The 57,154-nt window shown below is 71.2% G+C and carries 50 protein-coding genes, 2 tRNA genes and 1 pseudogene; 32 read left to right on the top strand and 21 right to left on the bottom strand.

Annotation, left to right across the window (positions count from 1 at the left end; all coding sequences use genetic code 11):
- From ABZ910_RS13050 to ABZ910_RS13070, 5 genes and pseudogenes are all read left to right on the top strand, one after another.
- Window positions 1-140, top strand: a pseudogene (locus ABZ910_RS13050) (4-hydroxy-3-methylbut-2-en-1-yl diphosphate synthase); the annotation flags it as partial.
- A 31-nt stretch (window positions 141-171) separates the two neighbouring features.
- Complete coding sequence (gene dxs / locus ABZ910_RS13055) at window positions 172-2,076, top strand: 1-deoxy-D-xylulose-5-phosphate synthase (protein ID WP_361362886.1); 1,905 nt, start codon at window positions 172-174, stop codon at window positions 2,074-2,076.
- A complete protein-coding gene (locus ABZ910_RS13060) occupies window positions 2,073-3,458 on the top strand; it encodes an aspartate aminotransferase family protein (RefSeq protein WP_361362889.1) in 1,386 nt (461 codons plus the stop codon). The genes dxs and ABZ910_RS13060 overlap by 4 nt, the downstream gene beginning before the upstream one ends.
- A gap of 82 nt (window positions 3,459-3,540) precedes the next feature.
- Window positions 3,541-4,140 carry an XRE family transcriptional regulator gene (locus ABZ910_RS13065; RefSeq protein ID WP_361362892.1) on the top strand — a complete coding sequence of 200 codons (600 nt, stop codon included), beginning with the start codon at window positions 3,541-3,543 and terminating at the stop codon, window positions 4,138-4,140.
- Window positions 4,137-4,259, top strand: a complete 123-nt coding sequence (locus ABZ910_RS13070) for a DUF6126 family protein (protein WP_361362895.1) — start codon at window positions 4,137-4,139, stop codon at window positions 4,257-4,259. Before ABZ910_RS13065 ends, ABZ910_RS13070 begins: the two co-directional genes overlap by 4 nt.
- Before the next feature lie 43 nt (window positions 4,260-4,302).
- Here ABZ910_RS13070 and ABZ910_RS13075 read toward each other — a convergent pair whose 3' ends face one another.
- A complete protein-coding gene (locus ABZ910_RS13075) occupies window positions 4,303-5,100 on the bottom strand; it encodes a tyrosine-protein phosphatase (protein WP_361362898.1) in 798 nt (265 codons plus the stop codon).
- A gap of 279 nt (window positions 5,101-5,379) precedes the next feature.
- On the opposite strand from ABZ910_RS13075, the gene ABZ910_RS13080 reads away from it, so the two are divergent.
- Entirely contained in the window at window positions 5,380-6,165 is a 786-nt protein-coding gene (locus ABZ910_RS13080) for an SGNH/GDSL hydrolase family protein (protein WP_361362901.1), read from the top strand.
- Between the two features lie 146 nt (window positions 6,166-6,311).
- Here the strand turns inward: ABZ910_RS13080 and ABZ910_RS13085 are convergent, their stop codons facing one another.
- The 3 genes from ABZ910_RS13085 to ABZ910_RS13095 all read right to left on the bottom strand — a co-directional run bounded on the left by ABZ910_RS13085 (window position 6,312) and on the right by ABZ910_RS13095 (window position 8,841).
- On the bottom strand, window positions 6,312-6,923 hold the full coding sequence (locus ABZ910_RS13085) for a TetR family transcriptional regulator C-terminal domain-containing protein (protein ID WP_361362904.1): 612 nt from the start codon (window positions 6,921-6,923) through the stop codon (window positions 6,312-6,314).
- Window positions 6,924-7,020: 97 nt separating this feature from the next.
- Entirely contained in the window at window positions 7,021-8,199 is a 1,179-nt protein-coding gene (locus ABZ910_RS13090; protein WP_361362907.1) for a Glu/Leu/Phe/Val dehydrogenase dimerization domain-containing protein, read from the bottom strand.
- Between the two features lie 84 nt (window positions 8,200-8,283).
- Window positions 8,284-8,841, bottom strand: a complete 558-nt coding sequence (locus tag ABZ910_RS13095; protein WP_361362909.1) for a carboxymuconolactone decarboxylase family protein — start codon at window positions 8,839-8,841, stop codon at window positions 8,284-8,286.
- Between the two features lie 261 nt (window positions 8,842-9,102).
- Here ABZ910_RS13095 and ABZ910_RS13100 point away from each other — a divergent pair, with 261 nt between their 5' ends.
- Window positions 9,103-10,341, top strand: a complete 1,239-nt coding sequence (locus ABZ910_RS13100; RefSeq protein WP_361362912.1) for an MBL fold metallo-hydrolase — start codon at window positions 9,103-9,105, stop codon at window positions 10,339-10,341.
- Between the two features lie 27 nt (window positions 10,342-10,368).
- Here the strand turns inward: ABZ910_RS13100 and ABZ910_RS13105 are convergent, their stop codons facing one another.
- On the bottom strand, window positions 10,369-11,157 hold the full coding sequence (locus ABZ910_RS13105) for an SAM-dependent methyltransferase (RefSeq protein WP_361362915.1): 789 nt from the start codon (window positions 11,155-11,157) through the stop codon (window positions 10,369-10,371).
- A 571-nt stretch (window positions 11,158-11,728) separates the two neighbouring features.
- On the opposite strand from ABZ910_RS13105, the gene ABZ910_RS13110 reads away from it, so the two are divergent.
- The 12 genes from ABZ910_RS13110 to ABZ910_RS13165 all read left to right on the top strand — a co-directional run bounded on the left by ABZ910_RS13110 (window position 11,729) and on the right by ABZ910_RS13165 (window position 22,557).
- On the top strand, window positions 11,729-13,948 hold the full coding sequence (locus tag ABZ910_RS13110) for an ATP-binding protein (protein ID WP_361362918.1): 2,220 nt from the start codon (window positions 11,729-11,731) through the stop codon (window positions 13,946-13,948).
- Window positions 13,949-14,040: 92 nt separating this feature from the next.
- Window positions 14,041-14,475, top strand: a complete 435-nt coding sequence (locus tag ABZ910_RS13115; RefSeq protein WP_361362920.1) for a roadblock/LC7 domain-containing protein — start codon at window positions 14,041-14,043, stop codon at window positions 14,473-14,475.
- A 2-nt stretch (window positions 14,476-14,477) separates the two neighbouring features.
- Window positions 14,478-14,849, top strand: a complete 372-nt coding sequence (locus ABZ910_RS13120) for a DUF742 domain-containing protein (RefSeq protein WP_361363374.1) — start codon at window positions 14,478-14,480, stop codon at window positions 14,847-14,849.
- On the top strand, window positions 14,827-15,426 hold the full coding sequence (locus ABZ910_RS13125) for an ATP/GTP-binding protein (protein ID WP_361362922.1): 600 nt from the start codon (window positions 14,827-14,829) through the stop codon (window positions 15,424-15,426). The genes ABZ910_RS13120 and ABZ910_RS13125 overlap by 23 nt, the downstream gene beginning before the upstream one ends.
- 61 nt (window positions 15,427-15,487) lie before the next feature.
- Window positions 15,488-16,060, top strand: coding sequence for a GAF domain-containing protein (locus ABZ910_RS13130; protein WP_361362925.1), 573 nt, complete (start codon window positions 15,488-15,490; stop codon window positions 16,058-16,060).
- A gap of 179 nt (window positions 16,061-16,239) precedes the next feature.
- A complete protein-coding gene (locus ABZ910_RS13135; protein ID WP_361363377.1) occupies window positions 16,240-18,051 on the top strand; it encodes a DUF2207 domain-containing protein in 1,812 nt (603 codons plus the stop codon).
- Window positions 18,052-18,214: 163 nt separating this feature from the next.
- Window positions 18,215-19,243, top strand: coding sequence for an L-threonine 3-dehydrogenase (gene tdh / locus ABZ910_RS13140; RefSeq protein ID WP_361362927.1), 1,029 nt, complete (start codon window positions 18,215-18,217; stop codon window positions 19,241-19,243).
- 28 nt (window positions 19,244-19,271) lie between these two features.
- Window positions 19,272-20,465, top strand: a complete 1,194-nt coding sequence (locus ABZ910_RS13145; RefSeq protein WP_361363380.1) for a glycine C-acetyltransferase — start codon at window positions 19,272-19,274, stop codon at window positions 20,463-20,465.
- A gap of 31 nt (window positions 20,466-20,496) precedes the next feature.
- Window positions 20,497-21,399, top strand: coding sequence for a LysR family transcriptional regulator (locus ABZ910_RS13150; RefSeq protein ID WP_361362929.1), 903 nt, complete (start codon window positions 20,497-20,499; stop codon window positions 21,397-21,399).
- A gap of 61 nt (window positions 21,400-21,460) precedes the next feature.
- A complete protein-coding gene (locus tag ABZ910_RS13155) occupies window positions 21,461-21,913 on the top strand; it encodes a hypothetical protein (RefSeq protein WP_361362932.1) in 453 nt (150 codons plus the stop codon).
- The gene (locus ABZ910_RS13160) at window positions 21,910-22,152 is read left to right on the top strand and encodes a hypothetical protein (protein WP_361362935.1); all 243 of its coding nucleotides are present in this window, start codon (window positions 21,910-21,912) and stop codon (window positions 22,150-22,152) included. The genes ABZ910_RS13155 and ABZ910_RS13160 overlap by 4 nt, the downstream gene beginning before the upstream one ends.
- A 45-nt stretch (window positions 22,153-22,197) precedes the next feature.
- On the top strand, window positions 22,198-22,557 hold the full coding sequence (locus tag ABZ910_RS13165; RefSeq protein WP_361362938.1) for an MmcQ/YjbR family DNA-binding protein: 360 nt from the start codon (window positions 22,198-22,200) through the stop codon (window positions 22,555-22,557).
- A 39-nt stretch (window positions 22,558-22,596) separates the two neighbouring features.
- Here the strand turns inward: ABZ910_RS13165 and ABZ910_RS13170 are convergent, their stop codons facing one another.
- Window positions 22,597-23,514, bottom strand: coding sequence for a transketolase (locus ABZ910_RS13170; protein ID WP_361362941.1), 918 nt, complete (start codon window positions 23,512-23,514; stop codon window positions 22,597-22,599).
- 46 nt (window positions 23,515-23,560) lie between these two features.
- Window positions 23,561-24,268 (bottom strand): transketolase, encoded by a 708-nt coding sequence (locus ABZ910_RS13175; RefSeq protein ID WP_361362943.1) that lies wholly within the window; start codon window positions 24,266-24,268, stop codon window positions 23,561-23,563.
- A gap of 138 nt (window positions 24,269-24,406) precedes the next feature.
- On the opposite strand from ABZ910_RS13175, the gene ABZ910_RS13180 reads away from it, so the two are divergent.
- Window positions 24,407-24,480, top strand: a tRNA-Pro gene (locus ABZ910_RS13180).
- A 64-nt stretch (window positions 24,481-24,544) separates the two neighbouring features.
- On the opposite strand, the gene ABZ910_RS13185 is transcribed toward ABZ910_RS13180, so the two are convergent.
- The 10 genes from ABZ910_RS13185 to ABZ910_RS13230 all read right to left on the bottom strand — a co-directional run bounded on the left by ABZ910_RS13185 (window position 24,545) and on the right by ABZ910_RS13230 (window position 37,588).
- Entirely contained in the window at window positions 24,545-27,151 is a 2,607-nt protein-coding gene (locus ABZ910_RS13185) for a hypothetical protein (protein ID WP_361362946.1), read from the bottom strand.
- A 216-nt stretch (window positions 27,152-27,367) separates the two neighbouring features.
- Entirely contained in the window at window positions 27,368-27,700 is a 333-nt protein-coding gene (locus ABZ910_RS13190) for a trypco2 family protein (protein WP_361362949.1), read from the bottom strand.
- Window positions 27,701-27,752: 52 nt separating this feature from the next.
- A complete protein-coding gene (locus ABZ910_RS13195) occupies window positions 27,753-28,028 on the bottom strand; it encodes a hypothetical protein (RefSeq protein WP_361362952.1) in 276 nt (91 codons plus the stop codon).
- Between the two features lie 40 nt (window positions 28,029-28,068).
- A complete protein-coding gene (locus tag ABZ910_RS13200; RefSeq protein WP_361362955.1) occupies window positions 28,069-31,158 on the bottom strand; it encodes an NACHT domain-containing protein in 3,090 nt (1,029 codons plus the stop codon).
- A 142-nt stretch (window positions 31,159-31,300) separates the two neighbouring features.
- Window positions 31,301-32,425, bottom strand: coding sequence for a HoxN/HupN/NixA family nickel/cobalt transporter (locus ABZ910_RS13205; protein WP_361362958.1), 1,125 nt, complete (start codon window positions 32,423-32,425; stop codon window positions 31,301-31,303).
- A 253-nt stretch (window positions 32,426-32,678) separates the two neighbouring features.
- Complete coding sequence (locus ABZ910_RS13210) at window positions 32,679-33,206, bottom strand: NUDIX hydrolase family protein (RefSeq protein WP_361363383.1); 528 nt, start codon at window positions 33,204-33,206, stop codon at window positions 32,679-32,681.
- 42 nt (window positions 33,207-33,248) lie between these two features.
- Window positions 33,249-34,412, bottom strand: a complete 1,164-nt coding sequence (locus ABZ910_RS13215; RefSeq protein ID WP_361362961.1) for an amidohydrolase family protein — start codon at window positions 34,410-34,412, stop codon at window positions 33,249-33,251.
- Between the two features lie 2 nt (window positions 34,413-34,414).
- Window positions 34,415-35,818 (bottom strand): glutamine synthetase family protein, encoded by a 1,404-nt coding sequence (locus tag ABZ910_RS13220; protein WP_361362963.1) that lies wholly within the window; start codon window positions 35,816-35,818, stop codon window positions 34,415-34,417.
- Between the two features lie 38 nt (window positions 35,819-35,856).
- Entirely contained in the window at window positions 35,857-36,687 is an 831-nt protein-coding gene (locus tag ABZ910_RS13225) for an SAM-dependent methyltransferase (RefSeq protein WP_361362965.1), read from the bottom strand.
- A gap of 91 nt (window positions 36,688-36,778) precedes the next feature.
- Window positions 36,779-37,588 carry a lysophospholipase gene (locus ABZ910_RS13230; protein ID WP_361362968.1) on the bottom strand — a complete coding sequence of 270 codons (810 nt, stop codon included), beginning with the start codon at window positions 37,586-37,588 and terminating at the stop codon, window positions 36,779-36,781.
- Window positions 37,589-37,710: 122 nt separating this feature from the next.
- Here ABZ910_RS13230 and ABZ910_RS13235 point away from each other — a divergent pair, with 122 nt between their 5' ends.
- Complete coding sequence (locus ABZ910_RS13235; RefSeq protein ID WP_361362969.1) at window positions 37,711-38,898, top strand: thiolase family protein; 1,188 nt, start codon at window positions 37,711-37,713, stop codon at window positions 38,896-38,898.
- 114 nt (window positions 38,899-39,012) lie between these two features.
- Window positions 39,013-39,786: a sulfite exporter TauE/SafE family protein gene (locus ABZ910_RS13240; protein WP_361362972.1), complete on the top strand. Its 774-nt coding sequence runs from the start codon at window positions 39,013-39,015 to the stop codon at window positions 39,784-39,786.
- Between the two features lie 3 nt (window positions 39,787-39,789).
- Here ABZ910_RS13240 and ABZ910_RS13245 read toward each other — a convergent pair whose 3' ends face one another.
- Complete coding sequence (locus tag ABZ910_RS13245; RefSeq protein ID WP_361362975.1) at window positions 39,790-40,596, bottom strand: HAD-IIA family hydrolase; 807 nt, start codon at window positions 40,594-40,596, stop codon at window positions 39,790-39,792.
- A gap of 134 nt (window positions 40,597-40,730) precedes the next feature.
- Here ABZ910_RS13245 and ABZ910_RS13250 point away from each other — a divergent pair, with 134 nt between their 5' ends.
- Window positions 40,731-41,525 (top strand): cobalt-precorrin-6A reductase, encoded by a 795-nt coding sequence (locus ABZ910_RS13250; RefSeq protein WP_361362977.1) that lies wholly within the window; start codon window positions 40,731-40,733, stop codon window positions 41,523-41,525.
- On the opposite strand, the gene cobF is transcribed toward ABZ910_RS13250, so the two are convergent.
- A complete protein-coding gene (gene cobF, locus ABZ910_RS13255; RefSeq protein WP_361362980.1) occupies window positions 41,492-42,265 on the bottom strand; it encodes a precorrin-6A synthase (deacetylating) in 774 nt (257 codons plus the stop codon). The genes ABZ910_RS13250 and cobF overlap by 34 nt on opposite strands.
- Window positions 42,266-42,365: 100 nt before the next feature.
- Complete coding sequence (locus ABZ910_RS13260; RefSeq protein ID WP_361362982.1) at window positions 42,366-42,902, bottom strand: DUF309 domain-containing protein; 537 nt, start codon at window positions 42,900-42,902, stop codon at window positions 42,366-42,368.
- A gap of 171 nt (window positions 42,903-43,073) precedes the next feature.
- Between ABZ910_RS13260 and ABZ910_RS13265 the strand changes: the two genes are divergently transcribed.
- The 9 genes from ABZ910_RS13265 (at window position 43,074) to ABZ910_RS13305 (ending at window position 56,642) form a co-directional block, all read left to right on the top strand.
- Window positions 43,074-43,147 (top strand) — tRNA-Pro (locus tag ABZ910_RS13265).
- Window positions 43,148-43,798: 651 nt separating this feature from the next.
- Complete coding sequence (locus ABZ910_RS13270) at window positions 43,799-45,727, top strand: TOMM precursor leader peptide-binding protein (RefSeq protein WP_361362985.1); 1,929 nt, start codon at window positions 43,799-43,801, stop codon at window positions 45,725-45,727.
- 455 nt (window positions 45,728-46,182) lie between these two features.
- The gene (locus ABZ910_RS13275) at window positions 46,183-48,132 is read left to right on the top strand and encodes a TOMM precursor leader peptide-binding protein (RefSeq protein ID WP_361362987.1); all 1,950 of its coding nucleotides are present in this window, start codon (window positions 46,183-46,185) and stop codon (window positions 48,130-48,132) included.
- Window positions 48,133-48,163: 31 nt separating this feature from the next.
- Window positions 48,164-49,783: a SagB family peptide dehydrogenase gene (locus tag ABZ910_RS13280; RefSeq protein WP_361362989.1), complete on the top strand. Its 1,620-nt coding sequence runs from the start codon at window positions 48,164-48,166 to the stop codon at window positions 49,781-49,783.
- Window positions 49,784-49,810: 27 nt separating this feature from the next.
- Entirely contained in the window at window positions 49,811-52,543 is a 2,733-nt protein-coding gene (locus ABZ910_RS13285) for a lantibiotic dehydratase (protein ID WP_361362992.1), read from the top strand.
- Entirely contained in the window at window positions 52,543-53,610 is a 1,068-nt protein-coding gene (locus ABZ910_RS13290) for a thiopeptide-type bacteriocin biosynthesis protein (RefSeq protein ID WP_361362995.1), read from the top strand. Before ABZ910_RS13285 ends, ABZ910_RS13290 begins: the two co-directional genes overlap by 1 nt.
- Complete coding sequence (locus tag ABZ910_RS13295) at window positions 53,607-54,848, top strand: hypothetical protein (RefSeq protein ID WP_361362997.1); 1,242 nt, start codon at window positions 53,607-53,609, stop codon at window positions 54,846-54,848. Before ABZ910_RS13290 ends, ABZ910_RS13295 begins: the two co-directional genes overlap by 4 nt.
- Window positions 54,841-55,800 carry an ABC transporter ATP-binding protein gene (locus ABZ910_RS13300; RefSeq protein WP_361363000.1) on the top strand — a complete coding sequence of 320 codons (960 nt, stop codon included), beginning with the start codon at window positions 54,841-54,843 and terminating at the stop codon, window positions 55,798-55,800. The genes ABZ910_RS13295 and ABZ910_RS13300 overlap by 8 nt, the downstream gene beginning before the upstream one ends.
- Window positions 55,797-56,642 carry a hypothetical protein gene (locus ABZ910_RS13305; protein ID WP_361363003.1) on the top strand — a complete coding sequence of 282 codons (846 nt, stop codon included), beginning with the start codon at window positions 55,797-55,799 and terminating at the stop codon, window positions 56,640-56,642. The genes ABZ910_RS13300 and ABZ910_RS13305 overlap by 4 nt, the downstream gene beginning before the upstream one ends.
- Window positions 56,643-56,667: 25 nt before the next feature.
- Here ABZ910_RS13305 and ABZ910_RS13310 read toward each other — a convergent pair whose 3' ends face one another.
- Complete coding sequence (locus ABZ910_RS13310) at window positions 56,668-57,075, bottom strand: VOC family protein (RefSeq protein WP_361363386.1); 408 nt, start codon at window positions 57,073-57,075, stop codon at window positions 56,668-56,670.
- Between the last annotated feature and the right edge of the window lie 79 nt (window positions 57,076-57,154).

Raw genomic sequence — 57,154 nt, forward strand, 5'->3', positions numbered from 1 at the left:
TCTTCGTCAAGGGCGAGGTCATCAAGACCGTGCCCGAGTCGAAGATCGTGGAGACCCTCATCGAGGAGGCCATGAAGCTCGCCGCGCAGATGGAGAGGAACGGCGTCGGACCGGGGGAACCGGCCGTCACCGTGAGTTGAACCAAGGCACGGACCGAGAGGGGGCCCGAGGGTGACCATTCTGGAGAACATCCGGGGACCGCGCGACCTGAAGGCGCTGTCCGAGGCGGAACTCGGTGAACTGTCCGAAGAGGTACGGGAGTTCCTGGTGACGGCGGTCGCCAGGACCGGGGGTCACCTCGGGCCCAACCTGGGTGTGGTGGAGCTGTCCATCGCGCTGCACCGGGTCTTCGAGTCACCGGTCGACCGGATCCTGTGGGACACCGGCCACCAGAGCTACGTACACAAGCTTCTGACGGGACGTCAGGACTTCTCGAAGCTGCGCGGCAAGGGCGGGCTGTCCGGCTATCCGTCGCGCGAGGAGTCCGAGCACGACGTCATCGAGAACAGCCACGCCTCCACCGCGCTCGGCTGGGCCGACGGGCTCGCGAAAGCCCGCCAGGTGCAGGGGGAGAAGGGCCATGTGGTCGCGGTCATCGGCGACGGTGCGCTCACCGGCGGCATGGCCTGGGAGGCGCTGAACAACATCGCGGCCGCCAAGAACCGGCCGCTGATCATCGTCGTCAACGACAACGAGCGGTCGTACGCGCCGACCATCGGCGGCCTCGCCAACCATCTGGCCACCCTGCGCACGACCGACAGCTACGAGAAGGTCCTCGCCTGGGGCAAGGACGTACTGCTGCGCACGCCCGTCGTCGGCAGCACGATCTACGAGTCCCTGCACGGCGCCAAGAAGGGTTTCAAGGACGCCTTCGCCCCGCAGGGCATGTTCGAGGACCTGGGCCTGAAGTACGTCGGCCCGATCGACGGCCACGACATCAAGTCCGTCGAGTCCGCGCTGCGCCGCGCCAAGCGGTTCCATGGCCCGGTGCTGGTCCACTGCCTCACGGTCAAGGGCCGCGGCTACGAACCGGCCCTCGCCCACGACGAGGACCACTTCCACACCGTCGGCGCGATGGACCCGCTGACCTGCGCCCCGCTCTCCGTGTCCAGCGGACCGTCCTGGACGTCGGTGTTCGGCGACGAGATCGTGCGCATCGGTCAGGAGCGGGACGACGTCGTGGCGATCACGGCCGCCATGCTGCACCCGGTGGGTCTCGGCGCCTTCGCCGAACGCTTCCCGGACCGCGTCTGGGACGTGGGCATCGCCGAGCAGCACGCGGCCGTGTCGGCGGCGGGGCTCGCGACCGGCGGCCTGCACCCGGTCGTCGCCGTCTACGCCACCTTCCTCAACCGCGCCTTCGACCAGCTCCTGATGGACGTGGCGCTGCACCGCTGCGGCGTCACCTTCGTCCTGGACCGTGCGGGCGTCACCGGCGTCGACGGGGCCTCCCACAACGGCATGTGGGACATGTCGGTCCTCCAGGTCGTGCCCGGCCTCAGGATCGCCGCCCCGCGCGACGCCGGCCAACTGCGCACCCAGCTGCGCGAGGCCGTCGCCGTGGACGACGCCCCCACCCTGATCCGCTTCCCGAAGGAGTCGGTGGGACCGGACATTCCGGCGGTCGACCGCGTCGGCGGCATGGACGTCCTGCACCGGGACGAGCGCCCCGACGTCCTGCTGGTCGCCGTCGGTGCCATGGCACCGGTGTGCCTCCAGGCCGCCGATCTGCTGGCGGCGCGGCGCATCAACTGCACGGTCGTGGACCCCCGTTGGGTCAAACCGGTCGACCCGGAGCTGCCGGGCCTCGCCGCCGGACACCGCCTGGTGGCCGTCGTCGAGGACAACAGCCGCGCGTCCGGGGTCGGCGCCGCCGTGGCGCTGGCGCTGGGCGACGCCGAAGTGGACGTACCCGTACGGAGGTTCGGCATCCCGGAGCAGTTCCTCGCGCATGCCAAGCGCGACGAGGTGCTCGCCGACATCGGCCTCACGCCCGTGGAGGTCGCCGGACGGATCAGCGCGAGCCTGGCCGTCAAGGAGCGGTCCGACGGCCCAGTCAAGGAGAAACCCGAATGACCAAGGAGTTCGACCTCGGCGCCCTCCTGGCCGAGCGCGGAGCCGAGCGCTACGAGCTGCACGGCAAGTACCTCAATCCCCAACTCCCGCGCATGCTGCACACCATCGGCTTCGACAAGGTCTACGAGCGTGCCGAGGGCGCCCACTTCTGGGACGCGGACGGCAACGACTACCTGGACATGCTGGCCGGGTTCGGGGTGATGGGGCTTGGCCGCCACCACCCCGTCGTCCGCCAGGCGTTGCACGACGTCCTCGACGCCCAGCTCGCCGACCTGACCCGCTTCGACTGCCAGCCGCTGCCCGGACTCCTCGCCGAGAAGCTGCTCACGCACAGCCCGCACCTGGACCGGGTGTTCTTCGGCAACAGCGGCACCGAGGCCGTCGAGACCGCCCTCAAGTTCGCCCGGTACGCCACCGGAAAGCCGCGCATCCTGTACTGCGACCACGCCTTCCACGGCCTGACCACCGGCTCCCTGTCGGTCAACGGCGAGGGCGGATTCCGCGACGGCTTCGCCCCGCTGCTGCCCGACACCGCCGTACCGCTCGGCGATCTCGACGCCCTGGCACGGGAGTTGAAGAAGGGCGACGTCGCCGCCCTGATCGTCGAGCCGATCCAGGGCAAGGGCGTGCACGAGGCGCCGCCCGGATATCTGTGCGCCGCCCAGGAGTTGCTGCACCGGCACAAGGCGCTACTCATCGCCGACGAGGTCCAGACCGGCCTCGGCCGGACCGGGGACTTCTACGCCTACCAGCACGAGGACGGCGTCGAGCCCGACCTGGTGTGCGTGGCCAAGACGCTGTCCGGCGGCTATGTGCCGGTCGGCGCCACGCTCGGCAAGGACTGGATCTTCAAGAAGGTCTACTCGTCCATGGACCGCGTGCTGGTCCACTCGGCGAGCTTCGGCTCCAACGCGCAGGCGATGGCCGCCGGGCTGGCCGTGCTGTCGGTCATGGAGAACGAGGACATCGTCGCGGGCGCCCGTGCGACGGGCGAGCAGCTGAGGTCCCGGCTCGCGGCGCTGACCGACAAGTACGAGCTGCTCGCCGACGTCCGCGGCCGGGGCCTGATGATCGGCATCGAGTTCGGCCGGCCCAGCTCGCTGAAGCTGCGTAGCCGCTGGACCATGCTCCAGGCCGCCCGCAAGGGCCTGTTCGCCCAGATGGTGGTCGTGCCGCTGCTGCAGCGCCACCGCATCCTCACCCAGGTCTCCGGCGACCACCTGGAGGTGATCAAGCTGATCCCGCCGCTGATCATCGGCGACGCGGACGTGGACCGCTTCGTCGATGCCTTCACCGCCGTGATGGACGACGCGCACAGCGGCGGCGGCCTGATGTGGGACTTCGGCAGGACCCTGGTGAAGCAGGCAGTGGCGAACCGGTGATCACAGGGCGGGTCCGGGGCGGCTTTTTGCCTCTGAGGCAAAAAATTTGCCCCATGGGCAAAGTCTCCGGCTCAATGGAGGCATGAGCTCCTCCGAAGCCGAGCTGCCCGTCGTGGCGCCGCAGCTCCGCTCGCTGCGCCGCCGCGCCGGCCTCACCCTGGAGGCCGCGGCCCGCGCCGCCGGGCTGTCGCCCGCCCACCTGTCCCGTCTGGAGACCGGACAGCGCCAGCCGTCGCTGCCGATGCTGCTCGCGCTCGCACGCATCTATGGTACGACCGTCTCGGAACTGCTCGGCGAGACGGTCGCCGACCAGGACGCGATCGTGCGCGCCGCGGACATGGAGCCGACCTCCGCGGGCGGCTGGAAGTACTGGCAGGCCGGCGCGTCCGGCCGCGGTATGCAGGCCCTCCGCGTGCACGTGCCGTACCGCACGCAGGGCGACATCGTGCGGGTGCACCCGGGCGAGGAGTGGCTGTACGTCCTCAAGGGGACGCTCAGGCTCCGCCTCGGCGACACCGCGCACCTGCTTGAACCCGGTGACAGCGCGCACTTCGACTCGCTGACCCCGCACCGCCTCGCCGCCGAGGGCCGCGACGGGGTCGAGCTTCTCTTCGTACACACCCTGCTCCAGAGCCCCACGGCCGCGCTGTGCCTGGGCACCACGACGGGAGACCTGCCATGAGCGACCTGGAAACGAAGTTCCCGCGCGCCCTGTGGGTGCGACTGATCATCTACATCGCCGTCGGCCACGTGTTCGCGGCCTTCCTCTACCTGCTGTTCGCGGTGGGCGCCAAGGGGTGAGCCGTGAGGTGTGCTCCGCGGGGCCCGCGAGACGTGACCGTGGTCAGTCGAGGAGGCGGTCCCGCAGGCGCTGGCGAGTCTGCGGGGTGATCCCGAGGCCCTGCTCCAGGTACGCGTCGACGCCGCCCCACGTCTCCTCGATGCTCGCGAAGGCCGCCGTCAGGTACTCGGCCCGCGCGTCGAAGAGCGGGCTCAGCAGCTCCATCACCTCGGGGGTGTACGCGGTCTCCGGGTTGCCGTTGCGCCGGACCTTGTAGCGGCGGTGCTTGGCGTTGGACTCCAGGTAGTCGGCGACGATCGCCTCGCGCTCCACGCCCACCGCCAGGAGCGTCACGGCAATGGAGATGCCCGCGCGGTCCTTGCCGGCGGCGCAGTGCATCAGCGCGGGCACGCTGTCCTCGGCCATCGCGTGCAGCACACGGGAGTGCTCGGCGGTGCGCTCCGTGACGATCTTCCGGTACGAGGTGATCATCCGGTCCGCGCCCTGGTCGTCCGCGAGGATCGCGCGCAGCTGGGCGATGTCGCCGTCGCGGACCATCTTCCAGAACTCGGCGCCGTCCGCCGGGTCGCTCAGCGGCAGGTTCATGTTCCGTACGCCGGGCAGTGCGACGTCCGGGCCCTCGAGCTTCTGGTCGGCCGCGTTACGGAAGTCGAAGATCGTGTGCAGGCCCAGGGAGGTGAGGAACGCGGCGTCCTCGGCGGTCGCGTGCGCCAGGTGACCGCTGCGGAACAGCACCCCGTACCGCACCCGCCGTCCGTCCGTGGTCGGCAGCCCGCCCACATCACGGAAGTTGCGTACTGCGGCCAACTCGGGCTCGGTCGAAGGGACCTGCTGCGTCACGGGGGCTCCTCCCGGTCGGCCCCGTCGGCGCGGCTCGCCGACGGGCACGGTCTCGACGATACGACATGGGTTCATCAGGCAATCAGTTGCCCGCAGGGGCTGCGACAGGGGTGTCGGGCGGAGGGTGTGAGCCGTCGATATGTCCGGCCTATTGCCTCATTCGTCTTCGAGGTGTCATATCTCACCGTTCGTCAACCCTTTCCTACGGTCGCGTAGGTCACATCCGAAGGTGAATCATGTGTGGATGTGACAGACGATTCGGAGAGTGACAACACAACAGTGATCGGGTCGTACGTGGCGGTGGGGGACAGCTTCACCGAGGGCGTCGGCGATCCCGGCCCCGACGGGGCGTACGTCGGCTGGGCGGACCGGTTCGCGGTCCTGCTCGCGGACCGCAGGCCCGAAGGCGACTTCAACTACACCAATCTCGCGGTACGCGGGAAGCTGCTCGACCAGATCGTGGCGGACCAGCTTCCGCAGGCCGTCCGGCTCGCCCCGGACCTGGTGTCCTTCTGCGCCGGCGGCAACGACATCATCCGCCCCGGCACCGACCCGGACGACGTGGCCGAGCGCTTCGAGCGGGCCATGGCCCGGCTGACCTCGGAGGTCGGCACGGTCATGGTGACGACCGGTTTCGACACCCGCGGCGTGCCGGTGTTCAAGCACCTGCGCGGCAAGATCGCGACGTACAACGGGCATGTCCGGGCCATCGCCGACCGGTACGGCTGCCCCGTGCTGGACCTCTGGTCCCTGAAGACCGTGCAGGACCGCCGGGCCTGGGACGAGGACCGCCTCCATCTCTCTCCCGAGGGTCACACACGCGTGGCGCTCCGCGCCGGCCAGGTGCTCGGCATCGAGGTCCCGGCGGACCCGGACCAGCCCTGGCCCCCGTTGCCGCCGCGCGGCACCCTGGAGATCCGCCGCGACGACGTCCACTGGGCCCGCGAGTACCTGGTCCCCTGGATCGGGCGCCGACTGCGCGGCGAGTCCTCGGGCGACCATGTGACGGCCAAGGGCGCGCTGTCGCCGGACGACATCAGGATGCGGATCGCTGCGGTGGCCTGACGGGCGTGAGGGGCATCGGGGGTGGTCGGCTTCACCCCCGGCTCATCGCCGTCGGCCGATCCCCATCGGCGCCTCCCTGTGATCCGTTCCCCGTGGGCCGATCCCGCTCGCGGGCTCACCGCCCGTCGCAGGAGCGGTCACCGCTCCTACGAGATCAACGTCTCCCGGTCCAGCCCCAGTTCCCGGGCGAGTGCGTCGTCCACCCACTCCTGGGCCCGGGATGTGGGCACCGCACCCGCGTACGAGGTCAGCTGTACGGCGAGCCCGTCGAGCAGGGCCGTCAGCCGCAGGGCCGTACCGGACGGGTCAGGGCAGGCGAACTCGCCCGCCGCCACCCCCTCGGAGATGACCTCGGCCAGCGCCGCCTTCCACTGCTCGTCCAGATCCTGGGTGACCTCGCGCAGGGTGGATTCGCGCAGCGCCACCGCCCAGCCCTCGATCCACAGCCGCCAGCCCTTCGCCTGGCCGGTGGGCGCGTACCAGCGGACGGCCGACCGCAGCCGGCGCAGCGCGGTCGTCCGGCGGCCCAGCAGCTTGCGCAGATGGGCGAGGTCGCCCTCGGCCGCGTAGGCGAACGCGGCGGCCATCAACTTCTCCTTGGTCGAGAAGTGGTAGAGCACCAGCGCGTTGCTCACCCCCAGCGCCGAGGCCACGTCGGCGATCCTGACCGCCGCCACACCCCGTGCCCCGATCTGCTCGATGGCGGCCCGCAGCAGCGCCTCCCGCCGCTCCGCCACGCTCAACCGCACTCTCGCCACGCGGTCACCCTAATCCGTCGTCAGGTGGGGTGCCGAAGTCAGGTGAATCTACCGGCCGTTCACACCCCCTGTGCGGATCACGCCGTCACGCCCGCCGTCACCGGTACCACCCGTAGCGCTCCGCGATGACCGGCAGCCGGTCGGCGACGAGGGCGTGGGCGGCGGCCCGCGGAGTCGTCCCGTCGGCCTCCGCGCGGGCCAGCATCCGGTCGATCAGGACGCGCATCGAGCTCCGGGTGCGGGCGAACGCCTCGTCCGCGTCGGGGCCTATGTCGCCGAACAGCGTCCACCACCACCAGGCGTTCGTACCGGAGTTGACGACCACGTCCGGCAGTACGGTCACCCCGCGCGCGGCCAGCAGTTCCTCGGCCGCGGGGATGACCGGCATGTTGGCCGCCTCGACGATCCAGCGGGCGGTGATCCGCTCCTGGTTCGCGGTGTCGATCGCGTACGACACCGCCGCGGGCACCAGCACCTCCGCGTCCGCGGACAGCCAGGCGTCGCCCGGCAGTTCACGGTCGGCGGCGCGCAGCACGGAGCGGTCCACGGTGCCGTACGCGTCCCGTGCCGCGAGCAGCGCCTCGACGTCGAGGCCGGCCGGGTTGGCCATGGTCCCCTTGACGTCGGCGACGGCCACGACCCGCAGTCCCGCGCGCGCGAGGAAGCGGGCCGTCGCCCCGCCCATGGTGCCGAGCCCCTGCACGGCCACCCGTGTCCCCGCGTACGGCACCCCGGCCCGGTCCAGCGCCGCGAGCACCGACTCGGCGACCCCGCAGCCGCCGACCAGTTCGTCCAGGCCGATCCCGTCCACCTCGACCGCGAAGGCGTCCGCCAGCCGCCCCCGGGCCGCGGTCTCGTCGTCGAGCAGCGGGTACACGGCCTGCACGGACGACACGAGGCCCGCCTCGGCGACGGCCCGGTCGACGAGGTCCTGGGTGAGCCCGAGGTCCTCGCCGGTCGTCCAGAAACGCTCGATGTACGGCCGCATGGCGCGCAGATAGCGCACGAGCAACCCGTACGCCTCCGGGCCCTGGGGGTCGCAGTCGATGCCGCCCTTGGCGCCCCCGAGGGGGACGTAGCGGTCCTCGGGGTTGTAGTGCAGCGCCTCCTTCATGGTCATGCCGCGGGCGAGGCCGGTCACCTCCTCCAGGGTGCAGCCGGGCCGCATCCGCAGACCACCGCTGGCCACACCCCGTACCAGCCGGTCGACGACCAGGAAGCCCTGGCGTCCCGTGACATGGTCGGTCCAGGTGAGCGACACCAGGGGGGCGGTCATACGGACTCCTCGGGAACGACAGCTACTGAACCGGGAGTCAGTTTCCGGAGGGGGCCGCCCTCTGTCAACGGGCCGGACGGACCGTCAGGTCCTGTCCGTCGGGATCTCGCACCCGTCCTTGAAGCCCTGGCTGGTGAGGTCCAGCGCCGAGTTGATGCGCGAGCGCAGGTTCTCCACCGCCACCATCGCCGTCAGCTCCACCAGCGCCGGCTCGCCCAGCTGGTCGCGCAGCCGGTCGACGAGCTCGTCGTCCACGGTCGGCGGCGTGGCCGTCATCGCCTCGGCGTACGCCAGCACGTCGCGCTCCAGCGGGGTGTACGCGTCACTATCGCGCCAGGTGGGCACGTCGTGCACCTTCTCGGGCGCCATTCCGCGCTCCCGGCTGACCCAGTAGCCGAAGTCCATGCACCACGAGCACCCGATCGCAGCGGCCGTCGCCATCTCGGCGAGGGCCTTCAGATCGGGGTCGAGCCCCTTCCACTTTCCCACCGACAGCTCGAACCGCAGGTCGCTCCAGAGCACGCGCGGATTGTGCGCGAGCGCTCGGGCGGGGTCGAGGGGCCTGCCGTACGTACGGCGGCTGTACCACTCGATGAGCCGGAAGAGGACGGTGCGGGGCGGAGTGAGCGAGACGCGGGCCACGGGGGCCACCTCCTGACCATCGGTCCGGGCGCCTCGGGGCGGGCGCCCTCACCGGTACGACGGAACGGGCGCCCATGGATGTGACATCGCGTCCGCCGAGGTGGCAGTGACCCTCGTCACGTCCGGAATACCCGGCCGTGACCGCGACGCTCCCGACTGTCGGAGGGCCGGACGATAATGGATGGCCCCACCAACGAATCGCCCCACCGGATGTGGCGCCCCGACGGACGGGTGGCCTCACCGGCTCCACCAGGAGGTACCGTGACCGGTTTGCGTTCCCTGAGCTCCGGGCTTCGCGCGGTGCGGCCCGCGGCCTTCGGCGCGGACCCGGGCGGTGATCGACTGGCCCGCATCCACAGCTCGCCCCACTTCAAGAACGGCGTCTTCCAGAATCCCGGCGGCCCCACCTCGACCCGGCCCTCCGGGTCGATGCTGGACCTCGCGAAGGCCTACTTCGACAAGGACGAGCGACCGCTGCGCGCCCCGCTGGGCGCGATCCCGGTGCACGCCACCACGCCGGCCGACCTCGCCAAGCCGCCCGCCACCGGGCTGCGGCTGACCTGGATGGGCCACTCCAGTGTGCTCGCCGAGATCGACGGGCAACGGGTGCTCTTCGACCCGGTCTGGGGCGAGCGCTGCTCCCCGTTCCCGTTCGCCGGACCCAAGCGGCTGCACCCGGTGCCGATGCCGCTGGCCGCGCTCGGCCCCGTCGACGTCGTGGTCATCTCGCACGACCACTACGACCACCTGGACATGCCCACGATCAAGGCGCTGGCCGACACGGACACCGTGTTCGCCGTGCCGCTGGGCGTCGGAGCCCACCTGGAGCACTGGGGCGTCTCCGCCGACCGGCTGCGCGAGCTGGACTGGCACGAGGCGACCCGGGTCGGCGGCCTCACCCTGACCGCCACCCCCGCCCGGCACTTCTGCGGCCGGGGCCTGCGCAACACCCAGCACACGCTCTGGGCCTCCTGGGCCGTCGCCGGTGAGGAGCACCGGATCTACCACAGCGGCGACACCGGCTACTTCGAAGGCTTCAAGGACATAGGAGCCGAGTACGGGCCGTTCGACGCCACGATGATCCAGATCGGCGCGTACAGCAATTACTGGCCCAAGGGCCGCACCGAACACACGCCCCTGCCGGGTGCGTGGCCGGACATCCACATGTCGCCCGCCGAGGGCGTGCAGGCACACCTTGACCTGCAAGGGGGCAGGCCGCACGGTGTGTTGCTGCCGATCCACTGGGGGACGTTCAACCTGGCCTTGCACGCGTGGGCCGAGCCGGGCGAGTGGACCAAGGACGCCGCCGAGGAGATCGGGCAGGCCGTTGCCTCCCCCCGGCCCGGCGAGCCCTTCGAACCGGCCGGGCAGCTTCCCACGGACCCGTGGTGGCGTGCGGCGTCCCACCCGATCGCACACCCGTGGCGTCGGCCGCGGTCGGTGGTGCCGGCGGCCGCTGAGGAGCGGAGCGACGATCTCGACTTCGCAGGTGACATTTGACATCGAGCGAGCATGAAGTCGGCCGGATCACGGCACGCGGGCGACGCCGACGTAGAAGCCGCTCAACTCCTGGGCGGGAGCCGGTGAATCCTTGTACCACTTGGTCGCCGTGACCAGCCCTGGAGCCACCAGTTCCAGGCCCTCGAAGAACGGCTCGATCTCGGCCCGCGTACGCATGCGCAGGGGGATCTCGCCCTTGCGGTAGGTCGTGGTCACCGACTTGACGAGGTGCGGGTGCTCATCGGTGGTGCCGTGGGAGAACATGAAGTAACTGCCCGAGGGCAGCGCGTCGAGAAGCGTCCGCGTAAGACCGTAGGGGTCTTCGTCGTCGGTGATGAAGTGCATCAGCGCGATCATCGACAGCGCGACGGGCCGGGTGAGGTCCAGGAACGTACGGGCGTGGTCGAGGATGGTTCCCGGCTTCCGTACGTCGGCCTCGACGTAGTCGGTGCTTCCCTCGCGGCTGCTGACGAGCAGAGCCTCCGCGTGCCGCCGCACGATGGGGTCGTTGTCGGCGTAGGCGATCCGCGCCGACGGCACTATGCCTTGCACGATCTGATGCAGGTTCGGCTCGGTCGGGATGCCCGTACCGATATCGAGGAACTGGTCGATGCCGTTGCCGGCCAGCCAGGCCGCCGCGCGGTGCATGAACGCCCTGTTGCGCATGGCGTTGAGACGCGCTTCCGGCGGCAGCTTCGCCACCACCTCCTCGTCAACCGGATAGTTGTCCTTGCCGCCCAGCAGACAGTCGTAGACGCGTGCGGGGTGGGGCCTGCTCGTGTCGATACGACTTCCGGAGGAGGGGGATGCCGTCATCCATGACTCCAGCGTGTACTAGATCGCTGACCGACTCACCGAGGTCGCTTCCTACGCCGTGGGTGAGGCAGTAGAGGGCGTTGCGATTGTGCCATTGGCCCAGCCCTCGCACAGAGTTGTCGCTGGATGTTCGCACGCTCAAGTGGGCCCGGGCGCTGGGTGTATTGCCCCGGAGCGTTGTTCACACGGCTGATCGGTGACTGGCCGCCGAGTGCGGTCGCCTTGGCTGAAACGGCGAGCTGGCGTGGTCGGCAGTGGCTGTGCCCCTCACCGTTTTCCTGTGACCGCTTCCGACCGGGTCGGATCGATCGGCGTCGCTTCAATTCCCCTTGTCCAGCGGGGTTATCGGTCTGTCGTACGACGCTTCATACCAGGGCGGGACCAACGCCGGGGGAGTTTGTCAACTGCCACCGCACCCCCTGCGCGCACGACTACGGTGAGTGTCCGTCGGGCGACGCAGGGCCGATCATCGTCGGCCCTCTCGACCGGCTCTGCGATGACGCATGCCCACATCGCGCACACCACGCGAGGAAACAGGCCCGACGGACCAGCCCCCAGTACGAGGACACCGATGTCTCACCTGCGTGCACCGGCCGGCCGCACCGACCGCCGTGAGGGCGGCCGGCACGGACGGCCGGACCCCCGCCCCGTTCCTCCGCTGCCCGAGACGCACATACGCCCTCAACTCCTGCGCCTGGCCGTGCTGCCGCCCCTCGCGGTGGCGCTCAGCGGCAGCGCCGCCGTCCTCTTCGCCGTCCGCTCCACCGGGGCACGGCCCGGCCTCACCCTGTGGGCCGTGCTCGCCGGTGCCGTCTCGGTGACCGTCGCGGGCATCGTCATCGCCGTCGTCGCCGCGAACCGCGCCGCCCGCTCGGTGAGTGACCGCGTCGGTGCCCTGCGCCGCAACGCCGCACGCGGCGAGGCGGACCTGCGCGCCCTCGTCGAGGTGTTGCGCCGCGGGCAGGCACCGCCGCAACGCAAGTCGCGCGGCGGACCCCCGGACGACGCTGACGCCTTCGAGCTGCTCGCGGCCGACCTGGCCCGGGCCCACGAGGGCGCCGTCATCGCCGTCGTCCAGGCCGCCCAACTCTCCAGCCAGACGGGGAGCGAACAGAAACTCGAGGTCTTCGTCAACCTCGCCCGGCGGCTGCAGTCGCTCGTCCACCGGGAGATCACGATCCTCGACGAGATCGAGAACGAGGTCGAGGACCCCGACCTGCTCAAGGGCCTGTTCCATGTGGACCACCTCGCCACCCGTATCAGGCGGCACGCCGAGAACCTCGCCGTGCTCGGCGGCGCCGTCTCGCGCCGGCAGTGGAGCAACCCGGTGTCCATGGTCGAGGTGCTGCGTTCCGCCATCGCCGAGGTCGAGCAGTACTCCCGGGTCAAGCTCGTGCCGCCGATCGACGGCGAGCTGCGCGGGCATGCCGTCGCCGACGTCATCCACCTGCTGGCCGAACTCATCGAGAACGCCACGGTGTTCTCCGCCCCGCACACCCAGGTGCTGCTCCGCGCCAGCCTTGTCACCGCCGGGCTGGCCGTAGAGGTGGAGGACCGCGGACTCGGCCTGCCGGTGAACGAGCAGCACAGAATGAACGCCCTGCTCGCCGACCCCGACCAGGTCAACGTCGGCAGCCTGCTCGCGGACGGGCGCATCGGCCTGTACGTCGTCTCCCAGCTCGCCCGGCGCCACGGCATCCATGTCCGCCTGCAGACCAACATCTACGGCGGGGCCCAGGCCGTACTCGTCGTCCCGCAGGGGCTATTGGGCACGACGCCGGGTGTACCCGCGGTCGTACCGCAGCACGATCCGAAGCCGGAGTGGAGCGGACCTGAACGCGGGACTCGGAGTGGACCTGTCGGTGTACAGGCCCGACCTCAGCCGAATCGACCGCCAGGACGGGCGGAGCAGGCAGGACAGGCAGGACAGGGGAGACAGTCAGGACAGGATGGACAGGCGGAACGGGCCGGGCGGACGGGGCAGTTGGGGCGGCAGCGGGCCTCCGCGGAACTCTCGGAAGCGGGAGGTGGGCGGCGGCTCATGCCGCTCGAGTCCGCACGGCTCGGTGCCACGGCGAACGGTGCCGACCCCGCGCCGCTTCCGGTCCGTGGCGCCCGCGAGGCGCGGCCCAACCCCGCGGATGCCGTGCCGGGCGCCAGGGCAGGGGACCGGCGCATGGTCGCGGAGAACGTGGCCGCGCCGCCCCCCACGCTCGGCGGCACCGCGGTGCGCGGCACCATGGGCAAGCCCCGGCTGCCACGCCGCCGCGCCCAGGAACACATCGTGCCCCAGCTGCGTGGGGGCCCCACACCGCGTCAGGAGAGCGAAACGCTCGCCGGCCACGACCCTGGCCTGATGGCGGCCTTTCAGCGCGGCATCGGTCTCGCCGAGACACAGCAGCAGATGGAATCGGCAGACACCGGGTCGACTGAATCGATTGCATCGGCTGAACCGATTGCATCGAGTGGGGCGTCCGAGTCGATGCGTGTGAGCGCGGCACATGGAGAGTGGGCCCATGTGTCGCCGAGGGACTCGACTGCGGCGGGCATGGGCCCTGCCCACATGGGGCTGGAACACATGGGTCCAGACCACACCGGCCCGGCGGAACTGACCCCGGCGCACATGGATGCCGCGCACATTCCGCGGCCACAGCACATGACTTCACCGCACATGAATGGGCCGCACACGGACGCACCGCACACGGACATGCCCGCCAGCCCCGAAGCGCGCGCCCACACGAGTGGAACGGATCCCACCGCCGGTCCCGACGGGAGCGCACCGGCCGGATGACCAGCCCCGTGATCACCCCCACTACAGCCTCAACCCCCACCTCAATCCCCTCCGCTCCCGCAGACCTTCGCACCCCAAGGAGTCGATCCACCATGGCGAGCGATGCGCAGACCGCCCAGGTATCCGACCTCGACTGGCTGATGAGCGGCCTCGTCCAGCGCGTACCGCACACGACCAGCGCTGTGCTCCTGTCCTGCGACGGGCTCGTGAAGTCCGCCCACGGCCTCGACCCGGACAGCGCCGACCACATGGCCGCCCTGGCCTCCGGCCTGTACTCCCTCGGTCGCAGCGCGGGCGTCAGGTTCGGCGAGGGTGGGGATGTACGGCAGATCGTCGTCGAACTCGACTCGACCCTGCTGTTCGTCGCCACCGCCGGCTCCGGCACCTGTCTCGCCGTGCTCGCGGGCCGCGAGGCCGACGCCGCCGTACTCGGCTACGAGATGGCGATGCTGGTCAAGAGCGTCCGGCCGTACCTGGTGACCGCACCCCGGCAGCCCGCCGTAGAACCCCCGGCGATGAAGCCTTGAGCGTGCAGGCGGCCGGCGACGGGCCGTGGCTCGACGACGCGGCCGGACGGCTGGTGCGCCCCTTCACCGTCAGCAACGGCCGTACCCGGCCCACCATCTCGCTGGACCTCGTGTCCCAGGTGATGGCCACCGGAGCCACCCCGTTCGGGTATCTCGGCCCGGAGCACACCCAGGCCCTCGATCTGAGTCGCGGGCCCGTGTCGGTCGCCGAGATCGCCGCGCATCTGAAGCTGCCCGCAGGGGTCACCAAGGTGCTGCTCGCCGACCTCGTCGACTGCGGAGCGCTGACCGCCAAGCCCCCCGCGTTCCACGACAACCCCACTGACCAGTCCCTTCTGGAGGCAGTGCTCGATGGATTACGACGACACCTCTGACCCGTTCCCCACCGCGCTCAAGATCCTGGTGGCGGGCGGGTTCGGGGTCGGCAAGACGACCTTCGTGGGCGCGGTGAGCGAGATCGCGCCGCTCAGCACGGAGGAGCTGCTCACCACGGTCAGTGCTGCGACCGACGACCTCGAAGGGATCGAGAACAAGGTCGAGACGACCGTGGCGATGGACTTCGGCCGCATCACCCTCGACCCGGAGCATGTGCTGTACCTGTTCGGCACGCCCGGCCAGGAGCGGTTCTGGTTCATGTGGGACGAGTTGTCCGAGGGCGCCCTCGGCGCGGTCATCCTCGCCGACACCCGCCGGCTGGAGGACTGCTTCGCCGCGGTCGACTTCTTCGAGGAACGCGGCCTCGGATTCATCGTCGCCGTCAACGAGTTCGACGGCTCCTACCGCTACGACCCCGAGGAGGTGCGCGCGGCCATAGACCTCGACCCCCGGGTTCCGGTCGTCCCCTGCGACGCCCGCATCTCCAGTTCCGGCGTGCAGACCCTGCTCACCCTCGTACGCCATCTCATCGCCCATGCCCCGGCCACCGCGCCGAGCCATGGCGCCCACATGTGACCCCCGCACACGAACCACGGAATGCGCATATGAGCTACGCCCACAGGGAGGGAGCTCGGTCATGAGCTACGAGCCGCCGCGGCCGGCCAGGAGGCTGCTGCTCACCCCCGAGGACAACGAAGCCCCCGCCCGTACCCGGAGGCTGCGCCGACTGGGCCTGGGCGAGCGGCCCGAACCCGCTCTCGACGCGTTCGCGGATCGGATAGCGGGGCTCATCGGCGCCGCGTACGCCATGGTCAACTTCATAGGCGAGGAACGGCAGTTCTTCGCGGGGTTGTGTGCGCCCGGCGCCTGGCCGACGACGAAGGCCGACGGCACCAGGCCCCACGTCGACCGCTGTCTCCCGCGCGACCATGGGTTCTGCCCCCATGTGGTGGTCCGGCGCAAGGCACTGGTCCTGGACGACGTCTGCGACTACCCGCGCTTCGCGTGCAACCCGGTCGTCGACGAGTACGGCATCCGCTCCTATCTGGGCGCCCCGTTCATGGACAGCACCGGCATCGTCCTCGGCACGGTCTGCGCCGTCGATGCGGAGCCGCGCCGGTGGGGGAAGGCCGGCCTGGAGACGATCAAGTCGATGGCGGCGGACCTCGGCGCCGAGATCGCACTCCGCGAGGAGATCCCGGAGCTGTGAGGGCGCCCGATCGGCCCGGCCGCCCGGCGAATTCTTCCCTTCCCGATCTATCCCGGTCGTCCGAACTCTCGCGCTAGGCTGCGCTGTTGCGGCGTGTGCCTGATCAGGTGGGGGCCTGGTCTCGCCGACGAGTAGGGGGCGTGATGAAGGGCGTCAGAAACAGTACGGCGGCGGACGTGATGCGCCGAAGACGCCGGAACGTGGTGGCCGTGCTCGTCACGGCCGTCGTGCTGGCCGGCGTCGCGACGCTGAGCGCGTATCTGTCGAGCAGTGAGAGCGTCGCCCGGATGTGGGTATCGGCGCAACTGTCCGCCGACGGCCGCGCCCACATCACCGAGGTGATCGACTACGACTTCGGACACGAGGACCGGCACGGCATCTTCCGGGACATCCCCGGCCTGCCCGCCGAGGCCGACGAGGCCAAGGTGCACATCGCCATGGACGGCGAGCCGGTCCCGTACGAACTGCAGGCCGAGATGGGCGACGACGGCGAGACCCGCATCCTCATCGGAGACGCCGACCGCACGGTCACCGGCGCTCACCGCTACCGCATCGAGTACCGGCTGGACGACATCGCCCCGAAGGGGAAACTCGCCTGGGACGCGGTCGGCACCGGATGGCAGGTTCCGCTGCAGCACGTCGAGATCCATGTGACCGGGCCCTACACCTTCGGTGACGTCCACTGCGTCAGCGGTCGGCAGGGCTCCCGGTCCCCCTGCCAGGCCCGCCAGCCGTCGCCGGGGCGACTCGCGCTCGGCTTCGACCACCTCGACGCAGGTCGCGGCGCCACGCTGTACGCCGCCTCCGCGGGCTCCCTCGCCACGGCCCCGCCGTCGCCTGCCGAGCCGGCCGGACGGGTCCTCTCCATCCACCGCCCCGACCCGCTTCGTGTCGGCTTGCCGGCCGCCGCGATCGTCCTGGCCGCCGGGCTTCTGACGGGGTGGGCGATGCGACTGGCCGGGCGCGAACGGGTTCCCGCCGATGCACTGCCGGGAGCGGCCGCGGACGCGACCGGCGCCCCGCGCCGCGTCGACATCACGCGTCTCGCCCGCCTGGTCACCGAGACCTCCTCCCCGCCCGAAGGGCTGACCCCGGCCCAGGGCGGCGTGCTGCTCACGGAGAAGGTCCTGCCCGGGCATCAGGTGGCCTGGCTGCTGAAGGCCGTGATCGACGGCTACCTCGTCATGGACGACAACGAGTCCTTCCCCACGCTCACCCGCCCGTCGCGGGACGAGGTCCAGCGCACCGACCGCGAGGTCAGGGAGGTGCTGGACCAGGTGTTCGCGGGCCGCGACTCGCTGCGGCTCGGCGGTGGCTACGACGGTCTCTTCACCACCGCCTGGCGGAAGATCGCCGCCGACCTGGGGCGCTGGCGCGACGACGGCGACGACCTGTGGGAGCCGGGCCGGGGCGCGCTCCAGGGGCGACTCCAGACCATCGGCCTGCTCGCTACCCCGGTCGGCCTGATCGCCACGATCGTCGCCGCAGTCGCGGCGGGCCGCCCGCACGGATACTGGGCGATCCTGCTTCCCGTCGGCGCGGCTCTGGCGGGCGTCGGCGTCGCGCTGTTCGCCTGGTCCGGCGAGCTGAGGGTGCGCACCCCCAAGGGCTCGGCGCTGTGGCTCCGCCTGGAGTCCTTCCGCCGCCACCTCGCCGGGGCCGGAGCTCAGCACGTGGAGGAGGCGGCTGACGCGGGCGTACTGGACGAGTACACCGCCTGGGCCGTGGCGCTCGGCGCGGCCGATCGCTGGTCCGAGGCCGTGCGGCAGTCGACGGTGCCGCCGCCCTCCCGCTCCCCGCAACGGTCCGCCCGAGTGCCGTTGTACCGCCCGCTGATGGCCTACGCGATGCTCAAGGCGGTCACCTCGACCACCACCCCACCGCCTCCTCCTCCGAGCAGTTCGTCCGGCTCCGGTTCCTCCGGTTCGAGCTCCGGCGGTGGCTACTCCGTCGGTGGCGGCGGGGGCGGAGGTGGCGGCGGCTCCTGGTGACCGGCGGCCGACGTGTGAAGGAAAGCTGCGGCCGCGCTTAAGAAAACCTCGATGGACCGAGGCCACCGGTATAGGGCAGATTTCTCCGGGAATTCACCCCTCTCCCCGGCGCGGGCCCCATCGGCGTGCCCTGGACCGGGAGCTCACCCACAGGAGCCGTCGCGTGAAGGCGCTGGTCAAGGACAAGGCGGAGCCCGGGCTCTGGCTCACGGACGTTCCGGAGCCGCAGGCCGGCCGCGGGGAGGTACTGATCAAGGTCCTGCGGACCGGGATCTGCGGCACCGACCTCCACATCCGCAACTGGGACGGCTGGGCGCAGCAGGCCATCAGCACCCCGCTCGTGCTCGGGCACGAGTTCGTCGGCGAGGTCGTCGAGACCGGCCGCGACGTCGCCGACATCAAGGTCGGCGACCGGGTCAGCGGCGAGGGCCACCTCGTCTGCGGCAGGTGCCGCAACTGTCTCGCCGGGCGCCGCCACCTCTGCCGTGCGACGGTCGGCCTGGGCGTCGGCCGTGACGGCGCGTTCGCCGAGTACGTCGTGCTGCCCGCCGCCAACGTGTGGGTCCACCGCGTCCCCGTCGACCTCGACATCGCCGCGATCTTCGACCCGTTCGGCAACGCCGTGCACACCGCGCTGTCGTTCCCGCTGGTCGGCGAGGACGTCCTGATCACCGGCGCGGGCCCGATCGGACTGATGGCCGCGGCCGTGGCCCGTCACGCGGGTGCCCGCAACGTCGTCGTCACCGACGTCAGCGAGGACCGCCTCGACCTGGCCCGCAAGCTCGGCGTCAGCCTCGCCCTGAACGTCGCGGAGTCGACGATCGCCGACGGTCAGCGCGAACTGGGCCTGCGCGAGGGCTTCGACATCGGCCTGGAGATGTCCGGCCGCCCCGAGGCGATGCGCGACATGATCGCCAACATGACGAACGGCGGCCGCATCGCCATGCTCGGCCTGCCGTCCCAGGAGTTCCCGGTCGACTGGTCCCGGATCGTCACCTCGATGATCACCATCAAGGGCATCTACGGCCGCGAGATGTTCGAGACCTGGTACGCCATGTCGGTCCTCCTCGAAGGCGGTCTCGACCTCGCGCCCGTGATCACCGGGCGGTACGGCTTCCGCGACCACGAGGCGGCCTTCGCCGACGCCGCGAGCGGCCGCGGCGGCAAGATCATTCTCGACTGGACTGTCTGAGGACCGGACCTACTTCAAGGAACTGATGATGTTCGACTCCGTACGCGACGACCTTCGCGTCACCCTCGACGAGATCCGCGCCGCGGGCCTGCACAAGCCCGAGCGGGTCATCGACACCCCGCAGTCCGCGACCGTGAACGTCAGCGCGGGCGGACGGCCCGGCGAGGTCCTCAACTTCTGCGCCAACAACTACCTCGGCCTCGCCGACCACCCCGAGGTCGTCGCCGCCGCCCACGAGGCGCTCGACCGCTGGGGCTACGGCATGGCCTCCGTGCGCTTCATCTGCGGTACGCAGGAGGTGCACAAGGAGCTGGAGGCGCGGCTGTCGGCGTTCCTCGGCCAGGAGGACACGATCCTCTACTCCTCCTGCTTCGACGCCAACGGCGGCGTCTTCGAGTCCCTGCTCGGCCCCGAGGACGCGGTGATCTCCGACGCCCTCAACCACGCCTCGATCATCGACGGCATCCGCCTGTCCAAGGCGCGCCGCTTCCGGTACGCCAACCGCGACATGGCCGACCTGGAGGCCCAGCTCAAGGAGGCGTCCGCCGCCCGCCGCAAGCTGATCGTCACCGACGGCGTCTTCTCGATGGACGGCTATGTCGCGCCCCTGAAGGAGATCTGCGACCTCGCCGACCGCTACGACGCCATGGTCATGGTCGACGACTCGCACGCCGTCGGCTTCGTCGGCCCCGGCGGCCGCGGCACCCCCGAGCTGCACGGCGTCATGGACCGCGTCGACATCATCACCGGCACCCTCGGCAAGGCGCTCGGCGGCGCCTCCGGCGGTTACGTCGCCGCCCGCGCCGAGATCGTCGCGCTGCTGCGCCAGCGCTCGCGGCCGTACCTCTTCTCGAACACGCTCGCCCCGGTGATCGCCGCGGCGTCGCTGAAGGTGCTCGACCTGCTGGAGTCCGCGGACGACCTGCGCGTCCGGCTCGCCGAGAACACCGCGCTGTTCCGCCGCCGTATGACGGAGGAGGGCTTCGAGATCCTCCCCGGCGACCACGCCATCGCGCCGGTGATGATCGGCGACGCGGCCGTGGCGGGCCGCATGGCGGAGCTGCTCCTGGAGCGCGGCGTGTACGTCATCGGCTTCTCGTACCCCGTGGTTCCGCAGGGTCAGGCCCGTATCCGCGTCCAGCTGTCCGCCGGGCACTCGACCGAGGACGTGAACCGTGTGGTGGACGCGTTCGTGGCCGCCCGGGCGGAGCTCGACGGCTGAGCAGTGCCGGTGACCTGAGACAATCGGTCACATGATCGAAGCGCGGCGGCTCCACATCCTCCGTGCGGTGGCCGACCACCGCACGGTGACGGCGGCAGCCGCCGCGCTCTATCTCACGCCGTCGGCCGTCTCCCAGCAGCTCACGGCCCTGGAGCAGGAGACGGGACACCGCCTGGTCGAGCGGAGCGCCAAGGGCGTACGACTGACCCCGGCCGGCGAGATCCTGCTCAGCCACACCAACGCGGTCCTCGCGCAGCTGGAGCGGGCCGAGGCCGAGCTGGCCGCGTACAGCTCGGGCGCGGCGGGCACCGTGACCGTGGCCGCCTTCGCGACCGGTATCGCCCAGGTCGTGGCACCCGCGGTGGCACGTCTCGCCCGGACCGCGCCCGGCATCCGCCTCCGGGTGCAGGACACGGAGGGCGACGCCAGCCTGCCGATGGTCCTGGACCGGCTGGTGGACGTCGCGGTCGCCGTCGAGTACCGCGGCGCACCGGCCGCCGACGACCCCCGGCTCACCCATGTCCCGCTGTACGCCGAGCCCTTCGACGCCGTCGTGCCGGTGCGCCACCGCCTGGCCGACGCCGCCGAGGTCCCCCTCGCCGAGCTGGCCAAGGACCCGTGGATCGGCCCGTACCCGGGCAACCCCTGCCATGATGTCGTCGTCCTGGCCTGCGAGAACGCCGGTTTCCAACTCCGCCTCGAACACTCCTCGGACGACTTCAGGGCCGTCGTGGCGCTCGCGTCCGCCGACGCGGGCGTGGCCCTCGTCCCCCGCTCGGCGCTGCGCGGCATGGACCTGACCCGTGTGGTGGTCCGTCCCGTCGACGGCGTCGCGCCGACGCGCCGGGTCTTCGCGGCGGTACGGCGCGGAGCCGAAGGGCACCCGCTGATCCGCCCGGTGCTGGACGCGTTGGGCGAGGCGGCGCAGGCGTAGGGCACTCGTCCCGCTGACGGGCCCCGGAACCGAACACCAGTCGCACGCAGTCTGGGTTGTCATGCGTGTGACGATGATCCTCCCGGCCCTGACCGAGGCGACGAGCCCGCTGTTCCGGCCCATCAAGCACTCGCTGTTCCCGCCCCTCGGCCTGGCGACCCTGGCCGGCTACCTCGACCCCGACGACGAGATCACGCTCCACGACGAGCACGTGGAGCGCATCGACCTGGACTCCCTCGACACCCCCGACCTGCTCGTGCTCCAGCCGTACATCACCTCGGCCCGGCGCAGCTACGAGATAGCCGACCACTTCCGCGCCCGGGGCGTCCATGTCGCCATGGGCGGCCTGCACGTCACCTCGCTCCCCGATGAGGCCGCGGCGCACGCCGACACCGTCTTCACCGGTCCCGGAGAGGACACCTGGCCGCTGTTCCTCAAGGACTTCCGCGACGGTGTCCCGGCCCGCCGCTACGACTCGGCGACGCGCACCCTCACCGGACTGCCTCCCATATGACCCCGCGCCGACTGGAGGACGGCTACTGGCGGGCGTACCACGACTTCTACCGCTGGTCCAACATCTGGCGGGGGTCGGCGGCCCAGCCCGGCCCGCACGAGCGGCTGCGGCACCTGGCGTACGCCGGAGGCTGGAAGAAGTTCGAGCCCGCGTGGGACCTGCTGATCCGGTCGAAGCGGGTGGTGCGGGCGCTGCCGGCGCTGGAGCGGACCCTGGCGGCGTTCGGCGGGCGGGGGTGAGCGGGCGGAGGCTGATTGTCAGTGGGTGCGGTTACGGTGCGAAGCATGCCGGACGCCGAAGACGCACGCCGTATCGCCCTGTCCCTGCCGGACACGACGGAGAAGATCGCCTGGAGCATGCCCACGTTCCGGGTGGCCGGGAAGATGTTCGCCACGCTGCCCGAGGACGAGACGTCCATAGCCGTGCGCTGCCCCAAGGAAGAGCGCGACGAACTGGTCCTGGCCGAGCCGGAGAAGTTCTGGATCGCCGACCACGAGGCCCAGTTCGCCTGGATCCGGGCGCGGCTCGGCGCGCTGGACGACGAGGACGAGCTGCGCGACATCCTCACCGACTCCTGGCGCCAGGCCGCCCCACCCCGCCTGCTGGAGTCCTACCCGGAGCTCGGCCTGCCCGGCGGGGCGTAACCCTCCGGCACCCACACCACCCCCGTACTACCGGCTCCCTCACCGCCGTACCGGCACCCGGCCCCCGACGAACCCCCCGATGCGCTCCCGCAGGCTCGCCGCGTCCAGCCCGTGCGCGGTGACGTGTTCCTCGATGGTGCCGTAACGCCGCTGCTCACGGCGCCCCACGCCGAGTCCCAGCACCCGGTGCGGCACGTCGGACAGCGCCTCGCTGACGGCGGTGGTCGACGTGCCCGCCAGGTACGGCTCGACGAGGACGATGTCCGTGCCCGCCGTCTCCGTCGCGCGACGCAGCGCGGCCGCGTCGAAGGGCCGTACGGTCGTCGCGTACAGGACAGTGACATCGGTGCCCTCCGTGGCGGCGAGCACGGCGTCCAGCGTCGGGCCGACGGCGATCACCACGCCCGAGCGTCCTTCGCGGACCGTGAGGAAGCGCTGTCCGTCGACCGGGAACGACTGCCGGTTGGCCTGGAGGGACAGGCGTACGTACACCTTGTCGTCACCCGCCGCGACCGCGTGCCGCAGCAGCGTCTCGGCCTCGTCGGGGTGGCCGGGCACATGCACGGTCCAGCCGTCCAGGGTGTCGAGCAGCGCCACGTCGCCGGGCGCCATGTGCGTGTACCCGCCGGCGGGCCAGTCGAAGGAGGCGGCCGCGCTCACCAGTACGGCGCCCACGTCCTGGTGCCCCAGATCCAGCTTGACCTGCTCGAAGGGCCGCTCGACGAGGAAGCTCGCGAAGGTGTGCACGACGGGGCGCAGCCCGGTGAGCGCCAGCCCGGCGGCGGCGCCCACCAGGAGCTGCTCGCGGATGCCGACGTTGATCACCCGGTCCGGATGTCGGCGCAGCGCCTCGGCGAAGCCGTCCTTGCCGATCTCGGCGAGGACGACCGCGATCCGGGGGTCCTCGTCGAGCAACCGGGTCACGACGGGGGCGAAACGGTCACGCATGGTGTCCATGGAGGTTGGCCCTTCTCGGGAAGCCTGGAAAGACAGGAAAGGGTGATCAGGCGGACTTGGGTTCCACGCGGGCCACGACCACGTGCGGTCGGCCCGGGTGCGGCGCGGTGAAAGCGGCGTACAGCGCCTCGTGATCACGCCCGTCGACGGTCACGGCGGACCAGCCGGCGGCCTCGAAGCGGGCGGCGATGCCGCCGGGCCGGGCGTGGCTCGCGGACGAGTTGTCGATCACGACGGCGTGCAGTCGCTCCAGTCCGGCGGGCCCGGCGAAGGCGATCGCCTCGTGGTTGCTGCCCTCGTCCAGCTCGGCGTCCCCGACCAGCACCCAGACCCGCGGATCGCCGAGCCCCTGGGCGCGCAGCCCGAGGGCCGTGCCCACGGCGATCGGCAGTCCGTGCCCGAGCGAACCGCTGCCGATCTCGGCTCCCGGCACCAGCACCCGGTCCGGATGGTGGCCGAGCGGGGAGTCGTACGAGCCGAAGCCCGGCAGCCAGTCCACCGGCAGGAACCCCTTGGCGGCGAGGACCGCGTAGTACGCCATCGGCCCGTGCCCCTTGCTCAGCAGGAACCGGTCCCGGTCCGGGGCGTCGCTGCGGTCCGGACCGACCCGCAGGACCCGGTCGTACAGGACCCACAGCACGTCCAGCGTGGAGGTCGCCGCCGGGCCGTGCTTCTCGTCGCCGGTCATCAGACTCATCAGGGCGGGCAGGTCCGCGTAGGTGTACGTCCGCCCGTGTTCCTCGGTGATCGTCATGCGGACGATCGTGCAACCTGAACCAAACTTGAGGTCAAGCCCAGGGCGGCCGCGACCCTGGGGTGCGCGACCACCGACCCGAGTGCGGTATTGTTTCCCTGCGCGTTTCGACCGGGGAAACCCCAGGTCAAACGGCACCGGGACGTGGCGCAGCTTGGTAGCGCACTTGACTGGGGGTCAAGGGGTCGCAGGTTCAAATCCTGTCGTCCCGACGGTGTTATCGCAGATCAAAGGCCGTTTCCGAGTATCGGAAACGGCCTTTGTCGCATCCTTGGATCACTTCAGCGTGATCACCAGCGTGGTGCGGCCCTCGCCGCTCGGCGCCGACGCGATGACCTCCTGGCCGCGCGGGGTCGTGAGGGTCCGGTACGGCACCGGGTGGCCGTCGAGTGTCACCGAGGCGATCTCGGCGCCCGTCGGTATCACGTGGCCGATGGAGAGCTCGGCCCGCAGGTGCCGGGTCACCTCGGTGGAGAAGGTACTTCCCGCGTGCCGGGCGCGGACGTCGACCGAGCCGTCTGCCAGCCGGATGTCGCTGCCCGCGATCCTTTCCTGGCCGGCCGGTATCTGCGGGACCACCGAGAGCGTGCCCCGGCCCAGGTCGGGCGCGATTCCGAGCTGCTGGTGGACCACCGGCCACAGCACGCCGTACGTGCCCCAGGCCTGCAGCAGCATCGACCGCTCGTTGAGAGGACGCTCGATGTTGGCCGGTGCGTCCGGGCTCGGCGCGGTCTCCGGCATCGCGCCCGGCATCTCCCAGGCCGAGGGGTCGAGCTGGATCCGGGCGTTCGCCGTGGTGTAGCGCTGCTGCTCGTCGCTTCCCAGGCGGCCGTAGTTCCCCTCGGCGACCGCCATGATCGCGCTGCCCAGGGAGTAGATGACCCGCTCGCTCTGCACGGTGGACACCGCGCTGTCGCAGGACGCGCCCTTGTTGCCGCCCTCCGCCGAGGTCGGGCCGGTGCCGGTGTGGTAGAGCCCGAACTCACCGGAGTAGCAAGCCCCCTGGCGCTTCCGCAACACCGTCCGGCCGTGCTCGGACGAGGCCAGCGGGGCCGTGGGACGGCCCGGACGGACCATCTCCGCGTCCATCGGCGTCACGCCGATCCAGTGGCGCTGCAGGATCGGGCTGTTGTCCGGGTCCTTGAGCGAGTCGCCGTACTGATCGGTGTCACCGCCGGCCCACCAGGTGCTCTCGAACCGCCGCGCCAGGTCCTCGGCGCGCTGCGTCGCCCACGACGCCGTCGCGGAGTCGTGCTTGCTGCGCGCCATGTCGGCGAGGTCGCTGAGGCCACGCGCGGTGTAGACCGCGTTGTCGAGTTTCTCCTCGCCCATGCCGGGGCGCTCGACGTTGCCCGTGCCCTCGGGCCACCCGTCGCCGTCCTTGTCGAGCGTGCGGTAGACGAACCTCATGTTCCGCACGGCGAAGTCGTACATCTCGTCGCGGAACGCGTCGTCCCCCGTCCAGCGCCACACCAGGGCGACGGCGCTCGGGAACTTCGCGGTCTCGTCGGTGTTGCCCGGGTCGTCGTTGGCGCCGTAGTAGATCGATCCGTCCGGCGTCATCTCGTGGATGACCTTGCCGCTGCCCTTGTTGGCGATCTCGCTGACGTCCTTCAGCGACCGCAGGTGGGCCTTGATGTCGTCGAACCGGCCCATGGCCACGGCGGCGAACGAGGTGTACTCGCCGTCGGTCCCGAACAGCCACGGGTAGTCCGGCCAGCCTGCCCCCAGCCAACGGGCGGACTTCAGCTCGCCGGCCGGTGCCGGGTAGTCCCTGCCCTCGTCGACGAGGCGCAGTCGCAGACCGTGGGCCTCCTGCGCGGAGTCGGCGAGGTTCTGCTTGGACCACTCCACGCTGCGCTGCAGCAGCTTGTCGCCGGGCAGCTCGACCGACGTGTGGGCGGCCACGGCGCGGCGCTCGGCGATCTTCTTCTCCAGCAGCGCCTCCGGGTGCGCCAGCGCACGGTCGTACTGGGTGCGCGCCTGACGCGGCCCCTGGTCCGAGCCGGCGACCGCGAACCACAGCGTCGTCGGCGTGCCGGCCTTCAGCTCGACGCCGTAGTTCAGCCGGCCGCCGGTGCCCTTGCCGAACTCGGTGTCGTCGCACTTCTTCGGCGCGTCGCCGGAGGCCGGGCAGATCACCGGGTCGCTCTGCGGGCCGCGGTGGTCCGGGCCCAGCTCGTGGGTCTGCGGCGTCAGCTTGCCGCCGACGACGGCCGCGTAGTCGTGCGCGTCGGCATGGGGGACGTCCGGGGTGCCCTGCTCGCGGAAGACGAGGGCGTTGCCGGAGTAGGAGCCCGTGTCGGGCAGGTTGAACTTCAGCTGGTCCGGCTGCGTCCAGCCCCAGGGGTAGGAGTCCATCAGCTCCGAGTGGGCGTCGACGGCGAGCTTCACCGTCGAGTCGTGCCGCGTGGTGAGCGTCAGCCCCACCAGCCCGGCGCGCAGTCCGTCCGGCGCGAAGTCGGTCCGGCTCGCGCTGACTCCACCCGTCGCCGCGTAGTCGACACGGGTATAACCCCAGCCGCTGGTGAACTTCTCCGCCTTGGCCTTGTCACCCAGCCAGGCGCCGTCCAGGCCGAACCACATACCGTCGAGCAGCTTGATGGGCTGGGTCCACATGCCGCCCATCTCGCCGCGGATGTGCCAGCCGGCGGCGGGATAGAGGCCGTCCTCGGTGCCCATGGAGTAGAACCGGTCGCCGATGCTGACCGCGCGCCGGTCGGCCAGACGGCTCGTCTCCGAGAGCTCCGACTGCTGTGACACGACCGGGAGTTCGGCGCGGGGATCGCGGCCGGGCTGGGCATGGGTGGCAGGAGCAGTGAGCACGCCGGAGACGAGAGCTCCGGTGGCCGCCAGCAGAAGGGCTATTCGTGGCCGCATCATCACCCCGGAAGGTTCTTCCCGCCCCGAGGGTCCGCCCGGACCTTCCGGAAGTGTGGGAAGGGAACGTATGGGACGTGTGAACGGCGAGAAGTCAACCAATCTTGGCGAGTACCCGTCAATACTCTGGCGTGGTCACATGGGCCGCGTCGCCGACCAGGAGCGGCCTGCCGTAACGCCTCCGGCACCGGAAAGTCCGTCAGGAGCGGGGCGAGGGCCTCAGTCGACGGAGCCGAAGCGGCTGGTGTCTCCGCCGCTGTCGTTGCCGATCTCGACGCCGTGCCCGGTGGTGGCGTCCTTCGGGGTGAGGGTGAACGCGACCCGGTGCGTGCGGCCTTGAGAGACCTTGGCATCGGCGTCGGCGCTGACCACCCAGGCCTTGACGCCACCCTTGGCTCCGGCCTCGCGGCGCAGCTCGACCTCGAACTCCATCTGGATCGGGCCCACTTCGAAACGTACGGACTCCGCGGCCCCGGCCGCTGCGGCGTCCGTGAGCTGGTTCCTGATGGCGGTTACCGCGGCGGCGAGTTCGATGTTCTCGAAGTCGGGCACTGTGTTGTTCCCCCGATGGTGGTGGATGGTCGGCGGTAGGGCGTGCGGTGTGTCAGCGGCCGGCGATGCGGCGCCACCACGGAGTGGACGGGGGTGGCGCGTGGGGTACGGACGGTTGCCGGATCAGGCGCACAGCCCCCGGAGGCAGCAGCTCGTCTCCGATGACTCTCCGGTCGGCGTAGGGCGGCAGGTTCACGGTCACCGCAAGGTCGGGGATGCCGGCCAGCCGGGAGAGATCGAGGGTCGCCGAGCTGCGCTCGGAGTGGGCGCTCCGGATGTACAGACGGAGCTTCCGCAGTCCGGGAAACATCGAGTGGACGAGCTCCAAGGTGCAGTCGCCTCCGGACACTGTGCCGCCTACCACGGCGCTATTGACGCTGGGCAGGGGGACGACCCCGGAGAGACCCGGGGGGGCAGAGGTCCTCGATGGTGAGATCCACGTGTTGTACGGAGGAGAGTTGGCTGAGCGCCCCCAACTCCTCGGCCGGCACGGGAGTATCGGGCAGCGCGACCCGTTGCAGGCTCTGCCATCGGCCGATGCCCTGAAGGTCGTTGACGATCAGGTTGCCGCGGATCTTGAGGTGCTGGATGCCGGAGGCGAAAGGGATGTCTGACAGGGAGAGACGACGTGCCGCTGCTCCCCGGTACCACTCGAAGCTCCCGAAGCGGAGTGTCTCCACGTCCTGCAGCGGCGACAGATCCGGGCCGCTGGGCGCGTTGCAGAGGGTGATGGCGGTCAGGTGACCGAGGCTCGGCAGCACAGAATAGTCCTTCGCACCGCCGCAGTCGGAGAGGTGCAGCACGGACAGACCCGGTAGATCTTCAGCCAGAAAGCCGAGCCTTGTCACCAGGTCGTTGGATTCCAGGGTGAGATAGGCCGGGCGGGCGGAGCGCAGCACGGGCGACAGGATGTCGGCCGGGAAGTTCCCGACGCAGCGAAGCATCTGCACGTCGCCGATCGTGGTCAGTGCGGAGAGTTGGGCCTCACTGCTCACCGTGATGCGGACCCCGCTGCGCGGCGTGTGGGCCAGGATGCCGTCCGCGTAGGCCTGGGCGTCGAATCCGTCCCAGGCGTCGGCAAGTTCCTGCCGCACCTTCGGGTCCGGATGCTCCCGGAAGCTGCTCAGCACCTGGAACGCGTGCTCCCCGCCCAGCAGACGTGCCGTACGGACGACCGCCTGGGCCTGCGAGGTGGTGAGCCCGTCGGGTGGCGGGAGCAGGCCGAGCGCCACCGTACCGGCCTGGGCCAGCAGCTCGGCGTCGGCGAGGTCGTTCGGGGGAACCAGGGCTGCCGCGCGCCCCTCCACCTTGGCGCGGACGTCCGGGTCCAGCGCGGTCGCATGCTCCAGGCAGGCCGCGGCGAGCAGATGCAGGCGCTCGCGCTGTGGGGATACGGACGCGTCCCCCAGTTCGAGCAGACGGCGCAGCAGCATCGCGCGTTCGTCCGTGCGGGCGTGGGCGACGGCCATCCGCACCACGTCCTCCCACTGCGGCTCGTGGGCGTGCGCGGCGACCAGGTTGAGGTCCTGGCTCTCCACGGCGGCCTTGGCGCCGAGGTAGTCCTGAAAGGTGCGGTGGACGAACTCCACGGTGTCGGGGGACGGCGCGCGCAGAATGCCGCTGCGCAGCAGCAGGTGCTCCAGGACCTCGTCGGCCTTCTCGGGCGGCGCGACCTGCGGCATCGAGCGCAGGGCGTCCGTGACGACCCGCAGCACATGGGCGCGGTCGGCCTCGGCGTGGCCATTGCGGATCATCCAGTACGCGAGCTGCTGCAACAGCCATAACTGGGCACTCTCGTTGATGTCCAGCTGCGTGGTGACCTTGCGCTGCACGTCGCGCCGTACCAGGAGCATGCTGAGCGCGGCGGCGTACAACTCCAGCCGGTTCTGCGGAAGATAGGAGTTCCGGTCCCGGTTGAGCGCGCAGATCATCGCGCACATCAGCGGGTTGGTGGCGAGCCGGGCCAGGTCGTTCTTGCGCGGCAGGACGTCGGTCAGCTTCCGCTCGTACTCCGCCAGTTGCTCGCGCTCGGCCGGGTCGTGGACCGTCTCGGCGGCCGCGTCGTGCCAGCGGTGCATGAACGCGGTGACGTCCTGGCGGTTCATCGGCAGCAGGTTCAGCTCGGTGAACAGCTCGGGCACCAGCCATCCGTCGGACACGGCCGAAGGGCGGGTCGTCACCAGGAAGATGCAGTCGCGGTAGAGGGCGATGAGGTTCTTGAGCCACTTCAGGGTGCGCTGCCGGTCGGCCTCCTGGACCTCGTCGACGCCGTCGATGAGCAGCAGCCCGCGCCCGGCGTGGAGCACCTGGTCGGCCCATCCGGCGGGCTGCACCGCGTGCAGGGGATTGCCGACGGCGGCGAGGAACTCGTCCGGGGCCGGAAGGGATTGGCGCCGCGCGAGACTGCGCAGGGGCAGCACGAAGGGCAGACAGCCGTCGAGGTGGCCGAGCTCCGGCGGGAAGTCCTGCCGCGCGGCGGTCACGGCGAGCCACTGCACCAGCGTCGTCTTGCCGGAGCCGGCGTGGCCGCGGAGCAGGATGCGCGTCCGGCCGGCGAAGGCCCCCTCGACGCGTTGCCGTCCGCCGACGGCTGCCGGTTCGCGGAAGCGGGACGCCAGTTGGCCTTCGAGGGTGTCTGCTCTGTGGTCGCGGCGGTGGTGGGGTGCCAGTTCCAGACTCAGATACGCGGTGTCCAGGGGCCACAGGGCGTGCTCCCGGCGGCTGAAGTCCAACCCGAAAATGGTGAGTTCGCCGTACGCCTCGGCCATGTAGGCCTTGTACCGGTCCTCGAAATCGGCGTGCGGGTTGTGCTGGGGGCGGGAGAGCTTGTGCGCGAGGGGCTTGTGACCGGTGTACTTCTCCAGGGTCTCGACGAACTCCGGGTCCGCGAACAGCACACGACTGCGTACGGCTTCCAGACGGCCGTGCTGCCAGTTGAACGGATCGGTCACCACCACCCCGATGATCAATCCATCGGCGAACAACGCGGCCCCGGACATGCCCGCCCAGGGAGACGCGGTGCCCTCCCCGCGGGGCGGGGTGTGCGGGGTGTCGAGCACGTAGCGATCCCGGACCATGCTCGAACCGGGCTTGAACGTGCCGACGATCTGTTCCGTGTCGAGCCCGTCGTCGCCTTCGCGCTGCACCTTCGGGAAGCCGATGGCCTGGCAGGCCTCCATGGGTTCGAGCCCGGACGGCACGCCCCAACGCACGGGTTCGAGCGATTCGGCCTGCTCGGGCGCGATCAAGTCCTGCTTTATGGCGAGCAGGAGCGCGGCATCGCACTCACGGTCGTTGCGCGCCCACACCACGCGGCACACGACCTCACCGACGCCACCGAGCGCCGCGACCTTGACCCGGCCGCGGTTGTGCACCACATGACCGGCGGTGAGGACGAGACGAGGCGTCAGGAGATACCCACTGCCCTGGCGCGCGCCGAGTACGGCCGCGATGCGCATGCGTTCCGGTCCCACGGTCCAGGCCGCCCCCGTCCAGCCGCGTGCTCATCTGCTGTGAACCGACGGTAGGGCATGCCGGCCTGCCCTGTCAGCGGATTCAGGCGCTGGTGGCCGGGCCGTACCCCGCCGGCGACCAGCGTGCTCAGTCCTCCGCCGCCCGCGGCGTCAGCGCCCACTTCTCCTCCAGGCGGCCGTACCGCCAGACCAGCAGGGCGGCCGCCCAGGTGACGACGAAGAGGGCGACGACGGCGTAGCCGACGCTGTTGAGGTCGATACCGCCGGCCCAGACCCAGAAGGCGCCGTGCAGGGAGAGCTTCTCCGCGGCGATCGACAGCAGTTCCACCGTGCCGATGATGAGCGCGGCGGCGACCGACAGGCCCGTGATCGTGATGTTGTAGAAGACCTTGCGGACCGGGTTGGAGAAGGCCCACGAGTACGCGAAGTTCATGAACGAGCCGTCGATCGTGTCGAGCAGGCTCATCCCGGCCGCGAACAGCACCGGAAGGCACAGGATCGCGTACCAGGGGATGCCGGACCCCGCCGCGCCGGCCGCGAGGAACAGCAGCGACACCTCGGTGGCGGTGTCGAAACCGAGGCCGAAGAGGAAGCCCAGCGGATACATGTGCCAGGACTTGCCCACGGCGCGGGTCGCCCGGCCGAGGACGCGGGTCATCACCCCGCCGCCCGCGTTCAGCTGCGCCTCCAGGTCGGCTTCGCTGTGGCCGCCGGCGCGCACCCGGCGGAAGACCTTCAGGACGCCGATCAGGGCGACGAGGTTGAAGCCCGCGATGACGTAGAGGAACACACCGGAGACGGACGTACCGACGAAACCCAGCGTCTGGTGCAGCGAGGAGCCGCCGTCCTGCACCGGTCCGGCCAGCGAGCGCACGCCGAGCGCGAAGAGCAGGGCGAGCACGAAGACGACCGTCGAGTGGCCGAGGGAGAAGAAGAAGCCGACGGAGAGCGGCCGCTGCCCGTCGGAGATCAGCTTCCGCGTCGTGTTGTCGATCGCGGCGATGTGGTCCGCGTCGAAGGCGTGCCGCATGCCGAGGACGTACGCGGTGACCCCGAGGCCGACACCGAAGACTCCCTGGCCGCCGAGGGCGAAGTGCTGCGGCACCACGACCAGCAGCAGGGTGCCCCACCCGATGACGTGCAGGGCGACGATCGCCGCCACGAGGGCGCCGGCCCGGGCCCACTCGCGGGGCGTGAGTGCTGCGCGGATACGCCGCAGGAGGCCGGGTTCGGCCTGGGGGGCAACGCTCATGGTGTGACCTCGGTGTCCGGTGCCTGGGAGACGACGTGCCCCATCCTCTCTGACAGCCCGTCCTAAATGCAAAAGGCTTGCAATAGCGTCGGACATGCCGCTGCCGGCACGGCGGTCGCCGGGGATCGTCGCCGGAGACCAGTGCGGGGCGGGGAAGGGCCGGCGTTTCCGCCGACTCGCCTTCACCCGCCCGGCACCGCTCCGCCTCAGGAGACGTGCCTCACGTGCTCAGGAGCCGCCGTGACCCACCTGCTCAGGAGACGAAACCGACATGTGCGAGGGCCTGCTTCAGCAGGACGCCGTGTCCGCCGGGCATCTCGCTCTGCACCGCTTCCAACACGGCCTCCTGCGGGCTGAACCACACCAGGTCCAGCGCGTCCTGCCGGGGACGGCAGTCGCCGGCCACCGGCACGATGTAGGCGAGGGAGACCGCGTGCTGGCGCGGGTCGTGGTACGCGGTGACGCCCGCCGTCGGGAAGTACTCGGCGACCGTGAACGGCTGCAGGGAGGGCGGGACCCGGGGCAGGGCCACCGGGCCGAGGTCCTTCTCCAGGTGGCGCAGCAGGGCGTCGCGGACCCGTTCGTGGTGCAGGACACGGCCGGAGACCAGGGTGCGGCTGACCGTACCGTCCGGCCCGATGCGGAGCAGCAGTCCGATGCTGGTGACTTCGCCGCTGTCGTCGACGCGCACGGGAACGGCCTCGACGTACAGGATCGGCATGCGGGCGCGTGCCATCTCCAACTCGTCGGAGGACAGCCAGCCGGGCGTGGTTTCGGTCATGTCTGACATTGCTTGATCATACTTTCCGGGTGTGGTGCGGGCTCAGTCGCGGGCGTCGTCGGCTGCGGGCAGTCCGTACAGGCGGCGGGCGTTGTCGCGCCCCGTCCAGACGGCGGTCCGCAGGGCATCGGGCAGGCTCAACTCGTCGGCGTCCACGCGGTCTTGAAGCAGCGCGGCGAGCCCATGACGGAAGCACAGCGCGCCCAGGTGGTGGAACTCGGCGACACCGTACGCGTCGGAGCTGTACAGCAGTTTGCGGAACGGGGTGATCTCCAGGGCCTCCTCCAGGATGGTCCGGGCCCGGGCCGGGCCGGTGTAGTGCAGGGCCAGCCCGACGTCCAGGTACACGTGCTCGAACACCGCGGCCAGATAGGCGGCTTGGCGCTGGTACGGCCAGCAGTGCAGCAGGAGCACGGGAATCGTGCCGCGCGTCAGATGGAGCCAGTCCGTCAGCAGGGCGGGGTCGGCCCGGTGCAGCCGGACGTCGAAGTCCCCGAAACCGGTGTGCAGTTGCAGCGGCAGCCCAAGGTCGACGGCGATCCACAGCAGATGGCGTACGAGGACCGGATCGGCCAGGCGCAGGTCGCCGCCTGCGAGCAATCGCCTTGCCGCGTCGGTCACTTCGGCGTCCGTCGGCCGTGCCGGGTCCAGGGCGAAGCCGGTGCGGTACGCGGCCACCGACTTCACCGCCACCACACCCGGCCGCCGTACGGCCTCCTCCGCGGCAGCCCGGAACACGCGCGCGTACTCGCCCGCCTCCACGCCCCGCGCGGCCACCGCCTCGGCGACCTGCTCCAGCCGTACGACCTCGTAGGCCCTGGCGTCCGCCGCCCGGGCGAGCTCGACGGGAGAGGTGACGGGGTGGGGGGCGTATCCCGTGTCAACGCAGAACACCTCGGTTCCCGCGGCGGACAGGAAGCGCCGGTTGACCTCGCGCCAGCCCAGGGCCGTGCGCCGGGCCACGTAGTCGGCGGCGGGAGCGTGCCGGGGCAGGTCGAGAAGGGGAGCGCAGTGGCGGCGCACGGCCACGCCGACGGGGCTGTCGAAGGGCGAGATCCCGCTGCCGGGCCAGGCCTCGCCCTCCGTGATCAGCGACTCGAACTCCTCCGGAGCGAGGTCGGCGGTGATCGCGCCGTGGCAGTGGTGGTCCACGAGGGGCAGCGCGGCGAGGGCCTCGTGGACCGGCCCGGCGTCGGCGCGGCGCATCGTCAGTACGTCCAGCGGTAGGCAGCCGCCACCCGCGCGTCGTCCAGGCCCTCGACGGCCGCCGCTTCCCCGAGGCGTACGGCGGTCACCGCGTCGGCCAGCACCGGCCCCAGCGCGGCGCGCAGCACCTCGTCCTCGCGGAACTCCGCCACCGCCTCCGGCAGCGAGGTCGGCAGCCGGCGCACCCCCCGGGCCGCCGCCTCCTCGGCGCCGAACCGCGCCGGATCCCCGGTGATCTCCTCGGGCAGCGCAGTGGCGGACGCGATGCCGTCGAGCCCGGCGGCGATGACGCAGCCGAGCGCGAGATACGGGTTGGCGGCCAGGTCGACGGGCTTGACCTCCAGGTTGGCGTCCTGCTCCCGGCGGCCGACCGTCCCGGTCACGACCCGCAACCCGGCCTCGCGCGTCTCCCGGCCCCACGCGGTGAACACCCCCGCCCACTGGGACGGCTTGAGCCGCAGATAGCTGGCCGGGCTCGGCGCCGTCACGGCCGTCAGTGCGGGAAGGTGCGCGAGCACCCCGGCCGTGAACGACTCGGCGTCGCCCGTCATGCCGTACCGCCCCTTGCCTCCGGCGTGCAGATTCAGCCCCTTGCGCCAGCAAGAGAGGTGGAGATGACCGCCGTTGCCGACGCCTTCGGCGAACACCGCCGGGGCGAAGGACACTTGGAGTCCGTGCCGCTGCGCCACCGCGCGGGTCGTCTGCCGTACCAGCACGCTCCGGTCGGCCGCCGCCACCGGGTCCTGCGCGCCCACCGAGACCTCGAACTGCCCGGCCGAGTACTCCGGATGAATCTGGTCGACGTCCACGTCCTGCGCCGCGAGCGCCGCGAGCAGGTCGGCGAGGCAGTCGCTCAACTCGACCTGCCGCGTCGCGCCGTACGCCGGACCCCGCGCCGCCGGGACGAACTCCCCGTCGGGCACGTCCCCGAGAGCGACGTACCACTCGACCTCGACGGCCGCCTTGAAGGTGAGACCGTGCCGTTCCTCGGCGTCCTCGACGATCCGCCGCAGGAAGGTCCGGCTGCACCCGGGATGTGCCTCGCCCTCCTGCGTGATCCGGTCGACGGGGGCCCAGGCCCAGCCCGGCTGCCCGGACAGGGCCACCAGCCGGTCCAGGTCCGGGTAGAGACGCAGGTCGCCGTCGGGCGAGCCGAGGACGTCGGTGGTGACGATCGAGTCGTTCGCCAGGAACGTGTCGAAGACGGGCGACATCCCCACGCCCCAGGACGCCGCGTCGGCTAGCCGCCCCGTCGGGATCGTCTTCACCCGGCCGACGCCCGCCGTGTCGACGTAGGCCAGGACGATCCCCCGCACCCCTTGACGCGCCAGCTGGGCGGCGAGTTCGATGGCCCGCTGGACGTCACCGGGGCGCCCGCCGGGCACGGGGTCGGCAAGGGTGGTCATACGTCCTCCACGACGGGCTCGGATGCACGGGTCCGCGGTCAGGGTTTCACGGCCACCGCGCCGAACTGCGGTACCGCCGCGGGAGAGTCGGCCCCGGCGCGCCACCGCGAGCACGGCACCAGGCCGGGCTCGAGCAGTTCCAGCCCCTCGAAGAAGGCGGCGACCTCGGCGCGGCCGCGGGCGGTGATGGGCGGCGCGGCGTGCTCGTTCCAGAACGTCATGGCGGCGACGTTGCCCTCACCGCCGAGGTCGGCGTCGTAGGTGGGATGCGTGAGGACGAGGACGCTGCCGGACGGCACGGCCGCCATGAACCGGCGCACGATGTCCCGTGCCTGCCCCGTGTCGAGCACGAAGTTGAGGATGCCCAGCATCAGCACGGCGACCGGCCGCGTGAGGTCGAGGGTCTCGGCGGCGCGCCGCAGGACCGCCTCCGGGTCGCGCACATCCGCCTCGACGTAGTCGGTGACCCCCTCGGGGCTGCTGGTGAGCAGGGCGCGGGCGTGCGCGAGCACGATCGGGTCGTTGTCGACGTAGACGATCCGTGACTCGGGGGCGACCTGCTGGGCCGTCTCGTGGGTGTTGTCCACCGTCGGCAGCCCGGTGCCGAGGTCGAGGAACTGCCGCACGCCGCGCTCGGCGGCCAGGAACCGCACCGCCCGCCCCAGGAAGTCCCGGTCGGCGCGCGCGACCGCCCGGATCACCGGGAACATGCCGGCGACCTGCTCGCCGACCTGGCGGTCCGCCGGGTAGTTGTCCCGGCCGCCGATCCAGTAGTTCCACACACGGGCGTTGTGCGCCACCGAAGTGTCGGGCGCCGCCGAAGTGCCCGGCGTCGCCGATCCGTCCGCCCGGGGGTGGCCCTCGCTCACGTCACTGCCCTTCTCGCGCAGGGTCGTCCGCCGCCATTGTGCCGCCCGGTGATCGGGATGTCCGGGGAATCGCTCCCGGGATCAGCCGGGATCAGTCGGGCAGTACGTCGTCCAGGAAGCGGGTCAGGTCCGCGAACACCTCGGCCCTGTTCGTCTCGTTGAACACCTCGTGCCGGGCGCCGGCGTAGATCCGCTCGATCGATCGGCCGCCGCTCAGCCGCTCCACACCGACCCGGCTCCCGGGCAGCGGTACCAGCCGGTCGTCGTCGCCGTGCAGCCACAGCAGCGGGAGCGGCCCGACGTCGCCGCTCTTGGCGACGGTCTCCAGGGTGCGGACGAAGGCCTCCAGCGTCGGCCGCTTCATCGCGCCGTGCCAGACCAGCGGATCGGCGGCGTAGGCGGCGCCCACGGCGGGGTCGCGGGAGAGCGAGGAGAGGCTGATGGGGGTGTCCGGGATCTCGTCGAGCGCGAGCAGGCTGCCCGGCAGCTCCCAGACGCCGATGACCGGTCCGGAGAGGACGAGCGCGGCCAGTTCGTCGCCGTACCGCTGGGCGTAGCGGGCCGCGCTCAGGCCGCCCATGGAGTGGCCGATCACGACGACCGGCAGGCCGGGGTGCGCTGCGCGGGCCAGTTCGGCGGCGGCGTGCACATCGGTGACCACGTCCTCGAAGTCCTCGACGACCACGCGCTCGCCGGCGGACTTCCCGTGGCCGACGTGGTCGGGCGCGAACACGGCAGCGCCGTGCCCGGTCAGGACGGCGGCCACCTCGTCGTAGCGGCCTGCGTGTTCGCCGTAGCCGTGCACCACGAGGGCCACGTACCGCGGCGCCGGGTTCGCCCACGCATGGACGGTGATCGTGCCACGGGTGCCGTCGAGGACGTGTTCGCGGGTCTGGGGCATGTCATCTCCAGCTTCCTTGGTACAGGTCCGGGAGGATCTTCCCAGGGGACCCGCCGGAGGTCTATAGTCCAAAACTAGCGGTGCTAATTAAGTTGTTCGCGTCACCGGTCAGGAGTCCTCACGTGCGTCCCGTCCACTTTGCGGCCGCCCGCCGCACCCCGATCGGAAAGCTGCGCGGAGCCCTGTCCGGCGTACGGCCCGACGACCTGGCCGCCACCGTGATCCGCCGGCTGGTGGCCGACGCACCCGCGCTCGACCTGGCCCGCATCGACGACGTCTACTGGGGCGCCGCCAACCAGGCCGGCGAGGACAACCGCAACGTCGCCCGCATGGCCGCGCTGCTCGCCGGCCTGCCCGAGACCGTGCCCGGCGCCACCGTCAACCGGCTGTGCGCCTCCGGTCTCGAAGCGGTCACCGCCGCCGCCCGCACCATCGCCGCGGGCGAGGCCGACGTCGTGGTGGCGGGCGGCTCGGAGTCGATGAGCCGTGCCCCCTTCGTGCTGCCCCGCCCCGACGAGGCCCTGCCACATCGCATCGAGACCGTCGACACCCGCCTCGGCTGGCGCCTGGTCAACCCGGCGATGAAGGAACTCCACGGCCTGCTGTCCATGGGCGAGACGGCCGAGGAGGTCGCCGGGCGGTACGGCATCGCGCGCGAGCGCCAGGACGAGTTCGCCCTGCGCAGCCACCAACTCGCCGCCGCCGCACGCAAGAACGGCCACTTCGACGACGAACTCGTGCCCGTCGAGCGCCCGGACGGCATCGTCGTCGACAGCGACGAGTGCGTGCGCGAGGACACCTCGTACGAGAAGCTGTCGCGCCTGAAGCCGGTCTTCCGGCAGGGCGGCACGGTCACCGCGGGCAACGCCTCGCCGATGAACGACGGCGCGGCCGGTCTGCTGCTGGTCAGCGAAGAGGCCCTGAACGAGCTGGGGTTGGAGTCCCTGGGCCGGTACACCGCCGGGGCCTCCGCGGGTGTCCACCCCGACGTGATGGGTATCGGGCCGGTGCCCGCCACGCGCAAGGCGCTGGCGCGGGTCGGCTGGGAGATCGGCGATGTCGAGGAGGCCGAGTTCAACGAGGCGTTCGCCGCGCAGGCCCTCGCCTGCGTCGACCAACTCGGCATCGAACCGGACCTGGTGAACACCAGCGGCGGCGCGATCGCCCTGGGGCATCCGCTGGGTTGCTCGGGCGCCCGCATCCTCACCACGCTGCTGCACCGGATGCGGCGTACGGGAGCCGGGCGCGGGCTGGCCACCATGTGCGTGGGGGTGGGGCAGGGGAGCGCGGTGCTGGTCGAGAGGCCGTAGAGCCGTAGAAGACGTCCCTCGACATCGGCCGCCGCAGCCCCACATGGGCAGGCGCCTCTCAACACGGAGCGGCGCGGCCTCACTTAGATGCGTGGGCATAGCATCGGTGCTCCCATGAACACGATGACGCTCTGGCACATATCCGGCTGGGAGTTCGCGGCGCTCGCCTTCGCGGCACTCCTGGTCGGCTTCTCCAAAACCGCGGTGAGCGGGGCCAACACGGTCAGTCTCGCCGTCTTCGCGGCGATCCTGCCCGCCCGCGCCTCCACCGGCATCCTGCTCCCGGTCCTGATCGTCGGCGATGTGCTCGCCGTCGTCACCTACCGGCGGCACACCCACTGGCCCACGCTGTGGCGGCTGTTCCCGGCCGTGGCGGTCGGCGTGGTGGCCGGCACGCTGTACCTGATGTGGGCCGACGACGGGACCGTGCGGATCTCGATCGGCGCGATCCTGCTGCTGATGGCCGCGGTCACGCTGTGGCGGCGGCGCAGGGCCGGCGCGGAGGGTGAGCCGGAGGCGGTCACCAGCCGGGCGGGCCGGACGAGGGCTCATGCGTACGGCGTCCTCGGCGGGTTCACCACCATGGTCGCCAACGCGGGTGGCCCGGTGATGGCGATGTACCTGCTGTCGGCGGGCTTCCGGAAGCTGGGCTTCCTGGGCACGTCGGCCGTCTTCTTCCTGATCGTGAACGTGTCCAAGGTGCCCTTCAGCGCGGCCCTGGGACTGATCGACGGCCGTTCGCTGCTCCTTGACGCCGCGCTCGCGGTGTTCGTCGTGCCCGGTGCGGTGATCGGCAGATGGGCTGTGAAGCGAATCAACCAGCGGTTGTTCGAGCAGTTGGTGATCGCGGCGACGATCGTGGGCGGCCTCCAACTGCTCCTTCGTTAGCGGCTACTCGGCCGCCTGCCTGAGCCCGAGCAGCGCGGGCAGGTCCGCGAACGAGTCGATGACATGGTCCGGGGCGCCGCTCGCCTGCTCCTGCGCCTCGGGCAGATACTTGCCCGTCCTGACCAGAACCCCGGTGATTCCGGCTCGTTGCGCCGCGAGCACGTCCGACTCGATGTCGTCGCCCACCATCAGCGCCGCGTCGGGGCCGACTCCCACCCGCGAGAGCGCCGCCGCGAAGAACGCCGGCGACGGCTTGCCGGTGACCTCCGCCTCGACGCGTGCCGCCCGTTCCAGCCCGAGCAGGAACGCCCCGGTGTCCAGTTGCAGACCGGCGTCGGTCCGCCAGTACAGGCTGCGATGCATGGCCACCAGCCGCGCGCCCCGCTGGACATGCCCGAAGGCCCGGTTGAGTGCCGCGTAGCCGAACTCGGGACCGGCGCCGCCGACGATGACGACATCGGGGACGGTGTCGGTGTCGCTGTCGTCGTCGACCAAGGTGACGCCGTCGAGGTCCTCCTCCACGTTGCCGCTGCTCAGCAGGGAGCACCGGGCGCCGGGGAAGTGCTCGGCGAGGTAGGCGGCGGTGGCCGCGGGCGCGGTCAGCACGTCCTCGGCGGCCACGGGGAAGCCGGCCTCCGACAGCGTCCCGGCGATCGACGCCCGTGTCCGGGACGTGGTGTTGGTGACGAGTGCGACACCGAGGCCGGCCGCCCGGATCTCCCGCAGCGCCTCCACCGCACCGGGCAGCGGGCGCCACGAGACCGTCAGCACTCCGTCGATGTCGATCAGCACGGCTCGCACGGATTCCATGCTGGGACGATACGGAACCTGCTCGGGGCCGGACGGTACGACACCGCGGACGAGGCCTTCCGTAGGCTCACCCCATGTCCTCCCCCGACATGTTTCCTCGCCCCATGTCTCCCCGCCCCATGTCTCCTGACCCCATGTCCCCGCACGTCCTCATCCTCGGCGGCACCACCGAGGCCCGGCGGCTGGCCGCCGAACTGGCAGCGCGTCCCGGGGTCCGGGTCACCACCTCGCTGGCGGGGCGGGTGGCGCGGCCCGGAGCGGTGGAGGGGGAGGTGCGGACCGGAGGGTTCGGTGGCGTCGAGGGGCTGGCCGACTGGCTGCGCGAGCGGCGGGTGGACGCGATCGTGGACGCCACGCATCCCTTCGCCGCCGAAATCACCGCCAACGCGGCGCGGGCCGCGGCGGCGACCGGGCTGCCGCTGGTGGTACTGCGCCGCCCCGGCTGGCAGCCCGTCCCCGGCGACCGCTGGCATCCGGTCCCGTCCCTGAGCGCCGCCGCGGACGCGCTGCCGCGCCTCGGCCACCGCGTGTTCCTCACCACCGGCCGCCTGGGACTCGCGGCTTTCGCACACCTGGCGGACCTGCACTTCGTCGTGCGGTCGGTGGAGCCGCCCGCTCCGCCGATGCCGACGGACGTCGAAGTGGTGCTGGCCCGGGGTCCGTTCACCTTGGCCGACGAGTCGGCGCTGCTGCGCGACCACCGCATCGAGGTCGTCGTGACGAAGGACAGCGGGGGAGAGGCGACGTCCGCGAAACTGACGGCCGCACGCGCGCTCGGCCTGCCCGTGGTCGTCGTACGGCGGCCCCCACTGCCGGACGGCGTGACGGCGGTGCCCGACGTGCCCGGCGTACTGGAACGTCTGGAAGGACTCGGCCTCGCGTCGGGCGTGGGTGCTCAGAACTCGTTCGGGCGCCGACGCAGCAGGTAGGTGTCCATGATCCAGCCCTTGCGCTCGCGTGCCTCGGCGCGCAGCCGCTCGATACGCGGAGCGGCCTCCGCGATCGGGCCGGAGGCGAGGATCTCGTCGGGGGTGCCTATGTACGCGCCCCAGTAGATGTCGATGTCCTCCTCGGCGTACTGCCGGAAGGTCTGCTGGGCGTCGAGCATCACCACCACGTCGTCCACGCCCTCGGGGAAGCCCTCGGCCAGCCGCCGGCCTGTGGTGATCTGCACGGGCCGCGCCACCCGGTTCAGCCCCGTACGGTGCCGGGCGACGAGCGCCGAGACGCTGCTGATGCCGGGCACGACGTCGTACTCGAAGGCCACCGTACCCCGCCCGAGCACCTCCTCCAGGATCGCGAGCGTGCTGTCGTACAGCGACGGATCGCCCCACACCAGGAACGCACCGCGCTCGTCCTCGCCCAGCTCCTCTGCGATCAGCCGCTCGTAGATGTCGGCGCGGGCGCTGCGCCAGTCCCCGACGGCCGGGGAGTACGCCGCACCGCCGGCCCTGCGGTCCCGCTCCGGGTCGCGTGCCTCCACCAGCCGGTACGTGCCGTCCGCTATGTGTGTGTCCAGCATGTCCCGGCGCAGTTGCGTCAGATCGCTCTTCACCTCGCCCTTGTCGAGGATGAAGAACACGTCCGTGCTCCGCAGCGCCCGGACCGCCTGGAGGGTCAGCTGGTCGGGGTCGCCCGCGCCGATACCGATGACATGAATCTTTCGCACGCCCCGAGTCTGCCGCACGCCACTGACCGTCCGTGCACCGCCTCCGTACGCCCGGCTACGGCACCCTCGCGCCCACGCCGACGCCCCAGGTCCGAGCGGTTCACGCCCCCCGAAGCCGCGGAGCCCGTGCTCCCGCGTCGACCGTCCCGGCGTCTCGCTCGCCTCTCTCCACCTCATCCGCGAGGTCCCGCGCCCAGCTGACGAGCCAGGCGAGATCCATCCCGTACGGCTGTGGCTTCCCGTGCTCCGCGGCCCACCCCTGGACCGCTTCCGCGCCGCGCCTGAGCAGCCGGGGCCCGCCCGTGACGTTGCCCCGGGCCGCGTGCGTGAGCCCCACGGCCAGCTGGGCCAGGCCCCGCCACAGCGCCCGCTCGTCCTCGGGTCCCGACTTCCAGGCGTCCTCGAAGACCTCGTGCGCGTGGAACGGCTTCCCCGCGTCCAGCAGGGCCTGCGCCTCGGTGACCGTTTCTTCCGGGGTGCGGGCGACCCCCTCAGGCTGCCGGGACACACCGTCGGCGCCGTACGGCAGCGGGCGCCCGAGCCCGTCCCGGGGCCGCGCGTTGCGTGCCCGGCCCTCGCTGTCCCGGTCCCGCGACTCCGTCGACCGCCGCCCAGAGGATGCGCCTGTGCTGCCCATACGACGATTGTCCACCGTCGCCCTCGGCCGTCCCCCCACCGGCGTCCGCTGCCCGTGGCGCCCGTCGCTCACCGTCGCCGCCCTGCGCACAGGTGCCCCTTTCGGAACAGCCCCGGATGTGGGGTAAAGTTCTGTTCGCGCGATCACGTGGGTCACCACGAGTGAGCGCATCGGGACGTGGCGCAGCTTGGTAGCGCACTTGACTGGGGGTCAAGGGGTCGCAGGTTCAAATCCTGTCGTCCCGACTGGGTAAAACGCAGGCCAGGGGCCGTTTCCGCACAGCGGGAACGGCCCCTGCCGCGTAGTTCGAGGGCTTGGGGTTACCGTCGGATACGCAGTCCGCCCGCGCGAATCAATTACGTTTCGCAGAACGCGATTTGCAGGAACGCGCACGCGAAGGGCGTGGACCAATGAATCCCGGAATGGCCCGGCGGCGGAGCGTGATGATTCGCCAGAGGCAGTGACATGTCGGTCCTGCGTCTCGATCTCGCGCCTTCATGGTCCACCGGCGGTCAAAGGGTGATCCAAAAGAGGGTCGCTCATTGAAGTCGGCACAGAGTATTGACTCCGTCGTTACAAGGACTACACAATCCTGCCCGGTGGACGCGCGTAGGGTGCCCCACCGTCGATGCGTGGACGATCCTTCGGGGGGCGTTATGCAAGCGATCGACAGTGCACCTCTTGCGGACATAAGACCCCGGTTACGTAATGACGTGGTATTCCTGCGCGTCGACACCGGAATCTATCTCCGGAGTTCGGAGACTTCCTGCGTCCTCAAAGGTGCCGGCGCCTATGAATGGATGTCCGTCCTCGGTCCCCGGATGACCGGAGAATTAACGGTCGCGGAGTTATGCGAAGGCCTTGACGACAGCCGGCGCAAAACCGCCGTCGGTCTGATGCGCACTCTTCTCGACAGAGGTTTCGCTCGCGCCGTCCCCGTCCGTGACGTGGGGATGCTGCCCACCGGTGTGCTGGATCTGTTCGCGCCGCAGATCAATTTCGTCGAGCATTTCATGCACGCGGACCCGCGCACTCCGCAGGAGCTCTTCGCCCGTTTCCGCTCGTCCCGGGTCCTGGTCAGCGGCCCGCCCGGGGACGTCGCGGCGGCCGCGGTGCGCGGCCTGCTGCGCAACGGGCTGGCCGAGATATCGCTGGACGGCGCGTGGGGACGGCAAGACGCGGCGTGGGAACGGGAATTCGACGCCGAGACGGCCCGGCTCGCGGACGCCGGTGCGCCGGCGCGGATCGTCGTACTGCCCTCGACTCCCCGGGATCTGACGGCCTTTGACGTCGTGGTGGGTGTGGTCGACGGCCCGGACAGCCGAGCGCTGCTCGACCTGACCGTGCGGCTGCACGGCGTTCCGGACGGCCCCCGGCTGGTCCCGGTGGTGGCCGACCCGCACCGCATGCTGGTGGGGCCGATCTCCGGACCGGCCGAGCAGCCGTGCTGGGTGTGCGCCCAACTCCGGCTGTCCGCCACCTCCGACCCCCGGCGCACGGCCGACTTCTGGCGTGGACTGGCGCTCGGCCCGACCGGCGCCGAGGCCCCGAGCGGCAGCACGGTGGCGCGGTCCATGGTCGGCAACGCCGTGGCGTTCGAGATCTTCCGGCTGCGCACCGGCCAGTTGCAGCCGGACGACGAGCGGCACGCCGTCGTCCAGGACCTGACGACGCTGGAGTCCGGCCGCGAACGGGTCCTGCCCCATCCCGCATGCCCGATGCGGCACGAACGGGTGCTGCCCGACGAGGCCGTGCTCCCGCCCGCCGACGACAGCGACGCCTACGGGCGCGCCGCCGTCCTGGTCTCCTCGGAGTTCGGCGTGATGTCCGGGTGGACCGACGAGGCGATCAGACAGATCCCGCTCAAGACGGGCCGCGTGCGGCTGGGACCGTCCGGCGCGCTGGCCGACGGGGCGCGGGAGATCGCCGCCTTCGACATCGACACGGTCCTGGTCGCCCGCACACGCTCGGTGCAGGCGGCGGTCGTCTGCTACGCGAGCCGGCTCGGTCCCGTCGGGCTGCCGGACGCGGCGCCGCCGGACGACGCCGAGGCGGTGCCGGCCGAACGGCTCGCCCTGTTCAGCGGGTTGCCCGTCACCGAGGAGCCGACGCCCCACGCAGGGCTGACCGCGGTGGCGCTGTACGACGGCAGCCGGTGGCAGGTGCCCGCCGCGGCCGTCCATCCGCTGTCGCCGGCCAACTCCCGCCTGGTGTTCGAGCCCAGCCCCGCGGGTGCGGCGGCCGGCTGGACCGTCGAGGACGTACAGGAACGCGGGCTGTGCTCGGCTCTGGCGCATCGCGGGCTCGTCCGCGCGCTGCGCGGTGACGACCCGGCCCTCCCGCTCACGGAGGAATGGCTGTCCGGCGACGACGAGACGGCGTTCGCGCTGGGCAGCCTCCGGCACATCGGGTGCGGCGCGCGCGTCTACGCGCTGCCCGGCGCCGCCCCGTCCTTCGCGGTTCTCGCCGTGGTCGAGGGCGTCGACGGCGGGGCGGTCGACTGGGCGACGGGCTCGGCGCTCTCGGTGCGCGACGCGGTACGCGCGGCGGTGCGTGACGCCGTGGGTCTCGCGGTCGGCCGCCACTACGAGGGTGCGCCCCTCGATCCCGGCGACCCCCTGCTGGCGGACTTCGACCCCAGGGTGCTGGTCGCGGGCGACGGGAAGGCCGAGTGGTCCTTCGGCCAGCCAGGGGTGGCGATGTCCGAGGCGGTCGACCGGCTGCACGCCGGTGGCACGAGCGCCCTCTTCGTCGACACCACCCCCATCGACCTGCGCGCCATCCGCGCCATGGTCACAGGAACGATCCTGCTCGCCGCGCGGTAGCGAGAGCGGCGAGCCGGTCCGCGCCCTGTCGAGGCGCGCCACGGTTCTCGGAACACCCTGTTTCGAGTGCACATCCCACCACAAATGGGAGGATCGCAATGTCCGTTGAGCTCAAGGACGAACTGAGCGTTCTGGAGAGCGCGACGTTCGAGATCGAAGAGATGACCGACGAGTCGGTCGAGCTGGCGTGGTCCAGCTCCTCCTGCTCGTGCTCCAGCTGCTGCTCCTGCTCCACCAGCAGCTGCTGCTCCTGCAGCAGCAGCACCAGCTGACGGCTGGTGGCTGATCGGGCCGGCGGGCACACGCTCCCGGCCCGTTCGTCAGGCTGACAAGTGCGGCTGCTTGCACGGCGGTCACGCCGGTTCCGGCGCCCCTGCCGGGCACGGCGATCCCGCCGTCGGGGCAAGCAGCCGCACCCCGCATCCTCGGAGCGACTGGGTGGACGGATGAATGTGGTGTCGAACGCGGTGACCGCCGCGACGATCTTGGACGAGCCCCGGCTGATCGACGTCGTCCGCGGCTATCTGGCCGGGCGCGCCGGAGCCGGCGTCACGGTCGACGTCGGGGTGCTCGGCCTGCCGGCGCGGCCCGCGCCGAGCGGGCCGCCGGTGGCCGACGGACTGGTCTACCCGGTGCGTCTGTACGGCGGTTCGGTGCTGATGGGCCCGCTGTACCGGGCCGACGGCTCAAGCCGGCCGTGCGGCCGCTGCCTGGAACGCCGCTGGCTGGCGCTGCGCCCGGTCGAGGAACGCCGGCCGATCGAGGAGGGCGCGGACGTCTGGGTGGCGGGTGGCGACCCCTCGCTCACCCTCTTCGCCCTGGAGCAGATCGCGCAGCTCGTGCACGCGGAGACGTCTGACACCGAACTCGCGGCGAACGAACGGTCATTGGACAGTGTCGGCCGGATCGTGGAGCTGGGCTGCCGCGACCTGACGGTCAGCCGCCACGACCTGATCGCCGACTCCGAGTGCGAGTGGTGCGCCACCCCGCGGCCCGACACCGCCGAGGGCGCGATGCTGCCGCTGAGCCCGCGCCCGAAGGCGAGCCCGACCACCTACCGGGGCGCGTCCGCGGCCGATCTGACACTGCCTGCCGCCGGGTTGGTCAACGAAGTGTGCGGGGCACTGGCGAGCGCGGCCCGCCGCGTCTACCAGTGCAGCGCGACCCTGCCGGTCAGCGGCTACTTCCGGGTGCGCAGCAAGTACGACTACCACGAGATGTGGTGGAGCGGGCAGTCGCAGAGCTCCGCGAGCAGCGAGCGGTACGGCATCCTGGAGGGCCTGGAGCGATACGCCGGCCAGTTCCCGCGGGCCAAAGACCCGAAGACGTACGGCAGTTACCGCGACCTCGCGCCCGACGCCCTCGACCCCGCGACGATGGGCTCGTACCGTCCCGAGTTCTACGTCGGGCACAACGACTACTACCAGCCGTACCATCCGGACACTCCGACCCACTGGGTATGGGGCTACTCCTTCGGCGAGCAGCGGCCGCTGCTGGTGCCCGAGCAGTTCGTCTTCTATCTGGACCGGCGCCCGGACCGGAAGTTCGTCCAGGAGTGCTCCAACGGCTGCGCCAGCGGCAGCAGTGTCGAGGAGGCGTTGCTGCACGGGATGCTCGAACTCATCGAGCGCGACGCCTTCCTGCTCTGCTGGTACGGCAGTGCCCGGCTGCCCGAGATCGACCAGGCGACCGTCGTAGACGAGGAGGTCCGGTTCGTCCTGGACCGGGTCGCGCGGCTCGGCTACCGGATGCGGCTGTTCGACATGCGCGTCGACATCCCGGTGCCCGCCGTGATGGCGGTGGCCGAGCGGCTGGACGGCGGGCTGGGCCGGCTGTGCTTCGCGGCCGGGGCGAGCCTGGACCCGGTCGAGGCGGTGCGCGCGGCCATCGCGGAGACGGCCTCGTACATCCCGGGGATGGACGAACGCGTGGAGGCGAAGCTGCCCGAGCTGCGTGCGATGGCCACCGACTACAACCGCGTGCACGAACTCACCCACCACGCCCTGCTGTACGGCCTCCCGGAGATGGCACAGGCCGTCGACTTCCTGCTGGACGCGGCGCCGCCCCGCTCGATGGACGAGCTGTACGGCTCGTGGCTCGCCCGGCGTCCGGAGAGCCTGGACCTCGCGGACGACGCGCGGTTCGTGATGCAGTTGCTGCGCGACACAGGCAGCGACGTCGTCGCGGTGGACCAGACCTGCCCCGAGCAGGACGGCACCGGCATTCGCACGCTGAGCGTGCTGGCACCGGGACTGGTGCCGATCGACTTCGGCTGGGAGCGGCAACGCGCCCTGGACCACCCGCGCCTGCGGGCCTACCTCGACGGCGTGCTGGCCGAACTCCACGCACGCGACGAGGGGTTCGGACCCACGGGCCTGAACCGCAGGCCGCACCCGTTCCCGTAAGCCACCCGTCCCGGCCGAAGGAGGAGACCGCTTGTCCGAGGACCGCACGCAGGTCGTGAACGACTATGTGGAGTCGGTGTTCCGGCGCGGCCGGGAGCCGATGGAGCCGATCGGCTTCGCCCCCGACTGGGCGGACCAGCCGTCCCGGCACAAGACCTACCTGGGCGTTCGGCGCTTTCCGCTGCCTTCGGGCACCGCGCTGCCGCCCGCCGGCGCCGCCGACGTACTCTTCGGCGATCCGCCCGCCGCCCCGGGCGAGCCCTGGACCCTCGACGCCCTGGCCACGCTGCTGCGGCTGTCCTACGGCGTTCTCGATCGCAGGCTGCGGGTGAGCTGGAACCAGGACAGCCACGTACGGGTCCTCTATCCGGAGGCGCTGTGGGGGCGCGGCACCGCCTCCGGGGGCGGAATGTATCCGTTGGAGGTGTACTGGGTCGCGGGACCGGGCGCTGCGCTGGCCCCCGGCGTCTACCACTACTCGACGGCACACCACGGCCTCGAGCGGCTGCTGGCCGGTGACCTCACCGACGAGGTGCGCGCGGCGTGCGAGGCGGGGGCCGGGTGCGCCGACGCGGACGGCTTCCTCGTGGCGACCGTGCGCTTCTGGAAGAACTCCTTCAAGTACAACAGCTTCTGCTACCACGTGGTGACGCAGGACGCCGGTGCCCTGCTGGGCAGTTGGGAGCTGATCGCACGCGCCATGGGGCGCCGGGTGAACCGCGTGCAGTGGTTCGACGACGGGCGGCTCAACCGGCTGCTGGGGATCGACACCGAGGAGGAGTGCGCGCTGGCCGTGGTCCCGCTGCGGTTCGGACCGCCCGGCGAGCGCGAGGAGCGTATGGCCGACGAGGCGGACCGGAGCGGCCTGATCGACCGGCCCAGCTTCGAGAGGTCGGCGCACCCCCGCACCTTCGAGCAGATCGAGCAGGTGCACCGGGCGGTCCTGGCCGACCGGCGCGAGCGTCCCGACCCCGAGGTGGCGCGCGGCCTCGTGCCGATCCCGCCCGACGGGGGTGACGAGCTCGTACTCCCCGCACCGCTGACGGACCGGCTGGGCGAGGACATCGGCGCCACGCTACGCTCCCGCCGGACCAGCTTCGGCTCCTTCACGCGCTCCCGCCCGCTGGGCCTCGACGAGTTGGGGACCGTGCTCGCGGGCACGGTGTCGGCGCGGTGGTACGTCTCGGACGTGGTGCCCGAGGACGTCGGGCTGACGGGGCTGTACGTCCTGGCGAACCGGGTCGCCGGACTGCCGAGCGGCACCTACCGCTACGACGGCGGCCGGCACCGGCTGCACGTGGTGCGCGAGATGCCGCTCGCCGAGAAGCTGCAACGCAGTTACTACCTCAGCAACTACAACCTGGAGCAGGTCGGCGCGGTGCTGGCGATCTCGGGTCGCTGGCGCAGCACGCTCGACGCCTACGGCAGCCGCGGCTACCGGGTGCTCAACTCCGAGGTGGGCGCGGTGGCGCAGACGGCCTACACCGCCGCCGCGGCGCTGGGCGTCGGCTGCGGGGCGGTGCTCGGCTTCGACAACATCGCCATCGACGAGGCGGTCGGCCTCGACGACGGGGACGAGCGAACCTTCCTCTTCGTGCTGCTCGGCCATGAACGCGCGGACAGTGCGGACTTCGACTACCGGCTGGTCTGAGAGGGCTGATCCGTGAAATCGAGCGCGATGCCATCAGCGATACCGTCGATGACGCCGGGCGGGACGTCGGCCGCGACGCTGCCCGAGCACCGCGAGAGTGCGGAGCGCGTGCGATGGCATCTGGTGCCCCGGTTCATGCTGCGCGTCGGCGGTCTGCCCTTCGACACCGCCGCCGCGCTGGCCGGCCCGGCGAGCGCGGCCTGGGCGGATGCCGTGCTCGACGCGCGGGCACGGCTGCGTGAGCGGGGGGCACGGCTCGCCGACTCGCTGCAGGAGCAGGTGGCACTCTGCCTCGACGACGCGACCGCACGCCGCACGCTGATCAACCTGCGCCGCGACGTCTTCAACGCCCGTGCCCCACGAGGCCTGTCGGCGGCCGAGCAACTCCTGCCCTCCCGCGAACTCGCCCAACTGCACGCGTGGTTCGCCGACTGGCAGCGGCACGAGGCGCTGCTGAAGAACGGCTCCGGCATCCTGTCCGCGGAGATCACCGCGGGCCGGCGGGAGCTGCGCCGCGCGGCGACGGACACCGACCTGCGCTGCGGCATCCAGCTGTCCTCCCCGTCGCTCGACGAGTATCTCGACGGCTATCTGCACCGCGCCGACGGCCCGCTCAGCAAGCGGGAACGGCGGATCGAACGGTCGCTGCTGGAGTATCTGCTGCGTACGGCGTGCAAGACCAGCCCCTTCAGCACCCTGACGGCGGTCTCCGCGGGCGCCTTCACCGAGGCCGGCGGCCGGCCGCTCGCCGCGTCCGTCAGCGGATGGGACAAGCGGAGCAGCACCCGGCTGAACATCGCCGTCCTCGCACGACTCTCGGAACTGCTGACCGGCGACCCCGCGATCCGCGGCGATCTGCCCGTCCGCGCCACCAGCGGACTGCAGGTGCAGCGCGACCACGTCCGCTACTTGCGCAAGCTGCGCGGAGCCGACGGCAACGCGGACGCGGCGGTCACCCTGGACGCTGTACACGAGAGCCTGTTCTTCCTTCCCAGCGGGGACGCCCTCGCCGATGTGCTCACGCTGTTCGGCGACGGCACGACACTGCGGTTCACGGACGCCGTACGGCGGCTGTGCGCGATGGATGACCAGCGGCCGGAGCACGAAGTGGAGCGATATTTGGCCCAGTTGCTCCGACTGGGGCTGCTCGTCGTGCCCGATCTGCACCTCGACATCCACGACCCGGACCCGGTGGGCACCTACCGGAGCGGGCTGCGGCGGCTGGGGGTGGACTGGGCCGACGACATCGCCGTCCTCGTGGAGCGGATGGGCAGCGACGTCGCCCGATTCGCCGAGGCGGACCTGAAGCCGCGGCGTCAACTGCTCGCGCAGGTCAAGGAGTCGGTGACCGAGACGCACCGCCTGCTGGGCCGCGACGACACACCGGTCCTGCGCACCCTGGTCTACGAGGACACCACCCTGCCGGGCCTCACGGTCACCGGCGACGCCTCGACCTGGACGCGACAGCTCACCCCCGGGCTGCGCCAACTGGCCCGCGTCCTGCCAGCGTTCGACGGAACCGCCGTACGCCGACTCGTCACGAAGGGATTCTTCCGAGCGCGCTACGGGCACGGCGGACGCTGCGAGGACTTCCTGTCCTTCGCCCACCAGTTCAACCAGGACTTCTACGACAACTACAACAAGCGGCTGATGCGCCATCAACGCTTCGACGGCACCGACTTCCGTCCGTACGACAACTGGTTCCGGCAGGAGGAGATCACGGGGATCGACCGCGCCCGGGCCGCCGTGGCCGAGGAGATGAAGCGCCGGTACCGCAGCGCCTCCGCCACCGGGGCCGACGTGGAGCTGGACGAGGACTTCCTGACCACCGTGGAGGGACTGCTGCCCCGGCCGGAGGCCCTGCGGTCACTGTCGTTCTTCCTCCAACTGGCCGACGGCCGCGGCGAGGACCCCTTGGTGGTCGTCAACCGCGTCTACTCCGGGCTCACCCTGCTCTTCTCCCGGTTCGCACACTGCTGCGACGAGGAGCTCGTCGCCTCGCTGCGCCGCTCGCTGGACGACGCCGTACCCGAGGGAGCCGTGTTCGCCGAGCTCAAGGGCGGCTACGACGCGACCAACCTCAACCTGCACCCGGTCGTCACCCCCTACGAGGTGGTCTGCCCGGGCGAGACCAGCTTCCGGCCGCCGCACGAGCAGATCCCGGTGGAGGACCTGGTCGTCGAGCACGACACGGCAACCGACCGGCTGCGCCTGCGCTCACGCCGGCTGGGCGTCGAGGTGATTCCCGTCTACCTCGGGTTCCTGCTGCCGATGGCGCTGCCGGAGGTGCAGCAGGTGCTGCTCAACTTCTCCTGCACCACCATGGTCCAGCTCGACCTGTGGGAAGGCACCGGGATTCCGGAGGGCGACAGCGGCGTCCTCCCGCGCGTCCGGCTCGGCAACGTGGTGCTGCAGCGCAGGACATGGCGGTTCGCCGCCGAGCAGCTGCCGCCGCCGGTGGCCGGACAGTCGGACCAGGAATGGTTCCTGGCCTGGCGGGAGTGGCAGCGCAGTGCCGGGCTGCCGCGCCATGTTTTCGCCTCCCTGGGCGGCGAACACAAGCCGCAGTACGTGGACTTCGACTCGTACGCGGGCGTCCGACTGCTGGAGACCGCGGTCCGCAAGAGCACCTCGTCGGTGGTGCTCACCGAGATGCTGCCGCGCCCCGACCAGCTGTGGCTGCGCGACGGCCCACGCCGGTACGTCACCGAACTCACGGTCCAGCTCGACGCAGTCAACGCAACGGAAGCGGAGCGGTGATGGACGGCAAGCGAGCAACGAACGAGGACGCGTCCATCGACACGGAGTGGGACGGCGACGGCTGGATCAGCCTGCACGTCTTCTACGCCGCCAACGCCAACCCCGTACTCGTGCACGGCGTAAGCCCGTTGGTGGACCGACTGTGCGAACAGGGCCTCCTGCGCTCGTGGTTCTTCATCCGCTACTGGCTGGAGGGCCCGCACGTGAGGCTGCGCCTGCTGCCGGCCGACCCGTCGGCGGCCGACGAGGTCGCCCGGACCGCGCGGGAGGCGCTGGAGGCGTACCTGCGCGAACGCCCCGCCCTCTACGAGGAGGACCGCAACGCCAGCGGCGACCTCTACAAGAACATGTTCCTCGCCGAGTACAGCGAGGAACGCTGGAACGACCTGTACGGCGCGGACGGCACGATGCCGTTCAGGGAGAACAACAGCGTCGCTCACATCCCCTACGAGCGGGAGCTGGACCGGTACGGCGGTCCGGCCGGCATGGAACTGGCCGAGCGGCACTTCCAGGAGTCCAGCGAGCTGGTGATCAGGCTGCTGGAGACCACCAACGTGCACGTACGGACCGTCCTGCTCGGTCAGGCAGCCCAGTTGACGGCCGGGCTGTGCTTCGCCTTCCTGCGGGACGAGGAGGCGGTGGCCCGCTTCCTGGTGCGCTACCGCGCGATGTGGGAGGCGTCGTACCAGGAGCCGAGCGACAGCCAGCACGAGCGTTTCGACCGCAGCTACGAACGGATGAAGGACCGGCTGGTGCCGCGCCTGCGGCATGTGCGGGACTGCGCCCGCGACGACGCCACCGCCGCCTCGCCCACCCCGACGGAACGCACCTGGCTCGCCCATTGCGCCGAACTCCGAGACAGAGTATTGAAATTGGCCGAAGCGGGAGCCCTGACCTTCCGCGACGGCGCCGTACCGGACCCGCAGGACGCGCTCGCCATCGTGCTCAGCTCCTACGTCCACATGACCAACAACCGGCTCGGGGTGAGCATCCTGGACGAGATCTATCTGTCGTACGTCATCTGCAAGGCGCTGTCCGACAGCGCACCCCAGGAGGCACAGCGGTGACCGAGACGGCCTACGGCCGGCCCCGGCTGCGCCCGGAGGTGGTCCTCGGCCCGGCCCTGCGGTCGGGCCCGAAGACCGTGCACCACGTCAAAGACGCACGCACCGGCTGCTATTACCGGGTCGGCCCCCGCGAACACTTCATCATGGGCCTCATGGACGGCAGCCACACCATCGAGGACATCGGACGCCGCTACACCGCCACCTACGACCGCCGGCTCGGCCCCGCGCACTGGCAGCAGGTCTTCACCATGCTCGGCCGCTACCAACTGCTCGACGGATACGCCGACGACGCGGCCCTGGACAAGCTCAGACGGGCCCACGAGGACAAGCAGTCGGCGCGGCAGGGCTGGTTGCGCCGGCGTTGGGTGATCCTGCGCCCGGACCAGCTGTGCGCCGCCCTCGCGGCCCGGCTGGCGTTCGCCTTTCACGCGGCCTTCCTGATCCCCGCGTTCCTCCTGATCGTGGCCGTCCAGCTGTTCGTCTGGACGCATGTCGCCACCCTCACCCACGAGGCGACGCACCAGCATTCCTGGCCCGTCACCGTGCCGTTGTCGATGACGCTCTTCTGGGGCATCACCGTGCTGCACGAGTTCGCCCACGGCGTCACCTGCCGCCACTTCGGCGGCACGGTCACCGAGATCGGCCTCAGCTGGCGGTTCCCGATGCTGACTCCCTACTGCCGTACGGACGACATCGTGCTGTTCCACCGGCGCCGGGCCCGGGTCGGCACGGCCTTCGCAGGGGTGTTCGTGAGTTTGCTGGCGCTGGTGCCGGTGATGATCTGGTGGTGGTCGGCCGGTGACGGGGCCCTCGGGCGCCCGCTCGCTTCCGGCCTGCTGCTGTTCGGCAGCGGAGGCGCCGTCATGAGTCTGGTGCCGATTCTGCGATCGGATGGGTATGTGATGCTCACACACGCGCTGAACCTCGTCGATCTGCGTCGCGAGTCCTACCGCTTCTGGCGGCTGAGACTGCGCGGGCGCGACCCCGACGCCCGGAAGAGCCTCAGCGCGTACCCGCCCCGCGACACCCGCGCCTACACCCTTTACGGCATCGTCTCGCTGCTGCTCCTCGTGTCGGCCTATGCCGCGTTGATGTGGGTGTGGTTCAGCACGCTCCAGCGCTGGACGGGCCCGGTGTGGGCGGTGGTGATCCTCGCCGCGGAGACAGCGGTGGTGGCCGGTGTCCTGTCACTGGCCGCGCGCGGCCGCAACGGCGAGAGGCATACCGCCGATGCGTGACGGCCACGACGACGACATGGCGGTCCGCACCAGCGGGCTGACCAAGCAATACGGCCCGGAGACCGGCGTGTTCGGCCTCGACCTGCTGATCCGCAGGGGAGAGGTCTACGGCTTCCTCGGCCCGAACGGAGCCGGCAAGAGCACCACCATGCGCATGCTGGTCGGGCTGATCCGGCCGACCTCGGGCACCGCCACGGTGCTGGGCCACCCGGCCGGGACGCGCAGCAGCCTGCGCGGCGTCGGAGCGCTGATCGAGTCCCCCGCCCTCTACCCGCACCTGTCCGGCCGCGACAACCTGCGCATCCTCGCCGGATACGCCTCCGTGCCGGGCGACCGCGTCGAGACGGTCCTCGAAGAGGTGGGCATGACCGCCAAGGCGGACGTCGCCTTCCGCGCGTACTCACTCGGCATGAAGCAGCGCCTCGCGGTGGCCGCGGCCCTGCTGAAGGACCCCGACCTGCTCATCCTCGACGAGCCGACCAACGGCCTCGACCCGGAGGGCATGGCGAGCATGCGCGACCTGATCACAGGCCTGCGCCGCGCCAACCGCACGGTTCTCCTCTCCAGCCACCTGCTGGCCGAAGTGGAGCACGTCTGCGACCGGGTCGGTGTGATCCGCGGGGGCCGGCTGATCGCCGACGGCACGGTGGCCGAGCTGCGCCGCGGCGCCGGAGAGGGCGGTCTGACGGTGACCGTGGACGCACCCGAGCGCGCGGCCGAGCTCGTACGACAGCTGCCGGAGGTCCGCTCGGCGACGGTCGCCGGCGACGGAAAGGTGCGGGTGGCCGTCGACCCGGGTGAGGCGGCCGCCGTCAACCGGCTGCTCGTGGTGAACGGCCTGAACGTCAGCGAACTGCACAGAGAGGTCCGCTCCTTGGAGGACGTGTTCTTCGACCTGGTCGAGGACCATCGGCCCGCCGGACCGGCACCCGTGGAGGTGAGCAACCGTTGAACGGCGTCCTTCGGGCAGAGCTGCTGTCGACCCGCAAGCGGCCCGGCGTCTGGATCGTGGGCGGCGCGTGGGCGGGCCTGGCGCTGGCCTTCGGCATGGTGGTGCCGTACATCGTCTGGCTGGCCATCAGGAACCGGCCGGTCGGCTCGTCGGGTGATCCGGAGCAGCTGATCGGCGGCCTGCTGCCGGACAAGTTCCTCTCCGCCACGGTGGATCTGTACCCGATGTTCGGCAGCGCGCTGATGCTGATCCTCGGCGCCGTCCTCGTCGGCGGCGAATACCGGTGGGGGACCTGGGGCACCCTGCTGGTCCAGGGCCCCGGCCGAAGCGCGGCGGTGCTCGGGAAGGCCGCGGCGACGGCGGTGACGGTGCTGTGCGTCACGGTGCTGGTGCTCGGGGCGAGCGCGGGTGCGAGCGGCCTCGTCGCGACGCTCACCGGCCGCCCCGCCCACTGGCCGGCCGCGACGGCGCTCCTGGGCGGAATCGGCGCCGTCTGGCTGATCAGCATGGCCGCGGCGAGCCTTGGCATCCTCCTGGCCATCCTGCTGCGCGGCACCGGGGCGGCCATCGGCGTGGGCCTGCTCTGGCTGCTCGCGGTGGAGAACCTGGTCTCCGGACTGGCCGGTACCCTGCCCGCGCTGAAGTGGCTGCAACGCCTGCTGATCGGCCCGAGCGCGGGCTCCCTCGCCACCGCCCTGGACCCGTCGGGCAAGCCGAACACCTCGATCCCGGGGGTGGTCTCGGTGTCCGGCCCGCTGACCGCGAGCCTGGTGCTGGCGGGGTATGTGGTGGTGTGCCTGGGGCTCTCCACGGTGTTGGTGTCGCGTCGTGACGTGACGTGAGGGGTTGAGAAGGGGGCTGGACGGGTCAGGAGGCGACGTCCTGCGGATACCAGCGGAGTTCCACGGTGTTGCCGTCCGGGTCCTGGACGTAGACCGACATGGCGATGCCGCGCGCGCCGAAGCGCTCGACGGGTCCTTCGAGGACGGTGAAAGTCCCTGAGAGGGCCTCGGACTTGAGGAACTCGTCCCAGTCCAGCGGTTCCACGGTGAGACAGATGTGGTCGACGTTGGACTCCCTGCGAGGGCGGCCGACCAGATCGATGACGGTCTCCGGCGTGACTCTCACCGAGGGGAACGGCACCTCGCCGGCCCGCCACTCGGCAACGCGGACGGGCTCCAGGCCGAGGAGCCCGGTGTAGAAGTCCAGGGACCGCTCGACATCCCCGACGTTGAGGACGAGATGGTCGAATGCCTTCACGCGCAGAGGGCCCATGTGGGGCGTGGCCGGGTTGTTGGTGATGTCCGAGGTGTTCATGAGGGCTTCCTTGGTTGGTGGAGATCACGTGGATGCG

The sequence above is a fragment of the Streptomyces sp. NPDC046805 genome (assembly GCF_040645355.1).
In the GTDB taxonomy this organism is placed as follows: domain Bacteria; phylum Actinomycetota; class Actinomycetes; order Streptomycetales; family Streptomycetaceae; genus Streptomyces.

Bases quoted from the DNA above. Each gene is read 5' to 3' on its own strand.
- ABZ910_RS13160 (WP_361362935.1), top strand. From the start codon at position 21,910: ATGACCCCGCGCCGACTGGAGGACGGCTACTGGCGGGCGTACCACGAC.
- ABZ910_RS13070 (WP_361362895.1), top strand. From the start codon at position 4,137: ATGAGCGACCTGGAAACGAAGTTCCCGCGCGCCCTGTGGGTGCGACTG.
- ABZ910_RS13230 (WP_361362968.1), bottom strand. From the start codon at position 37,588: ATGCCCCAGACCCGCGAACACGTCCTCGACGGCACCCGTGGCACGATC.
- ABZ910_RS13165 (WP_361362938.1), top strand. From the start codon at position 22,198: ATGCCGGACGCCGAAGACGCACGCCGTATCGCCCTGTCCCTGCCGGAC.
- ABZ910_RS13125 (WP_361362922.1), top strand. From the start codon at position 14,827: ATGGATTACGACGACACCTCTGACCCGTTCCCCACCGCGCTCAAGATC.
- ABZ910_RS13220 (WP_361362963.1), bottom strand. From the start codon at position 35,818: ATGACCACCCTTGCCGACCCCGTGCCCGGCGGGCGCCCCGGTGACGTC.
- ABZ910_RS13170 (WP_361362941.1), bottom strand. From the start codon at position 23,514: ATGGACACCATGCGTGACCGTTTCGCCCCCGTCGTGACCCGGTTGCTC.
- ABZ910_RS13135 (WP_361363377.1), top strand. From the start codon at position 16,240: ATGCGCCGAAGACGCCGGAACGTGGTGGCCGTGCTCGTCACGGCCGTC.
- ABZ910_RS13285 (WP_361362992.1), top strand. From the start codon at position 49,811: ATGCCATCAGCGATACCGTCGATGACGCCGGGCGGGACGTCGGCCGCG.
- ABZ910_RS13175 (WP_361362943.1), bottom strand. From the start codon at position 24,268: ATGACGATCACCGAGGAACACGGGCGGACGTACACCTACGCGGACCTG.
- ABZ910_RS13200 (WP_361362955.1), bottom strand. From the start codon at position 31,158: ATGCGCATCGCGGCCGTACTCGGCGCGCGCCAGGGCAGTGGGTATCTC.
- ABZ910_RS13130 (WP_361362925.1), top strand. From the start codon at position 15,488: ATGAGCTACGAGCCGCCGCGGCCGGCCAGGAGGCTGCTGCTCACCCCC.
- ABZ910_RS13270 (WP_361362985.1), top strand. From the start codon at position 43,799: ATGCGCACTCTTCTCGACAGAGGTTTCGCTCGCGCCGTCCCCGTCCGT.
- ABZ910_RS13290 (WP_361362995.1), top strand. From the start codon at position 52,543: ATGGACGGCAAGCGAGCAACGAACGAGGACGCGTCCATCGACACGGAG.
- ABZ910_RS13110 (WP_361362918.1), top strand. From the start codon at position 11,729: ATGTCTCACCTGCGTGCACCGGCCGGCCGCACCGACCGCCGTGAGGGC.
- ABZ910_RS13105 (WP_361362915.1), bottom strand. From the start codon at position 11,157: ATGACGGCATCCCCCTCCTCCGGAAGTCGTATCGACACGAGCAGGCCC.
- ABZ910_RS13145 (WP_361363380.1), top strand. From the start codon at position 19,272: ATGTTCGACTCCGTACGCGACGACCTTCGCGTCACCCTCGACGAGATC.
- ABZ910_RS13155 (WP_361362932.1), top strand. From the start codon at position 21,461: ATGCGTGTGACGATGATCCTCCCGGCCCTGACCGAGGCGACGAGCCCG.
- ABZ910_RS13115 (WP_361362920.1), top strand. From the start codon at position 14,041: ATGGCGAGCGATGCGCAGACCGCCCAGGTATCCGACCTCGACTGGCTG.
- ABZ910_RS13245 (WP_361362975.1), bottom strand. From the start codon at position 40,596: ATGGAATCCGTGCGAGCCGTGCTGATCGACATCGACGGAGTGCTGACG.
- ABZ910_RS13250 (WP_361362977.1), top strand. From the start codon at position 40,731: ATGTCCCCGCACGTCCTCATCCTCGGCGGCACCACCGAGGCCCGGCGG.
- ABZ910_RS13240 (WP_361362972.1), top strand. From the start codon at position 39,013: ATGAACACGATGACGCTCTGGCACATATCCGGCTGGGAGTTCGCGGCG.
- ABZ910_RS13090 (WP_361362907.1), bottom strand. From the start codon at position 8,199: ATGACCGCCCCCCTGGTGTCGCTCACCTGGACCGACCATGTCACGGGA.
- ABZ910_RS13260 (WP_361362982.1), bottom strand. From the start codon at position 42,902: ATGGGCAGCACAGGCGCATCCTCTGGGCGGCGGTCGACGGAGTCGCGG.
- ABZ910_RS13310 (WP_361363386.1), bottom strand. From the start codon at position 57,075: ATGGGCCCTCTGCGCGTGAAGGCATTCGACCATCTCGTCCTCAACGTC.
- ABZ910_RS13150 (WP_361362929.1), top strand. From the start codon at position 20,497: ATGATCGAAGCGCGGCGGCTCCACATCCTCCGTGCGGTGGCCGACCAC.
- ABZ910_RS13065 (WP_361362892.1), top strand. From the start codon at position 3,541: ATGAGCTCCTCCGAAGCCGAGCTGCCCGTCGTGGCGCCGCAGCTCCGC.
- ABZ910_RS13215 (WP_361362961.1), bottom strand. From the start codon at position 34,412: ATGCGCCGCGCCGACGCCGGGCCGGTCCACGAGGCCCTCGCCGCGCTG.
- ABZ910_RS13185 (WP_361362946.1), bottom strand. From the start codon at position 27,151: ATGATGCGGCCACGAATAGCCCTTCTGCTGGCGGCCACCGGAGCTCTC.
- ABZ910_RS13060 (WP_361362889.1), top strand. From the start codon at position 2,073: ATGACCAAGGAGTTCGACCTCGGCGCCCTCCTGGCCGAGCGCGGAGCC.
- ABZ910_RS13205 (WP_361362958.1), bottom strand. From the start codon at position 32,425: ATGAGCGTTGCCCCCCAGGCCGAACCCGGCCTCCTGCGGCGTATCCGC.
- ABZ910_RS13210 (WP_361363383.1), bottom strand. From the start codon at position 33,206: ATGACCGAAACCACGCCCGGCTGGCTGTCCTCCGACGAGTTGGAGATG.
- ABZ910_RS13300 (WP_361363000.1), top strand. From the start codon at position 54,841: ATGCGTGACGGCCACGACGACGACATGGCGGTCCGCACCAGCGGGCTG.